This window comes from Cellulomonas sp. EB106-03-03-XG116 (assembly GCF_058792015.1).
Map to the genome: position 1 here is coordinate 1 of NZ_JBYTEP010000039.1, position 40,844 is coordinate 40,844.

The following is a 40,844-nucleotide window of genomic DNA, read 5'->3' on the forward strand; positions in this document are numbered from 1 at the left end:
CTACACTCCACTGCCTTCGTCGGCAGCGTCAGGTGGGTATAAGAGACAGTGGCGGGGCCGCGGGCGCCTCGGCGGCCGGGGCGCCCGGGGCAGCCGGGACGGCGGCGCGTGCCGGCGCGGACGGCTCCCCCACGCTGCGCGACCGCGCGTCCGGCGTCGCCGCGGCCACGGCGGCCGCGCGCGCCGAGCGAGGTGCGACGGGGACCCGCGGCGGCCCGCGCCCCTCCGCGGGAACAGCCGACCCCGCCGAGGCGTTGGGGCTGCTGCGCGAGGCGGCGGCCGGGCACACCGAGGTGTGGCTGGACGTGGTCGGCTCGCGCGGCGCCCTGGAGCGGCGGCGGGTGCTGCCGGTCCGGGTCGACGGCGGACGGGTGCGCGTGGTGGACACCGCCCGGGACGCCGAGATCGTGGTCGCGGCCCACCGCGTCGCCGCGGTCACCCCGGTCGACGCGGCGGGTACCGAGCCGGCCGACGACGACGCAGCAGCCGACCCCCGGAGGACGGACACCGCATGACCGACGGACCCCTGATCGTCCAGAGCGACAAGACCCTCCTGCTCGAGGTCGACCACGACCAGGCGGAGGCCTGCCGCCGCGCGATCGCCCCGTTCGCGGAGCTGGAGCGCGCGCCCGAGCACGTGCACACCTACCGGCTGACCCCGCTGGGCCTGTGGAACGCCCGGGCGGCGGGCCACGACGCCGAGCAGGTCGTCGACACGCTCCTGGAGTACTCCCGGTACCCGGTGCCGCACGCGCTGCTGGTCGACGTCGCCGAGACCATGTCCCGGTACGGGCGGCTGCAGCTCGTCGCGCACCCCGTGCACGGCCTGGTGCTGCACGCCCTCGACGCCGCCGTCATGGCCGAGGTGCTGCGGTCCAAGCGCACCGCCGGCCTGGTCGGCGAGCGGATCGACGAGCACGACGTCGTGGTGCACGCCTCCGAGCGCGGCACGCTCAAGCAGGCGCTGCTCAAGCTCGGCTGGCCCGCCGAGGACCTCGCCGGCTACGTCGACGGCGAGGCGCACCCGATCGACCTCGACACCTCCGGCGAGTCGAACGTCGGCACCGACGGCGCCCCGCGTCCGTGGCAGCTGCGGCCGTACCAGGCCGAGGCGGCGGACGGGTTCTGGCACGGCGGCTCCGGCGTCGTGGTCCTCCCCTGCGGCGCGGGCAAGACGCTCGTCGGCGCCGCCGCGATGGCCCGGTCCAAGACCACCACGCTGATCCTCGTCACCAACACGGTGTCCGCGCGGCAGTGGCGCGACGAGCTGATCCGGCGCACCTCGCTGACCCCGGACGAGATCGGCGAGTACTCCGGCTCCCGCAAGGAGATCCGGCCGGTCACGATCGCGACGTACCAGGTGCTCACGCTCAAGCGGAAGGGCGTCTACCCGCACCTCGAGCTGCTCGACGCCCGCGACTGGGGCCTCATCGTCTACGACGAGGTGCACCTGCTGCCGGCGCCGATCTTCCGGATGACCGCCGACCTCCAGGCGCGCCGCCGCCTCGGCCTCACCGCCACCCTGGTGCGCGAGGACGGCCGCGAGGACGAGGTGTTCAGCCTGATCGGCCCGAAGCGGTACGATGCCCCGTGGAAGGACATCGAGGCGCAGGGCTACATCGCGCCCGCCGACTGCGTCGAGGTGCGGCTGACCCTGCCCGAGCGCGACCGGATGCTCTACGCGACCGCCGAGCCGGAGGACAAGTACCGCCTCGCGGCCAGCGCCCCCGGCAAGACGGAGGTCGTCAAGCGCCTCGTGGCGAAGCACCGCGGCGAGCCGCTGCTGGTCATCGGCCAGTACATCGACCAGCTCGAGGAGCTCGCGGCCGACATCGACGCCCCGGTCATCACCGGCGGGACGTCGGTGACCGAGCGGCAGCGGCTGTTCGACGCGTTCCGCGCCGGGGAGATCTCGACGCTGGTGGTGTCCAAGGTCGCGAACTTCTCGATCGACCTGCCCGAGGCGTCCGTCGCCATCCAGGTGTCCGGGTCGTTCGGCTCCCGCCAGGAGGAGGCCCAGCGCCTCGGCCGGCTGCTGCGCCCCAAGGGCGACGGCCGCACCGCGCACTTCTACGCCGTGGTCGCGCGGGACACCGTCGACCAGGACTTCGCGGCGCACCGGCAGCGGTTCCTCGCGGAGCAGGGGTACGCGTACCGGATCGTCGACGCCGAGGACCTGGAGCAGGCGACGGAGGAGCCGGCCTGACCGGGTGACCTCCCGGGGGATCCCCGCCGCACGGCCCGCCCGGGAACCACCGGGCGGGCCGTGTCGTTGCGAGGGGTGCACGCCCTGAGAAAGGATCGTCGGGTGCCGTCGTCGTCCCGTGGCTGGTCAGCCGCCGTCCCGCTCCTCTCCGCGCTGCTCGCCGCCCCGCTGCTCGCCGGAGCCGCCCCGGCGGTGGCCGCCGTGCCGGCCGCGCCGCCGCTCGCCGCGGCCGACCCGCAGGCCCTGACCGGCGAGATCACCGACCAGGTCGGCGCGCTGTCGGGTGGCGACGAGGCGACCGTGCAGGCGGCGCTGGACCAGCTGTCGGACGAGACGCAGTACCAGCTGTACGTCGTGTACGTGGACGAGTTCAGCACCGAGCGCATCTCCTGGGTGGACCAGACCGCGGAGCTGACCGGCCTGGGCTCGAACGACCTCGTGCTCGCCGTCGCCACGGAGCAGCGGTCCTACGTGCTCGCCCCGCAGGAGGTCCCCGGCCTGTCCGGCGGCGACCTGGACCGGATCGCCGCGGACGTCGAGGACCACCTGAGCGAGGACGACTGGGCCGGCGCCGCGGTGACCGCGGCCGACGGGGTCCGCGAGGCCGCGACCGGCGGCGGGGGCGGCTCCGCGCTGGGCTGGCTGTTCGTCGGCGGCCTGGTCGTCATCGCCGCGATCACCGCCGCGGCGTGGGCGTCGTCCCGCCGCCGCGCGTCCCGCGAGCGGATGGGCGCCGGCGCACCCGGCCGCTTCCCGGGCGGCCCGCAGGTCCCCGGCGGCCCGGCCGGCGAGCTCGCCGCGCTGCCGACCGCCGAGCTCGACCGCCGCTCGGCCTCCGCGCTGGTCGGCATCGACGACGCGCTGCGCGCCTCGGAGCAGGAGCTCGGGTTCGCGCAGGCGCAGTTCGGCCCGGACGCCACCCGCGAGTTCGAGCAGGTGCTCACCCGCGCGAAGGCGGACGTGACCGAGGCGTTCCGCCTGCGGCAGACCCTCGACGACGACGTCCCGGACACCGAGCCGCAGGTCCGGGAGACCGCGACCCGGATCCTGCACGTGGTCGGCTCCGCCTCGGCGGCGCTCGACGCCCAGAAGGAGGCGTTCGACCGGCTGCGCGACGTCGAGTCCCGCGCCGGCGAGGCCCTGGACGCGCACGAGCGCACCGCGACCGAGCTGCGCGCCCGGGTCGAGGCGGCCCGCGCGACGCTCGGCACGCTCGCCGCCCGGTACCCGGCGGACGCGCTGACGTCGGTCACGGGCAACCCGGACCAGGCGCTCGCGCTGCTGGCCGAGGTCGGCACCGCGCTCGAGCAGGGGCGCGCGGCCGTCGCCGCCGGGGACCGCGGCGTCGCCGTCCGGTACGCCCGCGCCGCCGAGGAGGCGCTCGGCCAGGTCGCGAAGCTCCTCGACGCCGTGGACCGCGCCGGCACCGAGCTCGCCACCATCGGCTCGCGCCTGGACGCGGCGATCGCGTCCATCTCCTCCGACGTCGACGACGCCGAGCGGCTCGCCCCGCAGCACCCCGAGGTGTCCGCCCGCGCCGAGGCCGCGCGCGCCGCGATCGCCACCGGCCGGGCCGCGCGGTCGGGCGACGGCGACCCGCTGGCCGCCCTGGCCGCGCTCACCGACGCCGAGGCCGCGATCGACCGGACCCTCGCCCCGATGCGCGAGGCGCAGGACCGCGCCGGCCGCGCCCGCCAGCTGCTCGACCAGACGCTCGGCCGGGTCGACTCCGCGCTGCGTGGCACCACCGACTACATCGAGACCCGGCGCGGCGCCGTCGGCCCCGAGGCGCGCACCCGGCTGGCGGAGGCGGGCCGGATGTTCCGCGCCGCGGTCGACCAGCGGGACACCGACCCCGAGGCCGCGCTCGGGCAGGCGCAGCAGGCCGACCGGCTCGTGCGGGAGGCCCAGCAGCTCGCCCAGCGCGACGTCGACTGGTACGACCAGCAGCGGCGCGGCGGCCCGGGCAACCGGGGCGGCGGTGGCGGCCTCGGCGACATCGGGGGCATGGTGCTCGGCGGCATCCTCATCGACTCGATCCTGCGCGGCGGTGGCGGCGGCTGGGGCGGCGGCGGTGCGCACGGCGGCGGCTGGGGCGGCGGTGGCGGCGGCTTCGGCGGCGGGGGTCGCGGCGGCGGGTTCGGCGGCGGCGGTGGCGGCTTCGGCGGCGGTGGCCGCGGGGGCGGGTTCTAGGACATGTTCGGCAGACGCAAGACACGAGAGAGGCACCAGGCGATGACCGAGAAGCAGAGCATCTTCGGCCGGATCACCCAGCTCGCGCGGGCGAACATCAACGCGCTGATCGACCAGGCCGAGGACCCCCAGAAGATGCTGGACCAGCTCGTCCGGGACTACACGAACTCGATCGCCGAGGCCGAGAAGGCCATCGCGCAGACGATCGGCAACCTGCGCCTCGCCGAGCAGGACTACAACGAGGACGTCGCCGCGGCCCGCGAGTGGGGCAGCAAGGCCCTCGCCGCGTCGGCGCGCGCCGACCAGTACCGCCAGGCCGGTGACGCCACGAACGCCGACAAGTTCGACAACCTGGCCAAGGTCGCGCTCGGCAAGCAGATCGCCGCCGAGGGCGAGGTCCGCGACGCCGAGCCGCTGATCGCCTCCCAGCGCGAGACGGTCGACAAGCTCAAGTCCGGCCTGGCCCAGATGAAGGACAAGCTCGGCCAGCTCAAGCAGCGCCGCGACACCCTGGTGGCCCGGCAGAAGTCGGCCCAGGCGCAGCAGACGGTGCAGACCGCGATCTCGTCGATCAACGTGCTCGACCCGACCAGCGAGCTCGCCCGGTTCGAGGAGAAGGTGCGCCGCGAGGAGGCGCTCGCGATGGGCCAGGCCGAGATCGCCGCGTCCTCGCTGGACTCGCAGTTCGCCGAGCTCGAGGCCGACGGCGCGCAGATCGAGATCGAGGCCCGGCTCGCCGCGCTCAAGGGCGGCGGCCAGCCGCAGCAGCTCGGCAGCACCCCGGTGACGCCGCAGATCGAGGCCTGAGCCCGGCGCACGCAGGACGGCCCGGCACCCCGTTCGCCGGGGTGCCGGGCCGTCGCGTCGTCGAGGGTCAGGCGGCGGTGCGCTCCGCGGCGCGCACGGCCACCAGGCCGGCGAACGCCCGCGCGATCCGCGCGCCCTCGGCGCGCACCACGTCGTCCGCGGCCGCGACGGCCTCGGCGATGGCGGCCCGCTCCTCCGGGGCGTCGCCCGCGTCCGCGGACCAGGCGTCCATCAGCTCGGGCGAGGCCTCGGGGTGGAACTGCACGCCCCACGCCGCGTCCCCGACCCGGAACGCCTGGTACGGGTAGGTGCGGGAGGCGGCCAGCCAGGTGGCGTTCCGCGGCAGGTCGACGACCGCGTCCGCGTGCATGGTCGGCATCGGGGTGCTGCGGGTCCCGGCGCGCTCGGCGTCCGCGGCCAGGGGCCCCAGCAGCGGGTCGGCCGCGGCCTCGGGGCGCCAGCGCACGTCCACGACGCCGGCCTCGCGCCCGGGAGGGGCGGCGACGTCGACCCGGCCGCCGGTGGCGACGGCGAGCAGCTGGGCGCCCAGGCAGATGCCGAGGGTCGGCACGCCGGCGCGCGCGGCGTCGGCCAGCAGGGCGCGGGTCGCGGGGATGCCGGGCTCGTGCTCGTCGTGGGCGGACATGTTCCCGCCGAGCACGATCAGGCCGTCGAGGCGGTCGGCGTCGCCCGGCTGCTCGCCCGCGTACGCGCGGACCAGGCGGACGTCCACCCCGTCGAGGTGGTCGGCGAACCGGTCGAGCGGCACCGCGGCGTCGAGCTGGACGACGGTCACGACGGGCGTCAGGGAACCGGTGGGAGAATCGGCTGCACTCACGGGGCGGTACGGTACCGCGATCCCGGCACGACCAGTTCGCTCCCAGGAATCCTCCAGGGTCGAGGAGCACACTGGAACCGTGACCGCAGCAGACCGCACCCCCGAGGCGACGCTCCTCGTCGTGGACGACGAGCCGAACATCCGCGAGCTCCTCGCCACCTCGCTGCGCTTCGCCGGCTTCGAGGTGCACGCGGCCGCCGACGGCGGCGCCGCCCTCCGCCTCGCCAAGCAGGTGCAGCCCGACCTCCTGGTGCTCGACGTCATGCTCCCCGACATGGACGGGTTCACCGTCACCCGCCGGCTGCGCGACAAGGGCCAGCACGTCCCGGTGCTGTTCCTCACCGCGCGCGACGACACCGCCGACAAGATCACCGGCCTGACCGTGGGCGGCGACGACTACGTCACCAAGCCGTTCAGCCTGGAGGAGGTCGTCGCGCGGATCCGGGCGATCCTGCGCCGCACCCAGGCCGAGGTCGCGTCCACCAGCGTGCTGTCCTACGAGGACCTCGAGCTCGACGAGGACAGCCACGAGGTCCGCCGGGCCGGGCAGGTCGTCGACCTGTCCCCCACCGAGTTCAAGCTGCTGCGCTACCTGCTCCTCAACCCGGGCCGCGTGCTGTCCAAGGCGCAGATCCTCGACCACGTCTGGCAGTACGACTGGGGTGGCGACGCGAACATCGTCGAGTCGTACATCTCCTACCTGCGGCGCAAGGTCGACCAGGTCGAGCGCCCCGACGGTTCCAAGGTGGACGCCCTCATCCAGACGAAGCGCGGCGTGGGGTACATGCTGCGCCGGCCGAGCGGGTCGTGACCACGACGTCGGAGGAGCACGCGACGTCCGAGCGCCCCGCGGGCGACGCCCCGACGGAGACCAGGCCCGCGCGCGAGGGCCTCGCCGACGGCGTGGTGCGCCGGGTCCGCGACGTCTGGACGCGCACGCCCCTGCTCGCGCGGCTCGTCGGGATCACGACGGCGCTGCTCGCGCTGGGCCTCTCGTTCGCGGGCGCGATCACCACGACGTCCCTGTCCGGGTTCCTCGTCGAGCAGGTGGACGACCGCCTGCGGGTGCAGGCCGAGACGTCCCGCGAGGGCCTGTACAAGGCGTACCAGGAGGGCGGCAACAGCCTCGACGGCGTCACCCTGCAGTCCTGGGGCGACCGCGACTTCGCCCTCGCCGTCCGGATCCTCGGGTCGTCGACCACGTTCACCCCGCAGGGAACGACGCTCGAGACGGAGGGCTCGCCGCGGCTCCCGGCGGTCGACCTCGACGCGCTCGACCGCACCACGACGACCACCGTCGGCAGCTCGGAGCGGGGCGCGACCTGGCGGGTCGCCGTGGCGCCCATGCGCCTGCACGGCACGACGATCGGGTACGTGATGTACGCCGAGCCGCTGGCGGACGTCCAGAAGACCGTCCGGCAGGCCGCGTTCCTGCTCTGGACCAGCGCCGTCGCGATCCTCGTCATCGGGGCGGTCGTCGCCACCTGGGCCGTCCGCCGCTCGCTGCGCGGGCTGCGCGAGATCGAGGGCACCGCCGCCCAGATCGCCGCCGGCGACCTGTCGCAGCGCGTCCCGCCCGCCCCCGAGACCACCGAGGTCGGCCGGCTGGGCGCCGCGCTGAACTCGATGCTCGCCCAGATCGAGACCGCCTTCGACGCCCGCACCCGGTCCGAGGAGCGGATGCGCCGGTTCGTCGCCGACGCGTCGCACGAGCTGCGCACCCCGCTGGCCGCCATCCGCGGCTACGGCGAGCTCTACCGGATGGGCGCCCTGACCGAGAAGGACCAGGTCGACGACACCATGCGGCGCATCGAGCAGTCGGCGACCCGGATGGGCGGGCTGGTCGAGGACCTGCTCGCGCTCGCCCGGCTGGACTCCGACCGGCCCGGCCGCACGGAGCCGGTCGACCTGGCGGTGCTCGCGACCGACGCCGCGCACGACCTCCGGGCCATCGACCCCACGCGGGAGGTCCGGGTGGGTCCGCTGGCCGACGCCGCCGCCCCGGGCCCCGACGGCGCGCCGCCCGCCACGGTCGTCGCCGGCGACGAGGCCCGGCTGCGCCAGGTCGTCGCGAACCTGGTCGGCAACGTCGCCCGGCACACCCCGGCGGGCACCCCGGCCGAGCTCGGCGTGGGCCGGGTCGGCGACCGCGTCGTCCTCGAGGTCCGCGACCACGGCCCCGGCATCGCCCCGGAGCACGCCGCGCGGGTGTTCGAGCGGTTCTACCGGGTCGACGCCAGCCGCACCCGCGAGGGCGACGGCACCGGCGGCGGCGCGGGCCTCGGCATGGCGATCGTCGCGGCGATCGTCGAGGCGCACCACGGCGACGTCGCGATCACGCAGACCCCGGGCGGCGGGGCGACCATCCGGGTCGCCCTCCCCGCGGCGGACGGCGGACCGGGTGGCACGGCGCCTGCCGACCAGGCCGAGGACCACCCGGTCGGCTGACGGCGGTGCCGTGGCGGAACCCCGTCCGGATGGGTCTACGATGGCGCGTCCGAGCAGGGTCGTCTGTCGCAGTGAGGCTGTTCCCATGGGCGTCTACGACGCGCCACAGTGGCTGTTGTCCGCGTTCGTCCGCAGCGCGAAGGGGGCGGGTGCGACCGCACCCGAGGACGCGATCCGGGCGGTCGGCTCCGACCTCGTGGAGCGGTGGACCGGCCCCGGCCGGACGTACCACAACCTCCGGCACCTGACCGACGTGCTGGCCCGGGTGGACGAGCTCGCCGAGGAGACCCACGAGCCCGACCTGGTCCGGCTCGCCGCCTGGTACCACGGCGCCGTGTTCGACGGCCGCCAGGTCGCCGCGTACGCCAACCGCGGCGGCGAGGACGAGGTCGCCTCGGCCCGGCTGGCGCGCGAGCAGCTCACCGACCTCGGCGTCCCGGCCGAGCGCGTCGAGCGCGTGCACCAGATGGTCATCGCCCTGGTGCGGCACGTCGCCGACCCGACCGACTTCGACTGCGCGGTGCTCTGCGACGCCGACCTGGCGATGCTGGCCGCCGAGCCGCAGCGCTACAAGGCGTACCTGCACGACGTGCGCGAGGAGTACGCCGACATCCCGGTGCAGGACTACCTGCGCGCCCGGGAGCGGATCGTGCGCAAGCTGCTCAAGCGGCCCAGCCTGTTCGTCAGCCCGCTGGGCGCGGCGTGGGAGGAGCCCGCGCGGCAGAACCTCGGCGCCGAGCTGCACAAGCTGGAGAAGGTGCTGGCCGAGCTCGACGCGGCGGGCGAGGTCGCGGAAGCGCCCGCGGCCGGCGCGGTCGCCGAGCGGCACCCCGTCCGGCCCGGGGCGTGACGGTCCTCGTCGACCCGCCGCTCTGGCCCCGGCACGGCCGGTACTGGTCGCACCTCGTGAGCGACGCCTCGCTCGCCGAGCTGCACGCGTTCGCCGAGCGCGCCGGCCTCCCCCGGCGCGCGTTCGACCTGGACCACTACGACGTCCCGGACGAGAAGCACGCGGAGCTCGTGGCGCTGGGGGCGGTCCCGGTGTCGGCGGGCGAGCTCATCCGCCGCCTGCGCGCGAGCGGCCTGCGGATCCCGGCCCACGCCCGCCCGCGCCACACGCACTGACCGCCCGCGCGACCCCCGCTGACCCGCGCGCCCCCTTCGCCGACTCTCCACTGCGCGCCTGCGCCCTTCGCTGACCCCCGCGCCCCCTTCGCCGACTCTCCACTACGCGCCTGCGCGTGACCGGCCGCGCACAGTCCGACTCTGCAGGTTCGGCGAGATGGCAGCTCTCGGCTGTGCGGGTGCGGGCGGTACAGCCGAGAGTTGCCACCTCGGCGGGGTGGCGGCGCGCGGGGCGCGGGCGCGGCGCGAGGGGCGCGCGGCGCCCGGGCGCGGACGCAGAACGGGCCGGTCACCCCGGGGGGTGACCGGCCCGTTCAGGCGCGGTGGGGGGCGCTCACGCGCCCCGCTGCGGCGGGACTCAGAAGTCCATGCCGCCCATGCCGCCGTCGGCCGGGCCGGCCGGAGCGGCCTTCTCCGGCTTGTCGGCGACGACCGCCTCGGTGGTGAGGAACAGCGCCGCGATGGACGACGCGTTCTGCAGCGCGGAGCGCGTGACCTTGACCGGGTCGTTGACGCCCGCGGCCAGCAGGTCCTCGTACACGCCGGTCGCGGCGTTGAGGCCCTGGCCGGAGGGGAGGTTGCGCACCTTCTCCGCCACGACGCCGCCCTCGAGGCCCGCGTTCACGGCGATCTGCTTGAGCGGGGCGTCGATCGCGACCTTCACGATGTTCGCGCCCGTCGCCTCGTCGCCCTCGAGCTCGAGCTTCTCGAACGCCACGGCACCGGCCTGGATGAGCGCCACGCCACCACCGGCGACGATGCCCTCCTCGACGGCCGCCTTCGCGTTGCGCACGGCGTCCTCGATGCGGTGCTTGCGCTCCTTCAGCTCGACCTCGGTCGCCGCGCCGGCCTTGATGACGGCCACGCCGCCGGCCAGCTTGGCGAGGCGCTCCTGGAGCTTCTCGCGGTCGTAGTCCGAGTCCGAGTTCTCGATCTCGGCACGGATCTGGTTCACGCGGCCCTGGATCTGCGCCGCGTCGCCCGCACCCTCGACGATCGTGGTCTCGTCCTTGGTCACGACGACCTTGCGCGCCTGGCCGAGGACCTCGAGGCCCACGGTGTCGAGCTTGAGGCCGACGGTCTCGGAGACGACCTGGCCACCCGTGAGGATCGCCATGTCCTGCAGCATCGCCTTGCGGCGGTCGCCGAAGCCGGGCGCCTTGACGGAGACCGACTTGAAGGTGCCGCGGATCTTGTTGACGACGAGCGTGGCCAGGGCCTCGCCCTCGACGTCCTCGGCGACGATGAACAGCGGCTTGCCGGACTGGATGACCTTCTCCAGCAGCGGCAGCAGGTCCTTGACGTTCGAGATCTTCGACTCGACGAGCAGCACGTAGGCGTCCTCGAGGACGGCCTCCTGGCGCTCCGGGTCGGTCACGAAGTACGCCGACAGGAAGCCCTTGTCGAAGCGCATGCCCTCCGTGAGCTCGAGCTCCAGGCCGAGGGCGTTGGACTCCTCGACCGTGATGACGCCCTCCTTGCCCACCTTGTCGAGGGCCTCGGCGATGAGCTCGCCGATGGCGGTGTCGCCGGCGGAGATGGACGCGGTGGCGGCGATCTCCTCCTTGGTCTCGATCTCCTTCGCCTGGTCCAGCAGGGCGGCGGTGACGGCCTCGACGGCCTGCTCGATGCCGCGCTTGAGGGCGATCGGGTTGGCGCCGGCCGCGACGTTGCGCAGGCCCTCGCGCACGAGCGCCTGGGCGAGCACGGTGGCGGTGGTGGTGCCGTCGCCCGCGACGTCGTCCGTCTTCTTGGCGACCTCCTTGACGAGCTCCGCGCCGATCTTCTCGAACGGGTCCTCGAGCTCGATCTCCTTGGCGATGGAGACACCGTCGTTGGTGATCGTGGGGGCGCCCCACTTCTTGTCCAGGACGACGTTGCGGCCCTTGGGGCCGAGGGTGACCTTGACGGTGTCGGCGAGGGTGTTGAGACCCCGCTCGATGCCGCGACGGGCCTCCTCGTTGAAGGCAATGATCTTGGCCATGGGGCTATCGATCCTTCACTCTGGCTCGTGGTTCGGCCGGTCGGTGCCCGCGACGGACGGCCGCGCCGGCCCGGCGGTCATGTCCCGTCGGGCGGCGGACCTCACCTGGTCGGCCTGGGTTGTCATTCTGTCACTCTCGACCCGAGAGTGCTAAGCACATGGTTAGCACTCGACCCCATCGAGTGCAAGGCGCTCCGCCCTCGGCGGACAGCCGCCGGCCGGACCCGCGACCGACCCCGGCGCCCGGCCGGATAGCCTGCCGGGCATGCACCGCCGCCCCCTCGTCGCCGCCGTCGTGCTGGCGTCCCTCGCCGCGGTGCTGGTGGCCTGGGGCGCGACCGGCCCGCGCACCCGCACGATCGACCTGTACAGCGAGGGCGTCGTCGCGACGCCGGCGGGGCCGGAGCTGGTCCCGGCCGGCGGGCAGCCGCTGCTCCACGAGGGCACCCGCGTCGAGGTCGACCCCGCCACCACGGCCGACGACGACCTGGCCGCGGAGCAGCGGGCCTGGCTCGCCGCGGGCACCGTCCCCGGCGCGGACGGCCCGTACGCCGACATGGTGACCGACGCCCTGCTGGACCTGCACACGCTCGTGCAGGACGACGGCGCCGCCGTCGCGGCGTGGACGCCCTACTGGCGGTACGTGTGGCCGCGGGACGCGTCGTTCGTCGCCGTCGCCCTGGCCCGGACGGGGCACCTGGCCGACGCGCGCGAGGTGCTGGGCTTCCTGACCCGCGTGCAGGCCGCGGACGGGTCCTTCGAGGCCCGGTACCTGCCGGACGGCTCCGGGGCCGTGCCCGACGACCGGGCGCCGCAGACGGACGGCACCGGCTGGTCGCTGTGGGCGGCCGGCCAGGTGGTGGCCGCCGCGCCCGAGGCGGAGCGGGCGGCGGTGGCCGCCGAGCTCGCGCCGCTGGTCCGCCGGGGTGCCGCGCACGCGGTCGCGCTGGTCGCGGGCGACGGGCTGCCGCCGGCCTCGCCCGACTACTGGGAGGTCGCCGAGGACGAGCTGACCCTCGGCACCGTGGCGCCGCTCCTGGCCGGGCTGGAGGCCGCGGGGCCGGTCCTCGACCTGCTCGGGGACGCGCAGGCCGCCCGGGAGGCGCGGGACGCCGCCGGGCGGACCCGCGCGGCGGTGGAGCGGGAGTTCGGCGACGACACCGCCTACGGCCGGTACGCGAGCGGCGGCGTGGCCGACGCGGCGAGCGCGTTCGCGCTGCCGCCGTTCCAGCCGTCGGCGCTGGCCGGGGCGGCGGACGCCTGGCAGGCGTCGGCGGCCGCGATGGCGCGCCCCGCGGGCGGGCTGGCGCCGGGCGCGGGCTGGCGGCAGGACGGCATCTCCTGGACGCCCCAGACGTCGCTCTACGCGCTGACGGCCGCCGTCAACGGCGACGACACCCAGGCGCACGAACGGCTCACCTGGCTGGACGCGCACCGCACCTCGATGGGCGCGCTGCCGGAGAAGGTGCTCGCGGACGGGTCGCCCGCGGCCGTCGCCCCGCTCGCCTGGACCGCGGCGTGCGTGGTCCTGGCGGTCACGGCGCTCGACGGCTGACGCCCCGCACGCCGGGGGGACGGGCGCGGGACCGGGGCGGCGTGCCCCGGCCCCGCGGCGGCGCCTCGGCGCCGGGACCGGCTCAGAGCGGGCGGACCTGCTCGGCCTGCGGGCCCTTGGTGCCCTGCCCGACCTCGAACTCCACCGACTGCCCCTCCTCGAGGCTGCGGTACCCGTTGGTCTGGATGGCGCTGAAGTGGACGAACAGGTCCTGGCCGCCGTCGGCCGGGGTGATGAACCCGTAGCCCTTCTCGGCGTTGAACCACTTGACGGTTCCCTGCGGCATGCGTGCTCCTGAAGAAGGCGTGATCGGTGCGACGCAGGGGCCGTGGCCTCCCCCGGTGCTGGGGAGCGGTCACCGCGACGCGGCCGAGACTAGCCCCGCCCCCCGACCGGCGGAAGGGGTCAGCGCCCGAAGTCCGCCAGCAGGAGGACGACGACGCCCTCGGGCGCGGTACCCGCGTCCTCGACGACGTTGGCGATGCCGAGCGAGTCCGCGACCTGCTGCGCCGTCGCCGCGAGGTCGGCGCTGCCGTAGAAGACGGTCGTCTGCTGGAGACCGCCGGCGTTGCCGTTGCCGGTCGTGACCGCCGTGAAGCCGGCGTCCTCCAGGTCGCCCGCCGCGCCCGCGGCGAGGCCCGAGCGGTTCGACGCGTTGAGCACGCGCACGTCCGTGGTGAGGTCGGCCGTGGGGGCCGGCTCCTCCTCGACGGGCGGCTCCTCGGTCTCCGCCGGGGCCTCGGCGCCCGGGTCCTCGGCCTCCGTCGTCTCCTCGGCGGGCGCGGACGACTCCGGCTCGCTCGGCGCCGCGGCGGCCGGCTCGGACGAGTCGCCGAACCCCGGCAGGCGGCCGTCCCACGACGACGCCCACGCCACGAGACCGACCGTGACGGCGGGGACCAGGACGACCACCGCGACGAACGGCCACCACCGGCTCCACCAGCTGCGGGGCGCGCGGTGCACGCCGATCGGCGCGTCGGGCGCCGGCTCGGCGTCGAACTCGTCCTCGGGGTACCGGTCGCTCGCCTTGGTCACGGCGGACAGGCTAACGGCTCGGCCTGTCCACCCCGGCACGCGCCGCGCGCCGCGGTGCCGGTCAGCGGCCGTTCTGCGGCCGATCGAGGGCCGGTCGGCGGCGGCTCAGGCGTCGGTGCCGAGCCGGCGGGCGCTGCGGGCGCGCTGCCGGGTGGACCGCATCCGGCGGAGCCGCTTGACCAGCATCGGGTCGTGCGCGAGCGCGGCGGGCGCGTCGATCAGGGCGTTGAGCACCTGGTAGTACCGGGTCGCCGACATGTCGAACAGCTCGCGGATCGCCTGCTCCTTGGCGCCCGCGTACTTCCACCACTGGCGCTCGAAGGCGAGGACCTCGCGGTCGCGCTCGGACAGCCCGGTCGCCGCGTCGTCCGCGCCGCCCTCGACCGCCACCAGGGCGGGCCGGTCGGCCGTGCGCTCCGCCGTCGCGTCCATCGGTGCCCGTTCCTCCCGCTCGCCCGTCGTCCGTCGTGCGGCGCCATCGTACGGCCGGAATCACAGGCGTGTCATTCCTCCGGGACCGCGCCGGCGGCCCCCGTGGGTGGTGGCCCGGCACCGGTGGGCGCCCGCCGGGGTCCGCTAGCCTCGGGCCCCGTGACGCCCGCACCCCTGTCCGAGCTGGTGGCCCCCGACTGGGCGGAGGCGCTCGCCCCGGTCGAGCCCCTGGTGCACGCCGCCGGCGAGTTCCTGCGGGCGGAGGTCGCCGCGGGCCGCGACTACCTGCCGGCGGGCCCGGACGTGCTCCGCGCGTTCACCCGCCCGCTCGCCGACGTGCGGGTGCTCGTCGTCGGCCAGGACCCCTACCCCACGCCCGGGCACCCGATGGGGCTGTCGTTCTCCGTCCAGCCCGACGTGCGCCCGGTGCCACGGTCCCTCGCCAACATCTTCACCGAGCTGCGCGCCGACCTCGGGGTGCCGCAGCCGAGCACCGGCGACCTGTCCCCGTGGGCGGACCGGGGCGTCATGCTGCTCAACCGCGTGCTGACCGTCCGGCCCGGCGAGCCCGCGTCGCACCGCGGCCGCGGCTGGGAGGCCGTCACCGACCGGGCGATCGCGGCCCTGGTCGCGCGCGGCGGGCCGCTGGTGGCCGTGCTGTGGGGGCGGGACGCGCAGTCCCTGGCGCCCGCGCTCGGCGACGTCCCGGTGGTCGCGAGCCCGCACCCCAGCCCGCTGTCCGCGAGCCGCGGGTTCTTCGGCTCCCGCCCGTTCTCGCGCGTGAACGCGCTGCTCGTCGAGCAGGGCGCGGAGCCGGTCGACTGGTCGCTGCCCTGACGCCTGCCGGGGATCTCCCTGGAACCGCGGGCCGCGACGGGGGCACACTGCGGGGGTGACGACGCACGAGGGGGCCGGGGCGACGGCCCCGACGCAGGACAGAGCGCAGGACAGCACGCAGCACCGCAGCACGGCGGGCGGCACGACGCCCGACCCGGCCGCCGTCCCGCCGTGGCGGCGGTACGTCGCGGTGGGCGACTCGTTCACCGAGGGCCTGTGGGACACCCCGCACGGCGAGGACGGGCCGGTGCGCGGCTGGGCCGACGTGCTCGCCGGGCTGCTGTCCGAGCGCCGGCGGGCCGCGGGCGCCGAGCCGCTGCAGTACGCGAACCTCGCGATCCGCGGCCGGCTGCTGCGTCCGATCGTCGTCGACCAGGTGCCCGAGGCGCTCGAGATGGCGCCCGACCTGGTCAGCCTCGTCGGCGGCGGCAACGACATCCTCCGGCCGACCGCGGACCCGGACCGGCTCGCGCACGGCCTGGAGCAGGCGGTCGCCCGGATCCGCGCCACCGGCGCCGACGTGCTGCTCGCGACCGGGTTCGACGCGTCCGGGTCGCCGATCGTCTCCACCACCCGCCCGCGGGTCGGCGTCTACAACGCGCACATCTGGTCCATCGCCCGGCGGCACGGGGCGCACGTGCTCGACCTGTGGGGCATGCGGCACCTGCACGACATCCGGATGTGGGCGCCCGACCGGATCCACCTCACCTCCGAGGCGCACGCCCGCGTCGCGCAGGGGGCGCTGGTCGCGCTCGGGCTCGCGCCGGACGACCCGGGCTGGGACTCCCCGCTCACGCCGCTCCCCCGGCCGTCCCGCGCCGTCCAGGCCCGCCAGGACGCCCGCTGGCTGCGGCTGTACGCCTACCCGTGGGCGACCCGGCGGCTGCGGGGCACCTCCTCCGGCGACACCCGGCGGGCCAAGCTGCCGACGCTGACCGAGGTCTGAGGGCCTCCGCGGTCAGCCGGCGGGCAGCAGCCCCGCGCCGGGTCCCGCGTCGCCGTCCGTGACCAGCGCGAGCGACACCCCGCCCAGCTGCTCGACCGGCACCGGGTCGCCCGGCACCCGCACGGTGGTCGTCGGCGACGTCACCGGCGCGCGCGCCTCCGCGAGCGCGGCGTCGTCCGCCCCGTGCAGCGTGACGGCGACCTCCCGCCCCGCGCAGTCGTCCGGCACGTCCGACAGCGACGCCGCCACGACGCCGTAGCCGCCGAGGCCCGGCACGTAGTCGACGTCGTAGTCCACCGAGATCCGGCTGACCACGCACGCGCCCGCCGGGGCGTCGTCGCCGCCCTCCCAGGTCATCGCGCGCGCCATCGAGACGGCGAGGCCGGCGCAGCCCAGCCACGCCAGCGTGACCCCCGCCGCGCGGCGGGCCCGGACGTGCTCGTGCGCCATCGGCGCCCCCTCCGTGGACGTGCCCCGGTCGATCCGTCGACCTGTGGCGAGCCCATCGTCGGGCGGGGCGCCCGGTTGAGCATCCGGAGCGGCGCTCCACCCGGACGGGCGAACGCGGCGCACCCCGCTCACCCGCCCGCCAGGGGGATGCTCGCTCGACGTGTCGGTGACCCCCTCGCGGTCGGCGGCGCGCGTGGGCCGGCGGGCGCGCGTGGGCAGGCGGGCGCAGATCGGCGGGCGGGCGGTCGGCGAGTGGGCGGCGGGGCCGGCGGGGCGTCAGGTGCGGGCGCAGAGGTCGAACGTGCGCGGGGTGTCGTCGCGGACGCCCCAGGTGTCCCAGGCCGTCGGGGTGACCCGGTACGTGGTGCCGCCCTGCGCGGCGACCGTGTAGTTGCCCTGCGGGGTCAGCGTCGTGAGGTCGGCGCGCAGGCCGCGGGCGGCGAACCACGCGACCAGCGGCGCCACGTCCACGTCCGCGCGCCAGCCGGCGTAGAACTGCGGCGTCCCGGCGACCCGGACGGTGGTGCTCTGGCACGCCCAGGCGCCCGTGCCGGTGACGGTGCCGGCGGTCTGCGTGTACGTCAGCGCCGGGTCGTGGACGGGCGCGGGCAGGCCGTAGTGGCAGATCGTCACGGTGGCCGCCGCGGTCGCGAACGACGCCTGCCCCGGCCGGGCACCGACCGAGACCACGCCGTCGACGGGCGACGGGTCCAGCACGCCGGCCCACCACGGGCTGACCGAGAACCCGGACCCCGACGCCAGGCCGTTGAACGGCCGCTGCTGCAGGTGCAGGTCGATCCGCCAGGAGGTCCCCGACGCACCGGAGACGTCGACGGTGACGCAGGCCTGGGTGCCGGACGACGCGAGCTGGGACCAGGTGAGGGTGCCGAACGTCGTGCCGGAGCCCGGCGTCACCGGGCCGCTCGCGGTGCCGGCGGGCGCCGTCCAGGTCACCGGCAGCGACCAGGTGCCCACGGTCACCGCGACGCCGGCCACCCGGGTGGCGGCGTAGGAGGGGACGGTGACGGCGGTGCTGGCGGACGCGGCGAGCGTCGCGGAGGTGTCGGCGGTGGCGAGGGCCGTGCCGTCGGCGGCGTAGAGCCGCAGCGTGGCCACCTGGCCGCGGCACGGCGCGGGGACGCCGGAGAGCACCACCTGGGTGGCGGTGCCGGACGCGGTCGCGGTGCCCGCGGCGGCGCCCAGGGCCGTGGCCGCGCACGGGGCGGCGCTGCCGGTCGTGACGGAGGGGCCGCGCACGGCGAGCCGGGCGGCGCTGGCCGGGGCGAGCGCGAGGGCGGCCAGCACGGCGACGACCGCCACGAGCAGGGCGGCGGGGGCCGCGGCGCGCCGGGCGGGGCTCACGGGGCCGCACCCGCGGTGGTGCGTGCGTCGGCGACGGGCCGGGCGTCGGCGGGCCGGGCGTCGGCGGGCCGGGCGCCGACGGGCGCGGCACCGGCCGACGCAGCACCGGCGGACGCAGCACCGGCGACCCCAGGGTCCGCGGACGCGGCACCGGCCGACCCCGCCTCGCCCCCGCCCCCGCCCGGCTCCGGGCGCGCGGGCCACAGCAGCACCCCCGCGGCGACGACGAGCAGCGACGCCCACGCCCACGGGTCCAGCAGGATCGACGCCACCCGGCCGAGCCCCGGGACGTGCAGCCGGGCGATGCCGAGCACGTCCCCGGCGTGCGGCCGCCACGGGTCGAGGAAGTCGTTGTTGTCGCCCTGGATCACCCAGCCGCCGTCGGCGTCCCCGCCGACCACCCGGTGGATGATCCGGCCGCGCTCGAGCCCGGGCGGGGTGTAGACCACGACGTCGCCGGCGGCCGGGGTGCCGCAGCGCGAGACCACGAGGTCGCCCGTGTAGTAGGTGGGCTCCATCGAGTGGCCGGACACGATGGTCAGGGTCGTGCAGCCCCCCAGGGTGCTGGGCCAGCCGAACCAGACCAGGACCCCGACGAGCGCCGCCGTGACGGCCCAGCCGAGCACGCCCCGGGCGCGCTCGCGCCGGGTCAGCGGGGCGCGCTCGGCACCCGACGACCCGGCGTCCCGCCGCAGCCCGGGGACGCGCCCGCGCCCGGGCACGCCGAGGCGCCGGCGCGGGGCAGACGTGCTGCCCGCGCCGGCGGCCGCGGCACGGCGGGCGCGGATGGTGCGCCCGGGTCAGCCGGCGATGACGACGGCGACGCCCTTGACGTCGGCCGCCTTCACCGCGCCGGTGACGGAGAGGGTGACGCTGCCGCCGCCCTGGGGGACGGTGCCGGTGAGGTGGCTGACCGAGGCGCCGGTGGAGCCGTCGGTCGGGTCCGTGTTCAGCAGGTCGATCCCGATGCTCTGGCCCTGGCAGCCCGCGGCGACGTCGTTCAGGGTGACCTGGCTGACCGTGTAGCCCTTGACCGAGGTGGTGAACGCGTTGGTGAACGCGACGGCCACGCCGTTGGAGTCGCAGGACGCCACGACGGTGGTGCCCGCGCCGAGCGCGCCGGCGGTGAGGTTGAGCTGCGCGGCGGACGCGAGGCCCAGGCCGGCGATGCCGAGCCCGGCGACGGTGAGGGCGACGACCTTGCGGCGCACGTTCCGGCGCGGGGCGGCGGCGGGCGCGCCGGCGGGCGCGGGGGCGGGGGCGGTGGTCACGGACATGGCACTCCTGGACGGGCGCGGCTCGGGGGGTCCGGCGCGGCCCGCGGAGCCGGGGGGCGGGGGCGCTGGTCCGCGTCGTCGGAGCAGGGGGTCCCGGCGGTCGCGGCTCGCGCACCCTAGGGCCGCCGCACCACCCCCCGGAACGCGCTTCCTGGGTGGCAGCACCCCCGTGACTGCACGTCAACACCGACCTTGCAACATTTAGCAGGACGAATCGGACATACCGGATGGGTGAAAAACAGAACCCCGCAGGTCAGCGCGCCGCGTCCCGGATCGATTCCACCGGAAGGAGAGCGACCACCTGGGTGCCGTCGCCGGGCACGGAGGTGACGCGGAGGTCGCCGCCGACCAGTCGCAGGCGGTCCGCCAGCCGGGCGGTCCCGGACGGCGTGCCCGCGTCGTCTCCGAAGCCGCGGCCGTCGTCGGAGACCCGGAGCTCCAGCACGCCGCCGACCAGCGAGACGCGCACGTCGACGACCTCCGCCTGGCCGTGCCGCAGCGCGTTGCTGATCGCCTCCTCGACCACGCGGACGGCGAGCAGCCGCTCGCTGCGGGTCAGCCGCGGGTCCGCGGGGTCGTCGACCACCCGCACCTCGTCCGAGACGCCCAGCCGCGTGTTCACGCTGCGCGGGATGCGCCCGAGCAGCGCGCGGATCGCGGGGACCATCCCGACCTCGAGCTGCTCGGGGTAGAGCATCCGGCTCGTGGTGCGGACGTCGGCCTCGCGCACGGTCTCGATCTGCTCGCGCACCTCGCGCAGCAGCGCGACGTCCTCGGCGGTGACGGCGCGCCGGTCGCCCGCCTCCCCGAGCTCCGCGAGCAGCGCGTCCAGCCGCGCGACGACCAGGACCAGCCGCTGCTGCATGCTCCCGTGCAGGCCCTCGGCGACCTCGCGCCGGACCCGCACCTCCTCGTGCTGCAGCGCGGCGAGCGCCAGCTCGATCTGCAGCCGCGCCTGCGCGCGCTCGGCGACCTCGGTGCGCAGCTTGCGCTGGGACAGCATCGCGGCCAGGCCCATGGTGGCCGCGATCCACGCGACCACGGCCCCGCTGGCCAGCTCCGCGCTGATGACCTGCCGCGAGGGGTCCTCGTAGACCTGGAGCAGCAGCTGGAACGCGAACCGGACGCCGGACGCCGTGACGCCCGCGCTGAGCACGCCGACCACGACGGCGAGCCTGCCCCGCTGGGGCAGGGACACCCCGGTGACCGCGAGGATCACGAGCATCGAGGCGACCGCGGTGAGGTTGGCGAGGATGCGGGTGCCGACCGGCACCATCCCGCCCTGGTTGCCGTACACCCAGGCGGTCTGCGCGGCCGCCCCGACCGCGAACACCGTCATGATCGTGCCCGCCGCCAGCAGCAGCGTGCGGCGGTCGGCCCGGACCGCCGCGGCGTCCAGGGTCAGGGGCGTGGGCATCGCTGCGGTCCTCCCCGCGGGTGGTCCGGGCGCGGGCCGTCCGCGTGCCGTCGCCCGCTCGGCGGGCCGGGCCACCATACTGTCCGCGATGTCCGATTCCGCAGCCCGGACGACCCGCGTGGTGGTCGTCGAGGACCAGCCCCTGTTCCGGTCCATGCTCGAGCTCACCCTGGGGGCCGCTGATGACGTGCGCGTCGTCGCCTCCGTGGGGACCGTCAAGGAGGGCGCCGCCGCGCTGCGGCCCGGGGCCGCCGACGTCGCCGTGCTCGACATCGACCTCCCCGACGGCAACGGCATCGCGCTCGGCGTGACGCTGCGCCGGCACCAGCCCGACCTCGGCATCCTGCTGCTGTCCGCGCACGACGCGATGGACCTGCTCCTCGACCTGCCCCCGGACGTCGCGGCCGGCTGGTCGTACCTGTCGAAGACCTCGTCGACCGACGCGGCCACGCTGGTCACGGCCGTCCGGGCCGCGGCGGAGGGCCGCACGACGCTCGACCCCGCGCTGCTCGACCGGGTCGCGCCGCGCGCCGGGTCGGCCGTCTCGCGGCTCACCGACCGGCAGTACGCCGTGCTGCGCCTGCTGGCGCAGGGGCTGTCGAACGCGGGCATCGGCGAGACGCTGCGGATCACCGAGAAGTCGGTCCAGAACCACATCAACGGCATCTACGCGACGCTCGGCATCGACGCCGACCCGTCCCGCAACCCCCGGGTCACGGCCGCGCTGCGGCTGCTGGAGGAGACCGGCCCCGCCTCCTGACCCCGGGCACCGCGCCCCCTCGACGCCGGCCCGCGCCGCGGCGCACGATGGTCGGGCCGCACCGACCACGAGGGGGACGCATGGAGCGCGGGGACGTCATGGGCTGGGTCGCCGCCTACGAGCGGGCGTGGCGGGAGGACGACGCCGGGTCGCTCGGCACGCTGTTCACGGACGACGTGCGGTACCTGCGCTCGCCCTACGAGCCGGCGCTCGAGGGGCTGGCCGCGGTGCAGGAGTTCTGGCCGGACCCGACGCCGTTCACGATGGACGCCCAGGTGGTCGCCGTCGAGGGCGCGGACGCCGTCGTCCGGGCGGAGGTGCGGTACGGCGGCGACGAGCCGCAGGAGTACCGGGACCTGTGGGTGCTGCGGTTCGCGGGCGACGGGCGGGTCGAGCACTTCGAGGAGTGGGCCTACTGGCCGGGCAAGAGCTTCTCGGCGAGCACGGACTGACCTCCCGGTCGGGATCGTTGGCATCCGATCGGGTGAGCCGGTTGGCCCCGGCGGCCGGACCTGGCTAGAGTGGGCAATGCCCTCGGTCGCCTGCCCCCTGCGCGGCCGAGGGCTTCTTCGTGCCCCGGGTCGGCCGCCGACCGGGCCGGCGGCTCAGCGCTCGCGCCACTCCACCGCGCCGCACAGCGTGCACCGCGCGACGACCATCCCGAACCGCAGCGGGCTCGTGTCGAGGTGCCAGCCGGGGCGGGTGCACGACGGCGCGTGCTCGGCGGGGTCCAGCGGGTGCAGCGGGCGGCGCGCGAGGGTCGCGGTCATGGTGGTCCTCCAGTGGGTGTTGCCCGCCATGTTCGACCGCCCGGGCGCGGATGTGAGCGGTCCGCGCCGCGTGTCCGGGTGCTGGCACCCAGCCGCCCCGGAACCGCCATCCCCCGGACACCGCGCGGCCACCCGCGGGCCGTGCGCCGGCCGGGTCAGAGCACCAGCCGCTCCAGCAGGCCGAACTCGGGGTACGGCTGGTCCCAGTCCCCGAAGTGCCCGTCGTCGCGCACGACGAGGGTGCCGCCGAGCCGGTCCAGCAGCTCGCGCCCCTGGGTCGCGTCGCAGCCGTAGGGGTCGACGACCGAGTTCACGAAGACCAGGTCCCCGGCGCCGGCGCGGATCCGGTCCCAGTCGTAGGACTCCTGCAGCACCGGCTCCTCGGCGTCGTTCGGCCGCCGCCAGTACCCCGCGACCAGCACCGCCTGCGCCACCGGGGCGTCCAGGTGCTCCAGCAGGGCCAGCAGCAGCGCCGCTCCCCCGGAGTGGCCGATCAGGACGGTGTCGGCGTCGAACCGGTGCGCGGCGAGCACCCGCGGCAGGAACGTCGCGACGGGCTCGACGTTGACGTCCGGGTAGGCGGGGCGCTCGACGGCGTACCCGCGGGCCGCCAGCCGCCCGGCGAGCCAGGGGTACCAGACGTTCTCGGGCCGGCCGCCGGTGCCGTGGAACACGATCGCGCGCGTGGGCATGGCGCTCAGTGTGGCCCGGTGCCCAGCTCCCGCGCCACGAACTCGACGGCCTCGCGGTCCTGGTCCGGACCGCCCGACTCGTGCCCGTTGTACCGCCAGACCCGCAGCTCCTTCGGCCCGCCCCACGCGCGGTGGGCCGCCACCACGGTCGACGGCGGCACGATCACGTCCATCAGGGCGACGGAGAACCGCGCCGGCGCCCGCCCGCGCCGCGCCAGCGCCACGCCGTCGACGTAGGACAGCGTGCGCAGCACCCGGTCCTCCGCGCCCCGGTGCACCCGCAGGTACTCGACCACCTCGGCGAACGGCCGGTTGTCGGTGATCCCGACGGCGCGGGCGACGTCGCACAGGAACGGCACGTCCGCGACCACCGCGGAGACGTCCGCGAGCGCACCGGCCGCGATCGCCATGGCGCCGCCCTGGCTGCCGCCGACCACCGCCACCCGGTCCGGGTCGACACCGGGCAGGGCCCGGGCCGCGTCCACGGCGCGCACGGCGTCGGTGAGCAGCCGCCGGTAGTAGTAGGTGTCGGGGTCCTCGATCCCGCGAGTCATCACGCCGGGCGCCTGCGGGCCGGTGCCCCACGGGTCGGGCGTCTCGCCGCGGCTCCAGCCGGAGCCCTGACCGCGGGTGTCCATCTGCAGGTGCGCGAACCCCGCGGACGCCCAGAGCAGGTTCTCCGTGGGGGCCCCGCGACCGCCGCCGTAGCCGACGTACTGCACGACGACCGGCAGCGGGCCGGCGACCCCGGCGGGCCGGCGGTACCAGGCGCGCACCGGGTCGCCGCCGAAGCCGGGGAACGTCACGTCCCACACGTCGAGGGTGGTCAGCGGCGTCGGCTCCGGGACCAGGACCGGCGCGGCGTCGTGCGCGCGGCTCTCCGCGAGGGTGCGGGCCCAGAAGGCGTCGAGGTCGGCGGGCTCCACGAGCGCGCTCTCGTGGTCCCAGAGCGCGGGCTCGGGCAGGTCCTGGAACACGGGTCTCCTGTCGGTGGTCCGGGGGGGTGCGTCGGTGCGTCGGCCCCGGGGCGGCGCGGCGGTGCGGCGGCCGGGCGGCGTCAGCGCACGGGCGAGTACACCACGGACCGGACCCGCGCCACGGTCGTCGTCGGCCGGCCCGCGGCGGTGGCGAGCACGCCCGCCCACAGCCCGAGGAACCCGCCGGTCGCGACGCTGTCCAGCGTCCGGGCGTCCGCCGTCGCCACGAGCGCCGGCGCGTCGTCCGCGGCGGCGGCGAGCAGCCGGAGGTCCGGGCCGCGGGCCTCGAGCCGCAGCGTGAGGTCGGCGTCGGCCGGCCCGTCGAGCACCGTCTCGCCGAGCACCCGCTCGGCGGCGCCGCCCCGGACGTGCAGCACCCGGGCGGTCCACCCGCCCGCGGCGCCGCGGGTCACCGCGAGCCGCACGTGGTCCCGCTCGGACTGCCGGACGGCCAGCGCGACCTCCTCGCCCTCGCCGAGGTCGGCGGCGACGCGGACCTCGAGGTCGGCCTCGGGGTGCTCGAGCCGCAGCGCGAGGTAGGCGGGCACGTCGAGGTCGGCGAGCGTCGCCGGGCGCAGGGGCAGGTCCCAGCCGTCGCCGGCGGGGGTCGCCACGTCCTCGGGCAGCGCGCGCACGGCCGTCCACCGCAGGTCCGTCGGCGGCACGAGCCCGGACTGCCGGCCGGACACCACCCGGTCGCCCGGCCAGCCCGGCACCGCCGGGGCGTCGACCACCGGCGGGATCCGGCCCACGCCGGGGGCGAGGACGGGCCAGCCGTCCTCCCAGGCCACCGGGACCAGGAACGTCTCGCGGCCCAGCGGGTAGTGGTAGCCGCCCGAGGTGCGCATCGCGAGCAGCACCGCCCACCAGGAGCCGTCCGGCGCCTCGACCAGGTCGGCGTGCCCGGCGGCCACCACGTCGACGCCGCGGCCCAGGTGCCGGTGCGTGAGCACGGGGTTCGACGGGTTCGGCGCGTACGGGCCCTCGATCGCGTCGGCGCGGGCGACGCACACCGCGTGGTGCACCTCGGTCCCGCCCTCGGCGGCGACCAGCAGGTACTCCCCGCCGACCCGGTACAGGTGCGGGCCCTCGGCCCAGACCGCGCCGCGGACCGCCCCCGTCCAGATCACGCGCTCGGGGCCGACCAGGGTCCGGGACCCGAGGTCGAGCTCGCGGAGCCAGACCTCGGTCTGCCCGGGCCACTCCGGCTCCCGCGCGGGGCGGGTGGCGAGCACCCAGGCGCGCCCGTCGTCGTCGAAGAACAGCGACGGGTCGATGCCGTCGCCGCCCAGCCACGCGGGCTCGGACCACGGGCCGGCGGGGTCCGCGGCGGTCACGAGGAAGTGGCCGAGACCGGGCCGCCGCTCGCCGGCGGGGAGTGCGTCGGCGCGCTGGTCCACCAGCGTGCAGACGACCCAGAACAGCCCGTCGTGGTGCCGGATCGTCGGGGCGTACAGGCCGCTCGACGACGGCAGCCCGGACAGGTCGAGCTGGCGCCGCACCGCGTGCCCCACCGGCTCCCAGTGCGCGAGGTCGCGGCTGCGGAACACCGGCAGGCCGGGCAGGTACTCGAACGTCGACGTCACCAGGTAGTAGTCGTCGCCCACGCGGCACACCGACGGGTCCGGGTGGCAGCCCGGGAGCACCGGGTTGGCGACGGCCGTCACGGGGCGGTGACCTTCACCTCGACGACGCGCGCGTCGGCGGCGGTCACCTCGTGCACGCCGCCGGTCACGGCGAGCACCCGGCGCTCCGTGGCGGTGCCGGCGACCGCGCGCTCGGCGCGGGCACGGGCCATCCGGATCGCGCCGTTGGTGCCCGCGACCTCGGCCGAGCGGGCCGCGGCCTCGGCGTGCGACGCGACCCAGACCTGCACGTCGCCGGGCTCGACCACCCGGGTCAGGCGGCGGTCCGCGAACGCGAGCCGCGTCGTCGGCACCCGGAACGTCACCCGGCGGGACTCCCCCGGCGCGAGGTCCACCCGGGCGTAGCCGAGCAGCTGCGCGACCGGGCGGGTCACCGACGCGACGACGTCGTGGCCGTACAGCTGGACGGTCTCGGTCCCGGCGACCGCGCCGACGTTCGTCACCGTGACCGCGGCCTCGAAGGAGCCCGCCGAGTCGACGGACGGGTCCACCTCGAGGTCGCCGTAGGCGAAGTCGGTGTAGCCGAGCCCGAAGCCGAACGGCCGGACCGGGGTCGGGTCGGTCGACGTGACGTCGGACGGCCCGCCGAGCACCGGGTGCAGGTAGCGGTACGGCTGCGTCCCCGCGGACCGGGGCAGCGACACCGGCAGCCGGCCGGACGGGTTCACCGCGCCGGTGAGCACGTCGGCGATGGCGTCGCCGCCGCCCTCGCCGGGGAAGAACGCCTGCAGCACCGCGGCCGGGCGCGCGCCCTCGCCGTCGAGCGCCCAGCCGATCGCGTACGGGCGGCCGGTGAGCAGCACCAGCACCACCGGGGTGCCGGTCGCGACCAGCGCCTCGACCAGCTGCCGCTGCACGCCGGGCAGCTCCAGGGACTCGGCGTCGTTGCCCTCGCCGACGGTGCCGCGGCCGAACAGCCCGGCCTGGTCGCCGACCACGACGACCGCCACGTCCGCGCCCGCCGCGGCCTCGACCGCCGCCGCGAAGCCGGAGGTGTCGTCGCCCTCGACGGCGCAGCCCTCGGCGTGCACGACCTCGGGCGCGTCGGCGCCGCCGCCGAGCGCCGTCGCGAGCGCCTCGTGCACGCTGCGGATCTCGAAGCCCAGCGGCAGGCCGGGGTGGTGCGCCAGCACGTGGTTGGCGAACGAGTAGCAGCCCATGAGCGCCTCGGGCCGGTCCGCGTTGGGGCCGACCACGGCGACGCGGCGCGGCGCGGCCGGGGCACCCGCGGGCGCGAGCGGCAGCACGCCGTCGTTCGCGAGCAGCACCACCGACTTCTGGGCGAGCCGCCGGGCGAGCTCGCGCTGGTGCGGGGGGTCCAGGTCGACGTGCGTCGGCGGTCCGTCGGCGAACGCGTCCGGGTCCAGCAGGCCGAGCTCCTCCTTCTGCGCCAGCACCCGGAGCACCGCCCGGTCGACCAGGCGCTCGTCCGCCAGCCCCGCGCGCAGCCGCTCCGTCAGCGGCGCCAGGTACGCGTCGCCGGTCGGCAGCTCGACGTCGATACCGGCCTCCAGGGCCAGCGCCGCCGCCTCGCCGCGGTCGGCCGCGACCCGGTGCATCACCTCCAGGAACGCCACCGCGAAGTAGTCGGCGACGACGACGCCGTCGAAGCCCCACTGCTCGCGCAGCACGCCGGTGAGGTGCTCGGTGCTCGCCGCCATCGGGACGCCGTCCACGTCGACGTACGCGTTCATCACCGACCGGGCGCCGCCGTCGCGGACCGCCATCTCGAACGGCGGCAGGTACACGTCCAGCAGCTCGCGCGGGCCGGCGCTCACCGGGGCGTGGTTCCGGCCGGCGGCCGACGCGGAGTAGCCGGCGAAGTGCTTGAGCGTCGCGTGCACCCCCGCCTCCTGCAGCCCGCGGACGTAGGCGGTGCCGATGGTGCCGACCAGGTACGGGTCCTCGCCGATGCACTCGTCGACGCGGCCCCACCGGGGGTCGCCGACCACGTCGAGCACCGGCGCCAGGCCCTGGTGGATCCCGAGCTCGCGCATCGAGTCGCCGATCGCACGGGCCGCCTCCTGCACCAGCTCGGGGTCGAACGACGCGCCCCAGGCGAGCGGCGTCGGGTAGGTCGCGGCCTTCCAGGCGGCCAGGCCGGTCAAGCACTCCTCGTGCACCAGCGCGGGGATGCCCAGCCGGGTCTCCCGCTGCAGCCGGCGCTGCTCGGTCCACAGCCAGGCGGCGCGCTCCACCGGGTCGACCGGGCGGGTGCCGTACACCCGCGTGTAGTGGCCGAGGCCGTGCCGGGTGATCTCGGGCAGCTGGCCGGAGTCCTTCTGGCCCGCGGCCATCTCGGACTGCATCGGGGCGACGGTGCCGTTCTGGTCGAGCCAGTAGCCGACCAGCTGGGCCAGCTTCTCCTCCAGCGTCATCCGGGCGTGCAGGTCGCGGACCCGGTCGGAGACGACGGGCATCGCGGGGACGGGGGTAGCGGCGGGCGCGGACGCGCCGTCGGGGCGGGCGGGCGCCGCAGCCGGGGCGGCGGCGCCGGTGGTGTCGGACACGCGGGGTGCTCCTGTTCGGGGACGTGCGAGGTGGCGGGCGGGGCGGGCGGGGCGCCGCGCGGGCGCCCCGTCCGCCGGCCTCAGCCCTTGACGGCGCCGGTGAGACCGCCGACGATCCGCCGCTCGAAGAGCGAGAAGAAGATCAGCGCGGGGATCATCGACAGCGACGTGAACGCCAGCACCCGGGCGGTGTCGACGGAGTACTGCGAGGCGAACGCCTGGACCCCGAGCGGCAGCGTGTACTGCCCCTCGTCGTTCAGGATGAACAGCGGCAGCATGTAGCTGTTCCAGCTCGCGACGAACGCCAGGATGCCGACCGTCACCACGCCGGGGACGGACAGCGGGACCACCATCCGGACGAAGAACCCGAGCCGGCTCGCGCCGTCGATCGACGCGGCCTCCTCCAGCTCCTTCGGGATGGCCCGCAGGAACGGCACCAGGATGATGATCGTCACCGGCAGCGCGAACGCGATCTGCGGCAGGATGATGCCGGCCAGGCTGTTCATCAGCCCGAGCTGCCGGATCATGATGTACAGCGGCGTGATCGCGACGGTCATCGGGAACATCAGGCCCGCCGCGAACAGCGAGTACATCGCCCCGCGGCCCGAGAACTCGTACCGGGCGAGCACGAAGCTCGCCATGACGCCGAGGATCACGACGCCGATCGTCGTCGCGATGCCGCAGATCGCCGAGTTCAGGAACTGCTGCCAGAACAGCGAGCTGGACAGGACCTCGGCGTAGTTGCCGAACTCCCACGTCGTCGGGAAACCGGACGGGTCGACCGTGATCTGCGAGTTCGTCCGCAGGCCGCCCAGCACGATGTAGGCGACCGGCGCGATGCAGACGCCGACCAGGAGCCAGGCGACGACGTAGACCAGCGGGTTGACGCGCTCGAGCGAGCGGCCGGGCCGGCGGCGGGGCTCCGGCCGCGAGGCCGGCAGCGGGGGCGTCTGGACGGCGGTGGCGGCCATCACTTCTTCCTCTCGGTGAGCGCGCCCTCGGTGTCCCGGCGCAGGACGAAGCGCTGGTAGGTCAGCGCGATCGCCAGCGAGATCAGGAACAGCACGACCGCGACCGCGTTGCCGAAGCCGTAGTTCCCGGCCAGGCGGCCGTTGGACACCATGTAGGTGGCCATCGTCGACGTCCCGGCGGTGGCGGAGACGTACTGGCCCCAGATGATGTAGACGAGGTCGAACAGCTGGAGCGAGCCGATGATCGACAGGAACGCCCAGATCCGGATCGTCGGGCCGAGCAGCGGCAGCGTGATCGCGCGCTGCGCCTGCCAGTAGGAGGCGCCGTCGATCGCCGCGGCCTCGTGCAGCTCCTCGGGGATCGACTGCAGGCCGGCGAGGAACAGGATCACCGCGAAGCCGATGTACTTCCACGTGATGATGATCATCAACGACCAGATGGCGATCTTCGGGTCGGACAGCCAGTCGGCGGTGAGGAACCCGAGCCCGATCTTCTCGAGCAGGCTGTTCACCGCGCCCGTGGTCTGGAGCATGAGGCTCCAGCCGGTGCCGACGATGACCTCGGAGATCACGTAGGGCACGAAGATCAGCACCCGGATCAGCGACCGGCCGCGGATCTTGCGGTTCAGCAGCAGCGCGAGGATCACGGCCGCGGGCCCCTGGAGCACCAGGGACATCACGACGATGAAGCCGTTGTGCCTCAGCGCGTCGTGGAACGTCGGGTCCTTCAGGATCGCGACGTAGTTGTCCAGCCCGACGAAGTCGGTCGGCGGCCCGAAGCCCTTCCACTTGAAGAAGCCGTAGTACGCCGCCATGACGACGGGGAAGATCACGAACGCCAGGAAGATCAGGATGGCGGGCCCGGTCAGGATGCCGATCTCGAGCCGCTGACGCCAGCTCCCGCGCCGCCGGCGCGGGCGGGGCGCCGGGGACGGTGCCGCGACGGCACCGCCCCCGGCCGCCGAGCGACCCTCGGGCGACGAGATGACCAGCGGGCTGACGCCCTGCGAGTCGCTCATGGTCGTGCTACTCCTTGGCCGCCGCGGCGTTGACAGTCTCGACGATCTTGTCGGGGCTGCCGCTGCCGGCGAGCATCTCGACGACGCTGGTGTTGAGCGCGTTGCCGACGTTCTGGCCGAACAGGGTGTCCAGCCAGACGGACACGTAGGCCGCGTCGTTGTAGGACGCCAGGACGTCCTGCAGGGCCGGGTCGGTGACGACCGACTGGGCGTCCTTGCTGGCGGGCAGGGTCACGAACGCCTCGGCGTAGCCCTCCTGGTTGTCCTTCTCCGCGATGAAGTTCAGGAAGTCGGCGCACTCCTTCGGCGCGTCCACGTAGCAGGAGAAGCCGTCGACGCCGCCCATCATCGCGGTCGGGTCGCCCTCACCGCCGTCCACGGCCGGGAACGGGAACCAGCCGAGGTCGGCCAGCGGCTCCTGCTCCGGCGTCAGGTTCGCGATGACGCCCGGGTCCCAGGCGCCCATGAGCTCCATGGCGGCCTGGTGGTTCGCGATGAGGCCCGCCGAGGAGCCGGCGCCCTGCTGCGCGGTGGTGGTCAGGTAGCCGTCGTTGAACGGCTCCGTCGCGGCGAAGTCCTGCAGGTCCTCGCCCGCCTTCGTCCAGCACGCGTCGTCGAAGGACATGTCCTTCGCCGCCTGCGTCATGGTGTCCTGCGAGCACTCGCGCAGGGCGAAGAAGTAGTACCAGTGCGCGGCCGGCCAGGCGTCCTTGGCGCCCAGCGCGATCGGCTGGATGTCCGCGGCCTTCAGCTTGTCGACCGCCGCGCCGAGCTCGTCGAGCGTCGTCGGGGTCTCCGTGATGCCGGCCTGCTGGAACAGGTCCTTGCTGTAGTAGATGCCGCCGGGGAGCACGGCGGTCGGGACGCCGTAGACGGAGCCGTCGACGGAGAACGCCGCCAGGGACGCCTCGCCGAGCGCGTCCCGGGTCTCCTGGGTGAGGGCGTCGGTCAGGTCCATCGCCTGGCCGGCCTCGACGACGTCGGCCAGCTTGCCGCCGCCGCGCGCCATGAAGATGTCCGGGGCGTCGCCCGAGTTCAGGGCGGTCTGGAGCTTGCCGTCCATGTCCTCGTTCTGGATGGACTGGATGTTGATGGTGACGCCCGGGTTGGCCTCCTCGAACGCCGCGACGGTGTCCTCCCAGTAGGCCTTGCCGTCGCCCGTCGTCGAGTTGTGCCAGAACGTCATCGTGACGTCGCCGTCACCGTCCCCGCCGCCCGAGCCCGAGTCGCCGCCGCCGCAGGCGGCGAGGGTCATGGCTGCCACGATCGCCGCGGCCGTGGCCGCCAGCGTCTTGCGTGCCTTCATGATCTGCCCTCTTCGTTGAGTTGACCGTGGTCCTCCCCGCCGGGGCCGGACCGTTCGCCGTCGGCGGGTGACCGCCGTGCGTCGTGCTCCGCGAGGCCCGATCCCTGCGGCTGTGCCGGGACCGGACCTGCTCGTCATCAGTGACTGCACGAGGGACTCTGGCAGCCGTCGCGAAGACGTGTCAACCGTTGTCGATAACGTTTTAGTGACTATGCTGGCGGCCATGGCACAGCGGGTGACGATCACCGACGTCGCCCGCGAGGCCGGTGTCTCCGTGGCGACCGTCTCGAAGGTCGTCAACCAGCGGGACGGCATCGCCGCCGGCACCGCGACGCACGTGCGCGCCGTCGTCGACCGGCTCGGCTACGAGTCCAGCCTCGTCGCGCGCGGGCTCCGCTCGCACCGCACCGGCGTCATCGGCGTGCTCGTCGCGGAGTTCGAGCCGTTCAGCTCCGAGATCCTCAAGGGCGCGGGCGCGGCCCTCCGCGGCACCGAGCACGCCCTGCTCGCCTACACCGGCGGCGGCACCGGCCGGGCCGGCTGGGAGCACCGCTACCTCGCGCGGCTCAGCGGCACCCTGATCGACGGCGCCGTGCTGGTCACGCCCACGGTGCTGCACGCCGGGTCCTCGGTGCCGGTGGTCGCCGTCGACCCGCACGCCGGCCCGGGCGGCCTGCCCACCGTCGACTCCGACAACCTGCACGGCGCCGTCCTCGCCGTCCGGCACCTGCTGGGGCTCGGCCACCGGCGGATCGGGTTCCTCGGCGGGCGCACCGACCTCGAGTCCTCGCGGCTGCGCGAGGCGGGCTACCGCGCGGCGCTCGCCGAGGCGGGCATCCCCGTCGACCCGGCGCTGGTGCACGTGGCCGACTACCGGCGAGACGCGGCCGACGCCCCGACCGCGGCGATGCTCGCGCTCGACGACCCGCCGACCGCGCTGTTCGCGGCCAACGACCTGTCCGCCATGGGCATCCTGGACGCCGCCGCGCGGCTCGGGGTCCGGGTGCCGACCGAGCTGTCCGTGGTCGGGTTCGACGACGTGCCCGAGGCCGCCGCGACGACGCCGCCGCTCACGACGGTGCGGCAGGAGATCCAGGGACTCGGGCGGGCCGCGGTGGCGATGCTGCTGGGGCTGCTCGGGCCCGACGGCGGCCCGGGTGCGGCGGCGGAGCACCAGCGGCTGCCGACGCAGCTGGTGGTCCGCGGCACGACGGCGGTCCCGCGGCGGTAGGCGGTGGCGGCTAGGTGGTGCCGGCTAGGTGGGCCTGGGTGCGGGGGCACGCCGCTAGCGTCGCCTCGCATGACGCACGAGGCGACGGGCCCCGGACGCACCCTGTACGTCTTCCTCGACGAGTCGGGCAACCTCGACTTCTCCGGCAGGGGCACCGACCACTTCGTGCTGTCCGCCGTCTACACCACGGACCCGTGCCGCTCGGCGTCGATCATGCAGGCGCTGAAGTACGAGCTCCTCGCGAACGGGAGCACCGACCTCGACTTCCACGCGACGAACAACACCCGCGGCACCCGCCTGCGCGTCTCGGGCGCGATCACCTCGCTCGGGGCCACGATCGCCGTGCACACGCTCTGGATCGACAAGCACCTGGCGCACCCGTCGCAGCACGACGACGTGACGATCATGAGCTTCTTCGGCAAGGCGATGGGGCGCTGGATCGGCAAGGCAGTGAGCGGCGACCACACGCAGGTCGTGATGGTGTTCGACTCGGTCCTCACGGGGAAGAAGCAGGGCGCCTTCAAGGCCGCGGTGAAGCCCGCCCTCAAGCAGCTCGGGATCCCGTTCCGCGTCGCGTTCCACCCGGTGAAGTCGGATCTCAACGGCCAGATCGCGGACTACTTCTCCTGGGCGTGGCTGCGGCACGTCGAGTCCGGGGACCCGACCGGCGTCGAGGCCCTGGCCGGCATCCGGTGGACGCGCTTCGACCTCTACCAGCGCGGGACGAGGCGCTGGTGGTGAGGGAGAGGGTGACCACCCCGCCTACCTTGCGGAGAACCCAGGGGTTCTTGTCAGCGGGGTGGAACGTTTGCACCAGCGTACCGAGCGCGGCCCGGGGCCGTCCACGCCGATCCGCCGAGGGGATAACCGACACGTCGAGTGCCTATCCGGTGGATAGGCACTCGACGTGTCGGTTGCTCGTTCGAGGCGCGACGCGGGGCGGCGCGGGAGGGCGCAGGCGGGCCGGCGCGGGAGGGCCCGCGCGGGCGGCCCCCGTCAGGTCGCCGGGAGCACGACGTGCAGGGCCGCCCACGCGCTGACGGTCGCGAGCGTCGTCCACAGCACGATCGCCACCGCCTGCCACAGGAGCACCCAGCTCTTGCGCACCCCGGACGCGACCAGGGTCGCGGCCGTGAGCTGGGTCGGGAGCGCGAGCGGCCCGAGCAGGCTGGCGCCCGGCACCCCGAACCGCACGAGGTAGCGGCGCAGGCGCTGCCGGCCCTTGGACTCCGGCCGGGCGGGCGCGACGGCCGTCGCGGTGCCCGTGCTGCCCCGCGCCCCGTCCCCGGCGCCGGCCACGAACGCCGCGTCCGCCGGCGGCACGGCACCGCCCGCCGCCGCGCGCCGCGCCGTGACCCGGGCGCGCACGCCCGAGCCGAGCGAGACGACGGCGAGCACGCACAGGAAGTTGCCGGCGGCGGCCGCGACCGCCGCCACCACCGGGTGCAGGCCGCCGAGGACGCCGAGCAGCGCGCCGCCCTCCCCCTCGACGAACGGGACGGCGCCGGCAAGGGCGACCACCAGCGGCTGGACGAGCTCGGGGACGTGGGCCAGCAGGTCCTGCAGGCCCTGGACGACTCTCTCGACAGGGTTCACGGTGCGACTCCCTCGGGTGGGCGGGATGGTGCGCGGGCGTGCGCGTCCCGGGCGCCGGCGCGGTGGCCGGCGCCCTGGCGGGGCGCGGGTGGGGCGGGGTGTGTCAGCGGGCCTGGCCGGCGGCGGTCGCGGTCACGACCATCGTCGCGAGCGCCGCGACCACGGTGCGGCGGACCGCCTCCGCGGCCTCGGCGGTCCCGCGGTCGGCCTCCTGGAGGGCCCGGCCGCGGTCGTGCACCGCGCCGGACCACGGGATCTCCCGGTGCAGCGCGGGCAGCGAGCCGCTCGCGGACAGCAGCCCCGCGAGCGCGGCGGTGCGGGCGTCGGGCCCGGCGCCGTCGACCAGCGTCGCGCGCACGGCGGCGACGAGCTCGGCGCGGCGGGGCGTCCCGCCGTCCGCGAGCGCCGTGACGGGCAGCAGGCCGAGCACTCGGCGCCGCTCGCGCCGCAGGTGGCCGCGCTCGACGAGCCGGTCGACGGTCGCCGGCCGCAGCACGGGCCCGGTCTCGACGATCAGCTGCTGCACGTCGACGGGCGAGCGGGCGACCCGCTCCCAGGTGGGGCGCAGCAGCGCGTCGGCGGGCGGTGCGTCGCCGCGGGCCGTGACGGGGCGGCCCCGCCAGGTCGGCGTCGCCGCGACCTCCACCCGGTCCTGCTCGGCGAGGTCGACGAGCACCGCGCCGGCGAGCACGTGGAACAGCGGCACCCCCTCACCGTGGAACACCCCGTTGCGGGGGTCGAACAGCAGCAGGAGCAGGTCCTCGGCGAGCGTCGGGGACGCCGGGGCCGTCGGGTCGGTCGGGTTGGTCGGGTCGGTGCTCATCGGTCCTCCTCGGCGGCCGGAGCGAGCTCGTCCGGAGCGGCCTGCGCCCGGATCTGCTCCGCGCGGGCCAGGGTCCGCAGCTGGGCGGGGTTGTAGAGGTGCGCCATCGCGGGCAGCACCGTGCGGCGGGCGTCCTCGGCACCGCGCACGCCGAACGCACCGGGGTCGCGCACGGAGGCGTACCGCTCGCGGGCCTCCGCGATCACCCGGGCGAGCCGGTGCGCGAGCGCCTCGACCGTCGCGTCGTCGGCGTCCGGCGGCAGCGCGTCGAACTCGTCGTCGCCGTCGGAGCGGGTCTGCATCATGTCCCGCAGCTCGGCCATCGCCCGCTCGTCGAGCACGCGCGACCAGATGAGCAGCATGGCCCGGTCGGCCTCGGAGAGCTGACCGGCGACCTCGGCGAACCCCTCGGGCACGTCCACGGGGGCGCGGTCGCGCAGGACGACGGCGAGCTCCGCGCGGATCCGCTGCAGCCGCTCGACGGTCGCGGCGAGCTCGGCGTCCAGCACCCGGATGGCGTCGTCGGGCCGCTGGTCGGCGCCGCACAGCGCGGCGATCTGCGCGAGCGGCAGCCCGAGGTCGCTCAGCCGCTTGATCTGCAGCAGGCGCACCAGGTGCGGCACGCGGTACTGCTTGTAGCCGTTGCCGGCGCGCTCGGGCTCCTCGAGCAGGCCCACCTCGTGGTAGTACCGCACGGCCTTGACGGTCGTGCCGGCCAGCTCGGCGAGCTGCCGGGTGCTCCACGCCCGGCCGGCGGCCTCGGATGCGTCCATGGGGACCAGTGGAAACCGTGCCCCCGGGGCAGGGTCAAGAGGTCCCGGGCGGGCGGCCGCCGCGGCCTGGGAGACTCGTCGCTCACGACGAAGGAGGACCCTGTGGTGGATCTCGACCTGGCGGCCGCGCTCGCGGACGGCCGCACGGAGTACGAGAAGATGGTGGCCGGCGACTGGTACCGCTACCGGTCCGGCCCCGAGCTGGCGGACCTGACGACGAGCACCCAGCGCACCTGCCGCCGGATCACCGCCCGCTACGACGAGGACCGGGCCGAGGCGGAGGCGCTGTTCCGCGACCTGCTGGGCACCGTGGGCGAGGGCGTCGACTTCCGCCCGCCGTTCTACCTGGACTACGGCCACCGCCTGCACCTCGGCGACCGGACCTTCGTGAACGCGGACTTCCTGACCCTCGGCGGCGGGGAGATCCGGATCGGCGCGGACGTGCTGATCGGCCCGAGCGTCCGGCTCTACACCCCGACGCACGTGCTCGACCCGGAGCTGCGCCCGCAGGGGTGGGAGCGGGTCTCCCCGATCACGATCGAGGACGGCGTGTGGCTGGGCGGCAGCGTCGTGGTGTGCCCGGGCGTGACGATCGGCGCGCGGTCCGTGGTGGGCGCGGGCTCGGTCGTGACGAAGGACGTGCCGCCGGACGTGGTCGTGGCGGGGAACCCGGCGCGGGTCGTGCGGTCGCTGCTGCCCGAGGGCTGAGCGGGCGGTCCGGAGCCCCCTGTCGGATTCGAACCGACGACCTGCTGTTTACAAGACAGCTGCTCTGGCCAGCTGAGCTAAGGAGGCGTCGCGCTCCCGCGGGAGCGCGGCGCCCAGCCTACCGGCCGGGTCAGGGCTGCGGGTCGAGGGCGTCGTACCGCCAGAACCCGCGCTGCGCCCGCACGAGGACCCACAGGATCAGCACGCACGCGAGCCCGCCGACCAGGGCCGCGCCGCCCTCGCCGAGGGTGCCCGACAGCCAGCCGAGCAGCAGCTCGCCGAGCCGGGGCCCGCCCGCGACCACCACGACGAACACGCCCTGGAGCCGGCCGCGCATGTCGTCCGGCGTCGCGGTCTGCAGGATGGTCTGCCGGAACACCGCGCTGACGGCGTCGGCCGCGCCGGCGGCGGCGAGGGTGACCACGGCCAGCGCGAGCGCGGCCCAGAGCACGTGGTCGGGCCCGGACCGGCCCGCGGCGACGAGCACCGCGCCGAACGCCGCGACGGCGAGGCCCCAGATCGTGATGGCGACGACGATGATCCGGCCCTGCCAGCGCACGCGCGCGAGCCCGCCCGAGAACAGGCCGGCGAGCATGGCGCCCGCGGCGACCGCCGCCGTCAGCACGCCCGCGGTGGTCTCGCCGCCGCCGAGGTAGACCAGGCCGACCGCCGGGAACAGCACCCGCGGCGAGGACGTGATCATGGCGACCAGGTCGACCAGGAACGTCATCCGGACGTTCGGCCGGGTGCCGAGGTACCGCAGGCCGTCGAGCACGGAGGCGAGCCCGGCCCGGGACCGGCGGGTCTCCGACGGCTCCGGGAGGATCGGCGGGAGCCGCAGCAGCGCGGTGAACGCGAACGTGAACAGCAGCGCGTCGAGCGTGTAGACGATCCCGTAGTCGAGCAGGGCGACCAGCCCGGCGCCGAGCAGCGGGCCGAGGGTCAGCGCGACGTTCCAGCCGACCGTCTGCAGCGCGTTGGCGGCGGGCATCAGCCGGGGCTCGAGCAGGCGCGGGATGATCGCCGACCGCGCGGGGCTGTTCACGGCCCCGGCGCCGGACTGGAGCGCGACCAGTGCGTACAGCACGCCGACGTGGGTGTTGTCCGACCAGCCCTGGATCGCGAGCCCGAGGGTGGCGACCCAGCTCACCGCGGACGCGACGAGGGCGACCGTGCGGCGGTCGGCGTGGTCGACGACCGCGCCGCCGTACAGGCCGAACACCACGAGCGGGACCAGCGCGCACAGCCCGACGACGCCCACCGCGAACGTCGACCGGGTCAGCTCGTACACCTGGAGCCCGACCGCGACGACGGTGAGCTGCGCGCCGAGGTTCGCGACCGAGAGGCCCCACCACAGCCGGCGGAACTCGGGGCTGACGCGCAGCGGGGTCACGTCCACGAGCAGGGAGGGCACCGCGGGAGTCTACGTGCGGTCTACAGCGATCGACCGGTGGGTCCCGCGGGCCGGGACGCGCGCGGCCCCGGCGCCCGGGTGCGTGCCCGGGCGCCGGGGCCTCGCGCGGAGGCGCGCCATCCGGCGCGCGGGATCAGGCCCGGGTCAGGAGCCGACCGCCTGCAGCAGGGCGTTCGGGTCGGTCCAGTTCTCGGTCCAGATCTCGCCGTCGATGGTGATCGTCGGGGTGCCGAAGCTGCCGTTGGCCTCGTTGACCAGGTCCGGGTTCGCCGTGACGTCGTTGGTCGCGGAGGTCACCCACTGCCCGAACCGGTCGAGCGCGCTGCCGTCGGAGATCTTGTCCGCGACGCTGCCGGACACCCCGGCGTCGCGCGCGATCGAGGCGATCTCGGCGTTGGTCAGGCCGTCGGTGCCCTCGTCGGGCTGACCCGCGAACAGCTGCTCGTTGAACGCGGCGAACTGGTCGGGCGCCTCGTCGGCGACGAGCGCGGCCGCGGAGGCGGCGCGGGTCGAGTAGCCGGTGCCGTTCGAGTACCGGTTGAGGATCGCGATCGGGTGGTAGACGACGGTGGCGGCGCCGTCGGAGGCGAGCGAGATGAGGTTGTCGCCGTTGGCCTCCTCGAAGGCGCCGCAGGCGGGGCACATGTAGTCGAGGTAGACGTCGACGCGGGTCGTGCTGTCGTCGACCTCCCCGCCGACGCCCGAGGCGCTCACGGGGATGCCGCCCTCGGGCAGGGCGGTGCTCGGCACGTCGGCGACCTCGCTCAGCGGGGTGTCCGGGTAGTCCGGCAGGGCCTCGTCGCTGCTGCCGCCGCCCTGGGTGAGGACCCACACGAGGACGCCGCCGAGCGCGAGGACCGCGACGGACAGCATGCCGATGCCCAGGAACTTGTTGCGGCGGTCGCGCTTGGCCTGCTGCTCGCGCAGGGCGCGCGCCTGCTCGCGGGCGGCGTCGCGCCGCTCGATCTTCGACGGCCGGCCCTTGCCGGGGCTCGGGGTGGTGCTCATCTGTCCTGCTCTCCTTCGGTCGGGTCTGCTGCGGGTGCTCAGGCGAGCGCCGCGGGCGGACCCCGGTGCGGGTGCAGGGCGCGGGCCAGGACGGCCGGGCGCGGGTGGTGGGAGAGTCCCGCGGGCGCGGGGCGCGGGGTCCCGGCCGAGCGGGGGTGCGCCGCCCGGGGCAGCGCGTGCAGCACGGCGCCGAGCACGGCGCGCACGGGGCCGGCGGCGCGGAGCAGCAGGGCGGCCAGGCCGAGGCCGAGCGCGCCGAGCGCCGCGTGCAGGGCGACGACGGGCAGGACGAGCCCGAGCGCGAGCACCGCGCCGTGCGACGCGGCGGGCGTCAGCGCGACGCCGGTCGGGCAGTCGGCCGCGTCCTGGAGCACCGCGAGCCGGACGCCGAGGAGCGCGAGCGGGCCGTCGATCGTCACGCACTGGTGCACGACGGTGCGGACGGCACCGAGCCAGGCGGCGCCGCCGAGCACCGCCAGCGACGCGGCCGCGGTGAGCAGCGGCAGCAGCGCGGCGCGGTGCACCCGGCGCCGGGACCCGGATCCGGGCGCGACGGCGCCGGGCACGCGCGGGGCGGCTGTCCCGGTCATGCCGGCCAGCGTACGGGGTGCGGCTGGACCGGACCTGGGTCTCCGGTGACGACCTCGCGGGGATCCCGCGCGGACGCGGCCTCCCCGACGGTGCGCCCCGGGGGTCTCCGGTCAGGCGCCGACCGGCAGCACCGGCGCCGCGAACGGCGCCCAGTCCACCAGCGTCCCCGTGGCCGCGAGCGCCACCAGCGCCCCCGCACCGAGCAGCGCGAGCAGCACCACGACGGTCGCCCCGCCCCGCCCGGGCGCCACCCCGCCGAGCAGCCAGCGCGCCCCGTCCCGGGTGGTCCGGGCCGCGGGGCCCCACCACAGCCCGGCGAGCCCTGCGGCGGCCGCCACCGCCAGCAGCGCCGCCACGGACTCCGCGGCGGGCGCGTCGTCCACCGCGCGCAGCGGTCCGGCCTCGACCGCGCCCGAGCCGACGAGCCACCAGCCGACGCCGAGCAGGATGACGACGAGGCTCGCGGCGACCAGCAGCGAGGGCAGCAGGGTCACGAGCGCGCGCAGCAGGTGCCACGGGCTCGACGCGACGGCGCGCAGCGCGTCCGACCGGCGGGCGCCGACCCGCTCGCGCCGCCGGCCGACGGCGTCCGCCACGGACCCGACGGTCCGGGCGAGCAGCACGAGGGGGACGAGCGCGAGCAGCGCGGCGCCCGGGCGCAGCGCGGCGCCGGTCAGCGCCAGCAGCGCGAGGGCGAGCAGGGTGCCGGTGCGGCGCGGCGGCTCGGGCGCGGGCGGCGGGCCGTCCACGCCGTCCGGCCACCCGTCGAGGTGCCCGGGGTGGTCGGCGTCCGCGGAGCCGTCGAGAGCAGCGCCGGCCCCGGGCCCGCCCGGGCCGTACGACCGGGTGTCCCAGGCCTGCGTCGGCGACTCCCCCGTCGCCCACCGGTCGTCCTCGCCGGTGGCGTCCCACGAGGGCGGGGCCGCGGTGCGTGGCGGCACCGACGGCGGGGCGGGCGCGGCGGCCGCGCCGAACGCCCGGGTGGTCCCGTCCTGCGCCGGCGCGCCCCAGGTCTCCCCCGGCGCGGGCAGCACGGCCGTCCCGTCCTCGCCGAGCACCGCCGTCCCGTCCGGCCCGAGCACGGCGGTCGCGCCGGTCGCCGCCGCGACGCCCGCGGGCAGCGGCCCGGTCCCCGCG

Annotated in this window: 39 protein-coding genes, 1 tRNA gene and 2 pseudogenes; 16 read left to right on the forward strand and 26 right to left on the reverse strand. The window is 76.0% G+C overall.

Features of this window, described 5'->3' with window-relative positions:
• The 4 genes and pseudogenes from AC3WUG_RS13955 to AC3WUG_RS13970 form a co-directional block, all read left to right on the forward strand.
• Positions 1 to 515: pseudogene (locus AC3WUG_RS13955) on the forward strand (hypothetical protein); the annotation flags it as partial.
• Complete coding sequence (locus AC3WUG_RS13960; protein WP_492328225.1) at positions 512 to 2,206, forward strand: DNA repair helicase XPB; 1,695 nt, start codon at positions 512 to 514, stop codon at positions 2,204 to 2,206. The pseudogene AC3WUG_RS13955 and the gene AC3WUG_RS13960, both read left to right, overlap by 4 nt.
• Before the next feature lie 102 nt (positions 2,207 to 2,308).
• Positions 2,309 to 4,399: a TPM domain-containing protein gene (locus tag AC3WUG_RS13965; RefSeq protein WP_492328226.1), complete on the forward strand. Its 2,091-nt coding sequence runs from the start codon at positions 2,309 to 2,311 to the stop codon at positions 4,397 to 4,399.
• Between the two features lie 42 nt (positions 4,400 to 4,441).
• Entirely contained in the window at positions 4,442 to 5,206 is a 765-nt protein-coding gene (locus AC3WUG_RS13970) for a PspA/IM30 family protein (RefSeq protein WP_492328227.1), read from the forward strand.
• Positions 5,207 to 5,273: 67 nt separating this feature from the next.
• On the opposite strand, the gene AC3WUG_RS13975 is transcribed toward AC3WUG_RS13970, so the two are convergent.
• On the reverse strand, positions 5,274 to 6,002 hold the full coding sequence (locus AC3WUG_RS13975; protein WP_492328228.1) for a type 1 glutamine amidotransferase: 729 nt from the start codon (positions 6,000 to 6,002) through the stop codon (positions 5,274 to 5,276).
• A gap of 121 nt (positions 6,003 to 6,123) precedes the next feature.
• On the opposite strand from AC3WUG_RS13975, the gene AC3WUG_RS13980 reads away from it, so the two are divergent.
• The 4 genes from AC3WUG_RS13980 (at position 6,124) to AC3WUG_RS13995 (ending at position 9,617) form a co-directional block, all read left to right on the forward strand.
• A complete protein-coding gene (locus tag AC3WUG_RS13980; protein WP_492328229.1) occupies positions 6,124 to 6,855 on the forward strand; it encodes a response regulator transcription factor in 732 nt (243 codons plus the stop codon).
• The gene (locus AC3WUG_RS13985) at positions 6,852 to 8,492 is read left to right on the forward strand and encodes a sensor histidine kinase (RefSeq protein ID WP_492328230.1); all 1,641 of its coding nucleotides are present in this window, start codon (positions 6,852 to 6,854) and stop codon (positions 8,490 to 8,492) included. Before AC3WUG_RS13980 ends, AC3WUG_RS13985 begins: the two co-directional genes overlap by 4 nt.
• 85 nt (positions 8,493 to 8,577) lie before the next feature.
• Positions 8,578 to 9,342, forward strand: coding sequence for an HD domain-containing protein (locus AC3WUG_RS13990; protein ID WP_492328231.1), 765 nt, complete (start codon positions 8,578 to 8,580; stop codon positions 9,340 to 9,342).
• Entirely contained in the window at positions 9,339 to 9,617 is a 279-nt protein-coding gene (locus AC3WUG_RS13995) for a DUF4031 domain-containing protein (protein ID WP_492328232.1), read from the forward strand. Before AC3WUG_RS13990 ends, AC3WUG_RS13995 begins: the two co-directional genes overlap by 4 nt.
• A gap of 358 nt (positions 9,618 to 9,975) precedes the next feature.
• Here AC3WUG_RS13995 and groL read toward each other — a convergent pair whose 3' ends face one another.
• Complete coding sequence (groL, locus tag AC3WUG_RS14000) at positions 9,976 to 11,601, reverse strand: chaperonin GroEL (RefSeq protein WP_492328233.1); 1,626 nt, start codon at positions 11,599 to 11,601, stop codon at positions 9,976 to 9,978.
• 265 nt (positions 11,602 to 11,866) lie between these two features.
• Between groL and AC3WUG_RS14005 the strand changes: the two genes are divergently transcribed.
• Entirely contained in the window at positions 11,867 to 13,156 is a 1,290-nt protein-coding gene (locus AC3WUG_RS14005; protein ID WP_492328234.1) for a glycoside hydrolase family 15 protein, read from the forward strand.
• 82 nt (positions 13,157 to 13,238) lie between these two features.
• Here the strand turns inward: AC3WUG_RS14005 and AC3WUG_RS14010 are convergent, their stop codons facing one another.
• The 3 genes from AC3WUG_RS14010 to AC3WUG_RS14020 all read right to left on the reverse strand — a co-directional run bounded on the left by AC3WUG_RS14010 (position 13,239) and on the right by AC3WUG_RS14020 (position 14,623).
• The gene (locus tag AC3WUG_RS14010) at positions 13,239 to 13,442 is read right to left on the reverse strand and encodes a cold-shock protein (RefSeq protein ID WP_217616299.1); all 204 of its coding nucleotides are present in this window, start codon (positions 13,440 to 13,442) and stop codon (positions 13,239 to 13,241) included.
• 119 nt (positions 13,443 to 13,561) lie between these two features.
• On the reverse strand, positions 13,562 to 14,191 hold the full coding sequence (locus AC3WUG_RS14015) for a LytR C-terminal domain-containing protein (protein ID WP_492328235.1): 630 nt from the start codon (positions 14,189 to 14,191) through the stop codon (positions 13,562 to 13,564).
• A 105-nt stretch (positions 14,192 to 14,296) separates the two neighbouring features.
• A complete protein-coding gene (locus tag AC3WUG_RS14020) occupies positions 14,297 to 14,623 on the reverse strand; it encodes a DUF3263 domain-containing protein (protein WP_147795504.1) in 327 nt (108 codons plus the stop codon).
• A gap of 159 nt (positions 14,624 to 14,782) precedes the next feature.
• Here AC3WUG_RS14020 and AC3WUG_RS14025 point away from each other — a divergent pair, with 159 nt between their 5' ends.
• Both AC3WUG_RS14025 and AC3WUG_RS14030 read left to right on the forward strand, forming a co-directional pair.
• Positions 14,783 to 15,460, forward strand: a complete 678-nt coding sequence (locus AC3WUG_RS14025; protein WP_492328236.1) for a uracil-DNA glycosylase — start codon at positions 14,783 to 14,785, stop codon at positions 15,458 to 15,460.
• Between the two features lie 190 nt (positions 15,461 to 15,650).
• On the forward strand, positions 15,651 to 16,406 hold the full coding sequence (locus AC3WUG_RS14030) for an SGNH/GDSL hydrolase family protein (protein WP_492328259.1): 756 nt from the start codon (positions 15,651 to 15,653) through the stop codon (positions 16,404 to 16,406).
• 12 nt (positions 16,407 to 16,418) lie between these two features.
• Here the strand turns inward: AC3WUG_RS14030 and AC3WUG_RS14035 are convergent, their stop codons facing one another.
• From AC3WUG_RS14035 to AC3WUG_RS14055, 5 genes are all read right to left on the reverse strand, one after another.
• Positions 16,419 to 16,856 (reverse strand): hypothetical protein, encoded by a 438-nt coding sequence (locus tag AC3WUG_RS14035; protein ID WP_492328237.1) that lies wholly within the window; start codon positions 16,854 to 16,856, stop codon positions 16,419 to 16,421.
• A gap of 276 nt (positions 16,857 to 17,132) precedes the next feature.
• A complete protein-coding gene (locus tag AC3WUG_RS14040) occupies positions 17,133 to 18,218 on the reverse strand; it encodes a hypothetical protein (RefSeq protein ID WP_492328238.1) in 1,086 nt (361 codons plus the stop codon).
• Complete coding sequence (locus AC3WUG_RS14045; RefSeq protein ID WP_492328239.1) at positions 18,215 to 18,940, reverse strand: S24/S26 family peptidase; 726 nt, start codon at positions 18,938 to 18,940, stop codon at positions 18,215 to 18,217. The genes AC3WUG_RS14040 and AC3WUG_RS14045 overlap by 4 nt, the downstream gene beginning before the upstream one ends.
• 78 nt (positions 18,941 to 19,018) lie before the next feature.
• On the reverse strand, positions 19,019 to 19,495 hold the full coding sequence (locus AC3WUG_RS14050; RefSeq protein ID WP_492328240.1) for a hypothetical protein: 477 nt from the start codon (positions 19,493 to 19,495) through the stop codon (positions 19,019 to 19,021).
• 253 nt (positions 19,496 to 19,748) lie between these two features.
• Complete coding sequence (locus AC3WUG_RS14055; RefSeq protein WP_492328241.1) at positions 19,749 to 20,912, reverse strand: sensor histidine kinase; 1,164 nt, start codon at positions 20,910 to 20,912, stop codon at positions 19,749 to 19,751.
• Positions 20,913 to 21,000: 88 nt separating this feature from the next.
• Between AC3WUG_RS14055 and AC3WUG_RS14060 the strand changes: the two genes are divergently transcribed.
• Together AC3WUG_RS14060 and AC3WUG_RS14065 are read left to right on the forward strand one after the other, a co-directional pair.
• On the forward strand, positions 21,001 to 21,672 hold the full coding sequence (locus tag AC3WUG_RS14060; protein WP_492328242.1) for a response regulator transcription factor: 672 nt from the start codon (positions 21,001 to 21,003) through the stop codon (positions 21,670 to 21,672).
• An 80-nt stretch (positions 21,673 to 21,752) separates the two neighbouring features.
• Positions 21,753 to 22,124 carry a nuclear transport factor 2 family protein gene (locus tag AC3WUG_RS14065; protein WP_492328243.1) on the forward strand — a complete coding sequence of 124 codons (372 nt, stop codon included), beginning with the start codon at positions 21,753 to 21,755 and terminating at the stop codon, positions 22,122 to 22,124.
• 153 nt (positions 22,125 to 22,277) lie between these two features.
• On the opposite strand, the gene AC3WUG_RS14070 is transcribed toward AC3WUG_RS14065, so the two are convergent.
• The 8 genes from AC3WUG_RS14070 to AC3WUG_RS14105 all read right to left on the reverse strand — a co-directional run bounded on the left by AC3WUG_RS14070 (position 22,278) and on the right by AC3WUG_RS14105 (position 31,563).
• A complete protein-coding gene (locus tag AC3WUG_RS14070) occupies positions 22,278 to 22,442 on the reverse strand; it encodes a hypothetical protein (RefSeq protein WP_168216972.1) in 165 nt (54 codons plus the stop codon).
• A 155-nt stretch (positions 22,443 to 22,597) separates the two neighbouring features.
• On the reverse strand, positions 22,598 to 23,134 hold the full coding sequence (locus AC3WUG_RS14075; RefSeq protein WP_492328244.1) for an alpha/beta hydrolase: 537 nt from the start codon (positions 23,132 to 23,134) through the stop codon (positions 22,598 to 22,600).
• Between the two features lie 5 nt (positions 23,135 to 23,139).
• Positions 23,140 to 24,111, reverse strand: coding sequence for an acetylxylan esterase (locus AC3WUG_RS14080; RefSeq protein ID WP_492328245.1), 972 nt, complete (start codon positions 24,109 to 24,111; stop codon positions 23,140 to 23,142).
• An 80-nt stretch (positions 24,112 to 24,191) separates the two neighbouring features.
• Complete coding sequence (locus tag AC3WUG_RS14085) at positions 24,192 to 25,778, reverse strand: glycoside hydrolase family 43 protein (protein WP_492328246.1); 1,587 nt, start codon at positions 25,776 to 25,778, stop codon at positions 24,192 to 24,194.
• Positions 25,775 to 28,177, reverse strand: a complete 2,403-nt coding sequence (locus AC3WUG_RS14090) for a beta-xylosidase/alpha-l-arabinosidase (protein WP_492328260.1) — start codon at positions 28,175 to 28,177, stop codon at positions 25,775 to 25,777. The genes AC3WUG_RS14085 and AC3WUG_RS14090 overlap by 4 nt, the downstream gene beginning before the upstream one ends.
• A 170-nt stretch (positions 28,178 to 28,347) precedes the next feature.
• Complete coding sequence (locus AC3WUG_RS14095) at positions 28,348 to 29,238, reverse strand: carbohydrate ABC transporter permease (RefSeq protein WP_492328247.1); 891 nt, start codon at positions 29,236 to 29,238, stop codon at positions 28,348 to 28,350.
• Positions 29,238 to 30,257, reverse strand: coding sequence for a carbohydrate ABC transporter permease (locus AC3WUG_RS14100; protein WP_492328248.1), 1,020 nt, complete (start codon positions 30,255 to 30,257; stop codon positions 29,238 to 29,240). The genes AC3WUG_RS14095 and AC3WUG_RS14100 overlap by 1 nt, the downstream gene beginning before the upstream one ends.
• 7 nt (positions 30,258 to 30,264) lie before the next feature.
• Positions 30,265 to 31,563 (reverse strand): extracellular solute-binding protein, encoded by a 1,299-nt coding sequence (locus AC3WUG_RS14105; RefSeq protein WP_492328249.1) that lies wholly within the window; start codon positions 31,561 to 31,563, stop codon positions 30,265 to 30,267.
• Between the two features lie 223 nt (positions 31,564 to 31,786).
• On the opposite strand from AC3WUG_RS14105, the gene AC3WUG_RS14110 reads away from it, so the two are divergent.
• Complete coding sequence (locus AC3WUG_RS14110; RefSeq protein ID WP_492328250.1) at positions 31,787 to 32,794, forward strand: LacI family DNA-binding transcriptional regulator; 1,008 nt, start codon at positions 31,787 to 31,789, stop codon at positions 32,792 to 32,794.
• A 69-nt stretch (positions 32,795 to 32,863) separates the two neighbouring features.
• Positions 32,864 to 33,535 carry a DUF3800 domain-containing protein gene (locus tag AC3WUG_RS14115; protein ID WP_492328251.1) on the forward strand — a complete coding sequence of 224 codons (672 nt, stop codon included), beginning with the start codon at positions 32,864 to 32,866 and terminating at the stop codon, positions 33,533 to 33,535.
• Between the two features lie 255 nt (positions 33,536 to 33,790).
• Here the strand turns inward: AC3WUG_RS14115 and AC3WUG_RS14120 are convergent, their stop codons facing one another.
• From AC3WUG_RS14120 to AC3WUG_RS14130, 3 genes are all read right to left on the reverse strand, one after another.
• On the reverse strand, positions 33,791 to 34,390 hold the full coding sequence (locus AC3WUG_RS14120) for a small multidrug efflux protein (protein WP_492328252.1): 600 nt from the start codon (positions 34,388 to 34,390) through the stop codon (positions 33,791 to 33,793).
• A 103-nt stretch (positions 34,391 to 34,493) separates the two neighbouring features.
• Positions 34,494 to 35,213 carry a GOLPH3/VPS74 family protein gene (locus AC3WUG_RS14125; RefSeq protein WP_492328253.1) on the reverse strand — a complete coding sequence of 240 codons (720 nt, stop codon included), beginning with the start codon at positions 35,211 to 35,213 and terminating at the stop codon, positions 34,494 to 34,496.
• Positions 35,210 to 35,986 (reverse strand): MerR family transcriptional regulator, encoded by a 777-nt coding sequence (locus tag AC3WUG_RS14130; RefSeq protein WP_492328254.1) that lies wholly within the window; start codon positions 35,984 to 35,986, stop codon positions 35,210 to 35,212. The genes AC3WUG_RS14125 and AC3WUG_RS14130 overlap by 4 nt, the downstream gene beginning before the upstream one ends.
• A 105-nt stretch (positions 35,987 to 36,091) precedes the next feature.
• Between AC3WUG_RS14130 and AC3WUG_RS14135 the strand changes: the two genes are divergently transcribed.
• A complete protein-coding gene (locus tag AC3WUG_RS14135; RefSeq protein WP_492328255.1) occupies positions 36,092 to 36,694 on the forward strand; it encodes a sugar O-acetyltransferase in 603 nt (200 codons plus the stop codon).
• A 13-nt stretch (positions 36,695 to 36,707) separates the two neighbouring features.
• On the opposite strand, the gene AC3WUG_RS14140 is transcribed toward AC3WUG_RS14135, so the two are convergent.
• The 5 genes and pseudogenes from AC3WUG_RS14140 to AC3WUG_RS14160 all read right to left on the reverse strand — a co-directional run.
• A tRNA-Thr gene (locus tag AC3WUG_RS14140) sits at positions 36,708 to 36,781 on the reverse strand.
• Between the two features lie 43 nt (positions 36,782 to 36,824).
• A complete protein-coding gene (locus tag AC3WUG_RS14145) occupies positions 36,825 to 38,108 on the reverse strand; it encodes an MFS transporter (RefSeq protein WP_492328256.1) in 1,284 nt (427 codons plus the stop codon).
• Positions 38,109 to 38,252: 144 nt separating this feature from the next.
• Positions 38,253 to 39,116: a DsbA family protein gene (locus tag AC3WUG_RS14150; RefSeq protein ID WP_492328257.1), complete on the reverse strand. Its 864-nt coding sequence runs from the start codon at positions 39,114 to 39,116 to the stop codon at positions 38,253 to 38,255.
• A 38-nt stretch (positions 39,117 to 39,154) separates the two neighbouring features.
• Complete coding sequence (locus tag AC3WUG_RS14155) at positions 39,155 to 39,706, reverse strand: hypothetical protein (RefSeq protein WP_492328258.1); 552 nt, start codon at positions 39,704 to 39,706, stop codon at positions 39,155 to 39,157.
• Positions 39,707 to 39,817: 111 nt separating this feature from the next.
• Positions 39,818 to 40,844, reverse strand: a pseudogene (locus AC3WUG_RS14160) (hypothetical protein); the annotation flags it as partial.

What these genes read in the sequence shown, in the direction of transcription:
- AC3WUG_RS14150 (WP_492328257.1), bottom strand. Translation starts at nt 39,116, where the DNA reads ATGAGCACCACCCCGAGCCCCGGCAAGGGCCGGCCGTCGAAGATCGAG.
- AC3WUG_RS14095 (WP_492328247.1), bottom strand. Translation starts at nt 29,238, where the DNA reads ATGGCCGCCACCGCCGTCCAGACGCCCCCGCTGCCGGCCTCGCGGCCG.
- AC3WUG_RS14075 (WP_492328244.1), bottom strand. Translation starts at nt 23,134, where the DNA reads ATGCCCACGCGCGCGATCGTGTTCCACGGCACCGGCGGCCGGCCCGAG.
- AC3WUG_RS14090 (WP_492328260.1), bottom strand. Translation starts at nt 28,177, where the DNA reads ATGCCCGTCGTCTCCGACCGGGTCCGCGACCTGCACGCCCGGATGACG.
- AC3WUG_RS14110 (WP_492328250.1), top strand. Translation starts at nt 31,787, where the DNA reads ATGGCACAGCGGGTGACGATCACCGACGTCGCCCGCGAGGCCGGTGTC.
- AC3WUG_RS14060 (WP_492328242.1), top strand. Translation starts at nt 21,001, where the DNA reads ATGTCCGATTCCGCAGCCCGGACGACCCGCGTGGTGGTCGTCGAGGAC.
- AC3WUG_RS14005 (WP_492328234.1), top strand. Translation starts at nt 11,867, where the DNA reads ATGCACCGCCGCCCCCTCGTCGCCGCCGTCGTGCTGGCGTCCCTCGCC.
- AC3WUG_RS13970 (WP_492328227.1), top strand. Translation starts at nt 4,442, where the DNA reads ATGACCGAGAAGCAGAGCATCTTCGGCCGGATCACCCAGCTCGCGCGG.
- AC3WUG_RS14070 (WP_168216972.1), bottom strand. Translation starts at nt 22,442, where the DNA reads ATGACCGCGACCCTCGCGCGCCGCCCGCTGCACCCGCTGGACCCCGCC.
- AC3WUG_RS14130 (WP_492328254.1), bottom strand. Translation starts at nt 35,986, where the DNA reads ATGGACGCATCCGAGGCCGCCGGCCGGGCGTGGAGCACCCGGCAGCTC.
- AC3WUG_RS14100 (WP_492328248.1), bottom strand. Translation starts at nt 30,257, where the DNA reads ATGAGCGACTCGCAGGGCGTCAGCCCGCTGGTCATCTCGTCGCCCGAG.
- AC3WUG_RS14065 (WP_492328243.1), top strand. Translation starts at nt 21,753, where the DNA reads ATGGAGCGCGGGGACGTCATGGGCTGGGTCGCCGCCTACGAGCGGGCG.
- AC3WUG_RS14115 (WP_492328251.1), top strand. Translation starts at nt 32,864, where the DNA reads ATGACGCACGAGGCGACGGGCCCCGGACGCACCCTGTACGTCTTCCTC.
- AC3WUG_RS14055 (WP_492328241.1), bottom strand. Translation starts at nt 20,912, where the DNA reads ATGCCCACGCCCCTGACCCTGGACGCCGCGGCGGTCCGGGCCGACCGC.
- AC3WUG_RS14020 (WP_147795504.1), bottom strand. Translation starts at nt 14,623, where the DNA reads ATGGACGCGACGGCGGAGCGCACGGCCGACCGGCCCGCCCTGGTGGCG.
- AC3WUG_RS13990 (WP_492328231.1), top strand. Translation starts at nt 8,578, where the DNA reads ATGGGCGTCTACGACGCGCCACAGTGGCTGTTGTCCGCGTTCGTCCGC.
- AC3WUG_RS14035 (WP_492328237.1), bottom strand. Translation starts at nt 16,856, where the DNA reads ATGGCGCACGAGCACGTCCGGGCCCGCCGCGCGGCGGGGGTCACGCTG.
- groL (WP_492328233.1), bottom strand. Translation starts at nt 11,601, where the DNA reads ATGGCCAAGATCATTGCCTTCAACGAGGAGGCCCGTCGCGGCATCGAG.
- AC3WUG_RS14105 (WP_492328249.1), bottom strand. Translation starts at nt 31,563, where the DNA reads ATGAAGGCACGCAAGACGCTGGCGGCCACGGCCGCGGCGATCGTGGCA.
- AC3WUG_RS14155 (WP_492328258.1), bottom strand. Translation starts at nt 39,706, where the DNA reads ATGACCGGGACAGCCGCCCCGCGCGTGCCCGGCGCCGTCGCGCCCGGA.
- AC3WUG_RS14125 (WP_492328253.1), bottom strand. Translation starts at nt 35,213, where the DNA reads ATGAGCACCGACCCGACCAACCCGACCGACCCGACGGCCCCGGCGTCC.
- AC3WUG_RS13960 (WP_492328225.1), top strand. Translation starts at nt 512, where the DNA reads ATGACCGACGGACCCCTGATCGTCCAGAGCGACAAGACCCTCCTGCTC.
- AC3WUG_RS14010 (WP_217616299.1), bottom strand. Translation starts at nt 13,442, where the DNA reads ATGCCGCAGGGAACCGTCAAGTGGTTCAACGCCGAGAAGGGCTACGGG.
- AC3WUG_RS14050 (WP_492328240.1), bottom strand. Translation starts at nt 19,495, where the DNA reads ATGTCCGTGACCACCGCCCCCGCCCCCGCGCCCGCCGGCGCGCCCGCC.